The organism is Pedobacter psychroterrae (assembly GCF_004331695.1).
GTDB lineage: Bacteria > Bacteroidota > Bacteroidia > Sphingobacteriales > Sphingobacteriaceae > Pedobacter > Pedobacter psychroterrae.
In genome coordinates this window covers 230,687-272,758 of sequence record NZ_SJSL01000005.1, presented here as the reverse complement: position 1 = coordinate 272,758, position 42,072 = coordinate 230,687, and the positions used below count along the sequence as shown (strand labels likewise).

At 38.3% G+C, this 42,072-nt stretch carries 28 protein-coding genes (1 of these 28 running past the window's edge); 17 read left to right on the top strand and 11 right to left on the bottom strand.

The window, feature by feature from the left end; all coding sequences use genetic code 11:
- Positions 1–430, top strand: a 430-nt coding sequence (locus EZ437_RS17300; RefSeq protein ID WP_165500460.1) for an outer membrane beta-barrel protein, incomplete at its 5' end; no start/stop codon positions are given.
- A gap of 79 nt (positions 431–509) precedes the next feature.
- Here EZ437_RS17300 and EZ437_RS17295 read toward each other — a convergent pair.
- Positions 510–2,927 (bottom strand): outer membrane beta-barrel family protein, encoded by a 2,418-nt coding sequence (locus EZ437_RS17295; protein WP_165500459.1) that lies wholly within the window; start codon positions 2,925–2,927, stop codon positions 510–512.
- 168 nt (positions 2,928–3,095) lie between these two features.
- Here EZ437_RS17295 and EZ437_RS17290 point away from each other — a divergent pair, with 168 nt between their 5' ends.
- From EZ437_RS17290 to EZ437_RS17270, 5 genes are all read left to right on the top strand, one after another.
- Positions 3,096–4,115, top strand: a complete 1,020-nt coding sequence (locus EZ437_RS17290) for a sensor histidine kinase (protein ID WP_165500458.1) — start codon at positions 3,096–3,098, stop codon at positions 4,113–4,115.
- Position 4,116: 1 nt separating this feature from the next.
- Positions 4,117–4,809 carry a LytR/AlgR family response regulator transcription factor gene (locus EZ437_RS17285; protein WP_131597327.1) on the top strand — a complete coding sequence of 231 codons (693 nt, stop codon included), beginning with the start codon at positions 4,117–4,119 and terminating at the stop codon, positions 4,807–4,809.
- A 574-nt stretch (positions 4,810–5,383) separates the two neighbouring features.
- Positions 5,384–5,953: a Crp/Fnr family transcriptional regulator gene (locus EZ437_RS17280; protein WP_131597326.1), complete on the top strand. Its 570-nt coding sequence runs from the start codon at positions 5,384–5,386 to the stop codon at positions 5,951–5,953.
- A gap of 124 nt (positions 5,954–6,077) precedes the next feature.
- The gene (locus EZ437_RS17275; RefSeq protein WP_131597325.1) at positions 6,078–6,572 is read left to right on the top strand and encodes a MauE/DoxX family redox-associated membrane protein; all 495 of its coding nucleotides are present in this window, start codon (positions 6,078–6,080) and stop codon (positions 6,570–6,572) included.
- A gap of 130 nt (positions 6,573–6,702) precedes the next feature.
- Entirely contained in the window at positions 6,703–7,026 is a 324-nt protein-coding gene (locus tag EZ437_RS17270) for a hypothetical protein (RefSeq protein WP_131597324.1), read from the top strand.
- A gap of 55 nt (positions 7,027–7,081) precedes the next feature.
- Here the strand turns inward: EZ437_RS17270 and EZ437_RS17265 are convergent, their stop codons facing one another.
- The 3 genes from EZ437_RS17265 to EZ437_RS17255 are packed head-to-tail and all read right to left on the bottom strand — an operon-like array spanning position 7,082 to position 12,948.
- A complete protein-coding gene (locus EZ437_RS17265) occupies positions 7,082–8,431 on the bottom strand; it encodes a RagB/SusD family nutrient uptake outer membrane protein (protein WP_165500457.1) in 1,350 nt (449 codons plus the stop codon).
- 9 nt (positions 8,432–8,440) lie between these two features.
- Positions 8,441–11,641, bottom strand: coding sequence for a SusC/RagA family TonB-linked outer membrane protein (locus EZ437_RS17260; protein ID WP_131597322.1), 3,201 nt, complete (start codon positions 11,639–11,641; stop codon positions 8,441–8,443).
- Positions 11,638–12,948, bottom strand: a complete 1,311-nt coding sequence (locus EZ437_RS17255; protein WP_131597321.1) for a TlpA family protein disulfide reductase — start codon at positions 12,946–12,948, stop codon at positions 11,638–11,640. Before EZ437_RS17255 ends, EZ437_RS17260 begins: the two co-directional genes overlap by 4 nt.
- Before the next feature lie 610 nt (positions 12,949–13,558).
- On the opposite strand from EZ437_RS17255, the gene EZ437_RS17250 reads away from it, so the two are divergent.
- From EZ437_RS17250 to EZ437_RS17205, 10 genes are all read left to right on the top strand, one after another.
- On the top strand, positions 13,559–13,783 hold the full coding sequence (locus EZ437_RS17250; protein ID WP_131597320.1) for a helix-turn-helix domain-containing protein: 225 nt from the start codon (positions 13,559–13,561) through the stop codon (positions 13,781–13,783).
- A gap of 332 nt (positions 13,784–14,115) precedes the next feature.
- Positions 14,116–14,946: a hypothetical protein gene (locus EZ437_RS17245; protein WP_131597319.1), complete on the top strand. Its 831-nt coding sequence runs from the start codon at positions 14,116–14,118 to the stop codon at positions 14,944–14,946.
- Positions 14,943–15,392: a hypothetical protein gene (locus EZ437_RS17240; protein ID WP_131597318.1), complete on the top strand. Its 450-nt coding sequence runs from the start codon at positions 14,943–14,945 to the stop codon at positions 15,390–15,392. The genes EZ437_RS17245 and EZ437_RS17240 overlap by 4 nt, the downstream gene beginning before the upstream one ends.
- A gap of 600 nt (positions 15,393–15,992) precedes the next feature.
- Complete coding sequence (locus tag EZ437_RS17235) at positions 15,993–19,238, top strand: DEAD/DEAH box helicase (protein WP_131597317.1); 3,246 nt, start codon at positions 15,993–15,995, stop codon at positions 19,236–19,238.
- 427 nt (positions 19,239–19,665) lie between these two features.
- Positions 19,666–22,740 (top strand): type I restriction endonuclease subunit R, encoded by a 3,075-nt coding sequence (locus EZ437_RS21900; protein ID WP_131597316.1) that lies wholly within the window; start codon positions 19,666–19,668, stop codon positions 22,738–22,740.
- On the top strand, positions 22,740–24,362 hold the full coding sequence (locus EZ437_RS17225) for an HsdM family class I SAM-dependent methyltransferase (RefSeq protein WP_131597315.1): 1,623 nt from the start codon (positions 22,740–22,742) through the stop codon (positions 24,360–24,362). The genes EZ437_RS21900 and EZ437_RS17225 overlap by 1 nt, the downstream gene beginning before the upstream one ends.
- Positions 24,352–25,680, top strand: a complete 1,329-nt coding sequence (locus EZ437_RS17220) for a restriction endonuclease subunit S (RefSeq protein WP_131597314.1) — start codon at positions 24,352–24,354, stop codon at positions 25,678–25,680. Before EZ437_RS17225 ends, EZ437_RS17220 begins: the two co-directional genes overlap by 11 nt.
- 33 nt (positions 25,681–25,713) lie before the next feature.
- Positions 25,714–27,738, top strand: a complete 2,025-nt coding sequence (locus tag EZ437_RS17215) for an McrB family protein (protein ID WP_205942740.1) — start codon at positions 25,714–25,716, stop codon at positions 27,736–27,738.
- Between the two features lie 4 nt (positions 27,739–27,742).
- On the top strand, positions 27,743–29,137 hold the full coding sequence (locus EZ437_RS17210; RefSeq protein ID WP_131597313.1) for a 5-methylcytosine restriction system specificity protein McrC: 1,395 nt from the start codon (positions 27,743–27,745) through the stop codon (positions 29,135–29,137).
- Between the two features lie 243 nt (positions 29,138–29,380).
- Positions 29,381–31,195 carry a hypothetical protein gene (locus EZ437_RS17205; RefSeq protein WP_131597312.1) on the top strand — a complete coding sequence of 605 codons (1,815 nt, stop codon included), beginning with the start codon at positions 29,381–29,383 and terminating at the stop codon, positions 31,193–31,195.
- 212 nt (positions 31,196–31,407) lie between these two features.
- Here the strand turns inward: EZ437_RS17205 and EZ437_RS17200 are convergent, their stop codons facing one another.
- The 7 genes from EZ437_RS17200 to EZ437_RS17170 all read right to left on the bottom strand — a co-directional run bounded on the left by EZ437_RS17200 (position 31,408) and on the right by EZ437_RS17170 (position 40,802).
- A complete protein-coding gene (locus EZ437_RS17200) occupies positions 31,408–32,871 on the bottom strand; it encodes a hypothetical protein (protein WP_131597311.1) in 1,464 nt (487 codons plus the stop codon).
- Position 32,872: 1 nt separating this feature from the next.
- A complete protein-coding gene (locus tag EZ437_RS17195) occupies positions 32,873–37,720 on the bottom strand; it encodes a phosphoribosyltransferase (RefSeq protein WP_131597310.1) in 4,848 nt (1,615 codons plus the stop codon).
- A 457-nt stretch (positions 37,721–38,177) separates the two neighbouring features.
- On the bottom strand, positions 38,178–38,387 hold the full coding sequence (locus EZ437_RS17190; protein ID WP_131597309.1) for a hypothetical protein: 210 nt from the start codon (positions 38,385–38,387) through the stop codon (positions 38,178–38,180).
- A 191-nt stretch (positions 38,388–38,578) separates the two neighbouring features.
- Positions 38,579–38,878 (bottom strand): hypothetical protein, encoded by a 300-nt coding sequence (locus EZ437_RS17185; RefSeq protein WP_131597308.1) that lies wholly within the window; start codon positions 38,876–38,878, stop codon positions 38,579–38,581.
- A gap of 15 nt (positions 38,879–38,893) precedes the next feature.
- Positions 38,894–39,583 (bottom strand): uracil-DNA glycosylase family protein, encoded by a 690-nt coding sequence (locus EZ437_RS17180; protein WP_131597307.1) that lies wholly within the window; start codon positions 39,581–39,583, stop codon positions 38,894–38,896.
- A 166-nt stretch (positions 39,584–39,749) separates the two neighbouring features.
- On the bottom strand, positions 39,750–40,070 hold the full coding sequence (locus EZ437_RS17175; RefSeq protein ID WP_131597306.1) for a hypothetical protein: 321 nt from the start codon (positions 40,068–40,070) through the stop codon (positions 39,750–39,752).
- A 24-nt stretch (positions 40,071–40,094) separates the two neighbouring features.
- On the bottom strand, positions 40,095–40,802 hold the full coding sequence (locus EZ437_RS17170; protein ID WP_131597305.1) for a hypothetical protein: 708 nt from the start codon (positions 40,800–40,802) through the stop codon (positions 40,095–40,097).
- Positions 40,803–40,935: 133 nt separating this feature from the next.
- On the opposite strand from EZ437_RS17170, the gene EZ437_RS17165 reads away from it, so the two are divergent.
- Positions 40,936–42,072 carry the 5' portion of a matrixin family metalloprotease gene (locus tag EZ437_RS17165; protein ID WP_131597304.1) on the top strand. The gene runs 402 nt beyond the window's last position, so the window shows 1,137 of its 1,539 coding nt (coding positions 1–1,137); its start codon is at positions 40,936–40,938; the stop codon falls past the right edge of the window.

Here is a 42,072-nt window from a genome sequence, read left to right as displayed (position 1 = left end):
CTTAACACTGCAAACTGAAGCTAATTATAGTGTAAAAGGTGGGAGAAGAGAACCATATTCTCTTAACTTAAGATATATAGAAATTCCCGCTTCGGTTATAAAAAACTTCAAGATAGGCAAATCGTGGTTCTCTGCGGGAGTAGGAGCATATGCCGCGGCCTTAACATCGTTTGCAAAAAAGCAAAAGTATGTTCTTGATGATTTTACAAGCCAAACTCCTTACGAATTAACAGAGGATGGGATTTTTAGTAATAGTAAGTTTAAGGACTTTGACTATGGTACAAGACTTAATTTGGGATACAATGCCTCAAGATCTATAAATTTCAGACTGGGATATAATTATGGTTTAACTAATATTTTGAAGGATGATGGCCATAATTATCTAAATAATCAGACTATAACATTTGGTTTAAATGTGAAATTAAACTGACAGTTTGCCGAAGGAACAGGAATAGCGCAATGATAAAGAACGGCATTAGTAAACCTTCATTTGGATCGCCAAATAGCTATTAATATGGCGAGATACCGTTATCATCGTTGGAAATTCCCTTTTTACTTTTCTTCAGACTTGATTTCAATCCTCCAAAACGATAGTTCAGACTGGCAGAAAAACTTCTCAGATACCTTTGGTTAGTTCTTTCCTGATAGAAGGTTGGGGCACTTGTTGTACCTGTATTGTTTCGATATTTAGAAAATGGATTACTTGCCTCGGCGGTGAAATAACACTTATCTTTCATCAATTCTTTTGTCACACTAAATCCGCACCCACGATAAGGACTATTTTCTATCCCTTGCAAATTAATATCAGCTCCATTCAAATTCACACTACCTGTTGCGCGCCACCCTTTATCAAAACGATAAGAAGAAGATGCTGAAAAATAATACATCAGCCGTTGGTTCCTGACTACTGTATTGTTAACCATTCCATCAACCTGGCCATAGATCGTCAGTAAGTTGGCGTTTACGTTCCATCTTGAAGTAATTGGATAACTTACATTGACGTTAGACATCACCATCCGCATACGGCCGGAATTCTCTAAAGTGGACTTGGTAATATTGTTAACTGCATCATACACCTGCGCAGGCATGACCATTTTAGCATAAAAGTCATAATTTAACCGGATATATAAAGAGAGCTTTTTGAAACTACTATAGCTTAACTCTAAACTATTAGATGAAGCGGGGCGCAGATTAGGATTTCCGCTCGATTCAAAGTTTGGGTTAGACCGGTCTACAAATGGATTTAAATGCTGTATCTCGGGTCTCCTTATTTTTCTTGAATATCCAAACAATAGGCTGGTATTGTTTTTAAACTGCTTTTGAACGGATACTGAGGGAATATAATCAAAATATGATCTCTTTATTTGCGTATGATTGGCTATAAAGTCTGCATCTATCGTAGCATGCTCCAATCTAACTCCAGCCTTAAAGCCCCAGTCATTCATTTTATATTGATAAGAGTTGTATACGCCAATAATGTCTTGTGTATTGCGGAATTTATTGCTGAGCGCTTCGTTCATCACGTATTCCTGATTGGTGCCCAGCGTATCGTACAGAAAATTACTTTTATTATTCCTTATCGTCCCTTTTACACCAGCTTCAAGGGTCAATTTTTTGAAAGGATGAGCATAATCCACTTGAAAAGACTGTTCTAATGACCGCTCATCATTCTTCTGGTTGTAATCGGTTGATGCATAGGAAACTTCATCAGCAACGTCAAAGTTTCCGAATCGATCGTTATTGGTATTAAGAATCCTATAGGAGAAAGTTAACTGCCGGTTTTTATCGCTTTTAAATCCCATCTGATAATTTAACGATGCATCAAGATTTGCACCATTAAGTTTGTTATTGCTTACCAGCCCATAGTTTTGTACCAGATCGGCAGCACTGGTTAGCGAAGACTGCAAATCACTATGGTTACGGTTGTTGTTACCGCCAATATTGAACTGCCCCGATAGCAGATTCAGACTATCTATCTCATAACTTAAATCCGAACCAAGGTACCCATTTTTGCCCTCAGCGTCCACACCTGTACTCTGCAATAAGGTAGTGGTGCTGGTATATCTCTTCGTTAAATTTGTAGTTGGCGGCGAATCAAACAAACTCCCGCCCAGAAAACCGGAGACACCAAATTTGCCATCTTTAAAGGTAAAAGATCCTCCCATACCAGGGCCACCTACAGGAAAACGGTGACTTACATTTACATTTCCTAAGTAACCATCACTTATTTTTTTGGTGGTAATGATGTTAATAATGCCATCCAAAGCTTCAGCATCGTATTTGGCAGGGACCGTAGTGATGACTTCCAACTTATCAATGCCCGAAGCGGGCATATTTCGCAAGATGTCCTGCGGATTTCTATTGACGATGGTGGATGGTTTTCCATTGATGAATATCTTATAATTTGTATTCCCTTTTAACCGGATCGTGTTGTCACCATCAACGGAAAGTAAAGGTACCTTACGCATGATTTCTAAAATATTTGCGCTTTTGCTTTCCGGATCGGCCTGTATGTTGTATGTTATCCTGTCGATCTCTTGCTTTGCCAGAGGCTTATTTTCCTTTACCACTACTTCTTTTAGCTGATGCACATCGATGATCATATACAATGCCCCTAAATCTTGAACACTTTTCGCGGTGTTCGCCAGATCGACCCGCATATTTCTTGTTTTAAATCCCTGGGCCACTATGGTAAGTAAATATTCAACTGGCCTGAGTCCGGTAAAGGTAAATGCGCCATCGGCCTTAGCTATTGCGCTTTTTGCGACATCGCTTTTACTTTCTTTCAAGATAAGTGTGGCGTATTCAATAGGTTTGTTGTCGATGGAATCCAGTATTACTCCGGTTATTCCCGGCTGTAGGGTTTGTGATTTTGCCACATATATGCTGATCAGCAAGATAAGGGTGAATAAAAATTTCGCTTTCATTTTTTTTGATTTATAACCGAAAGTAGCATGGGTATAATCATCCATAAAATAATAGTGACCACCTGAACGAGACTGATGATAAACGGCTGTGTTTCACGTTCATCATTAAAAATGGGACGTTCATCACTAAAATTTGTTTTATGTCCGCACTTAGACTTTCTTTGGACAATGAAACCATTTGACTGGACGATTTTATTCATCAAACCTTACAAAATTTACACGCATGTTGTGTTTTGGCTGCTGGTTTCATTCGCGATCATCTTTTTCAAAGAATACCCGGAGCGAATGACCGGCTTGACGATGATTTGCTTAGTAGTACAAGTAACACTGGAATTTATGATTCCTTGTTATTCGCAGAACTTACTAGTGGTTCCTTTTTTCAAAAAGCGCGGATGGCTTTGGGGGACGGCAGCCTATTTATTGCAGGTTGGTTTACTTATCTTTTTGCTGCCTTATGTACTAAACGCAGTAGGTATGCTTTTTCCGATTACTGACCGTGTGGACTGGAGGAATGAGCATGTTACCTTTTCAGTAGTGACATTTACGCTAATTGCTACCATCTATAAAGTAGCGCTGGACGGGCTCATATTGGATAAAAAGCGAAAGGAAAATGAACTCATGCATTTAAAAGCGCAATTAAACCCTCATTTTTTATTTAATACGCTAAATAACCTATATGGATTATCAGTTGCTGAATCTAAAAAGCTGCCCGGATTGATGTTGAGGCTATCTGAATTGTTGCGCTATTCGCTGTACGATACGAACCAAAGCCATGTGCCCTTAAAAAAAGAGCTGGACTATATCACCAATTATGTAGAACTAGAAAAAATACGCCTGAGTGATAAAACTGATATCAAAATGGAAGTCGCAGGCAGCACTACAGACCTATATATCGCGCCTTTGCTACTTATCATTTTTATTGAGAATGGGTTTAAGCACGTTTCACACGCTAAGGATCGACAGTCCTATGTTCACATCATGTTCCGGTTAAATCATAAGTTTTTACAGCTGGAAGTTAAAAACTCAATCGATCCGGATTATTCCCCCGTAAAAAGTGAATCAAAAGAAGGATTGGGTCTCAATAATGTGAAACAAAGACTGGATTTAATATACCCTCAGCAATATTCAATGAGTACCACCCAGGAAAATGATTGTTTTGACCTAAAATTGGAAATAGAACTAAGCTGACATGAATTGCATTATAGTAGATGATGAACCGATTGCACGGGACATACTCAAAACGTACATTGCGCAGATACCTTATTTAACACTGGTTGCCAGTTGTGAGGATGCTTTTGAAGCGATGCGGATCTTAAACGAAAAAGAAATAGACCTGATTATCCTGGATATCAATATGCCTCGGCTAAGCGGTTTTGAGATGCTGCGTTCACTTAAGAAATACCCTGCCGTGATTATTACTTCGGCTTATGGGGAGTTTGCGCTGGAAGGTTTTGAGTTGTCGGTAATTGATTACCTGTTAAAGCCGTTTTCCTTTCCGCGTTTTGTACAGGCCACTGAAAAAGCAGTGAACAAAGGTCACGATGCTGCTGTTCCTGCTCAAACAACTGACCATGAGGATTTTGTCATGGTGAAATCGGATAAAAAACTTGCCAGGATATTATTGAAGGAAATTGAATACGCAGAGGCTTACGGGAACTATATTTTTATCTATCGAAATACCGGCGATCGTATTATGTCTAAACAAACCCTAACACAATTTGAAGAGCAATTGCCAGGGAATAGGTTTGTCCGAATACACAAATCATTTGTGCTATCATTGACGGCAGTTAAATATTTAGAAGGCAACGAAATAACGCTAAATAGCAGAAAGCTACCCATAGGAAAAGTCTATCGAGATGAATTGATGAGACGTCTCTATTAATTATTTAATTCATTGGAAGTTAAACTAATGGAGAAGAACGCAAAATTCTGCTAGAAGGGGAGGCCTATTTTGAAAGCGGTGAGCGGCCTCTGACTTTTTATGACCTGCAGCATGAAACTTGCGACTAAAGGTCTTCCCAAATCGGATGTAACCGCCACCAAGGATTCCGCCTTTTAAAATTGCCATGTGTTCTTTTTTTAGTTGTTTCTGAGTTCTTGTTAATTACTACTCTTAATTTCATTATTTATGCTTCAAAAATGTTTGGCAGATGCCTTCTACCGTTGCTGTACCGTTCCTGCACCGTTGCTGTACCGTTGCTGCACCGTTACCAATAAGGTAGCAGTCGGTAAGTTTATCTGCTTGTTTCCGTTTCTTGCCATCTGGATTTCAGTCGCGACCACTCACGACCAGTCACGACCAGTCACGACCAGTCACGACCAGTCACGACCAGTCGCAACCAGTCGCGACCAGTCGCGAAAAGAACTGGGCAAATGCTTTGATTTTTATTTATAGGTATTTACATTCGGTCAATCTGGATGAGGCATCTTAATGTTTCATCATGTAATAACCCCGAATGGAAAACCCCTCATTATACGAACAGCTGAGCAGGCTTCGTACTGCAACGCCAGAATTGGTCAGGAAACTGACTGGTCTGTTTGTGCCAGTAACATTCCGTCGGGGAACTTTGCTTTCAGTTCCTGATCATACTTTACCTGTACTTTACTTTATCGAAAAAGGTGTGGTCAGGGGTTACTATTTCTATCATCAAGAGGAGTATACCTGCTGGATCAGGAGAGGCGGATTTCTCTTGCCTGGTATTGGCTACTTTTCAGACAGCTATTCAATTGAATATATTCAATTTCTCAGCGACACAACCGTCTGGTCATTGAGCCTGCCAAAAGTTGAAGTAGCGATGCGAAGCGAACCGCTTTTTTATAGGATGCTCCTGGAGATGTATGAGATTAAAGTTCAGGAAGGAAAGGAGCGGGAGCTGATGCTGCGGTTAAAATTCGCGGAGGACAGGAATCTGTATGCACGAAAGAACTTTGCGGATTTGTTTGAGCATGTGGCAATCTATATCCTGGCGTCCTTTATCGGCATAGAACGAAAGTACATTTACAAATTTAAGAAGAAGTATAAGTAGGTAAAAGGTGGAATATTCCACCTTTTTGAGTGTAAACCGCCCCCGATGTAATACCTAATCCGGATACCCTTTCTTTTTTGGTAAGGCGCTAATTTGCCATAGTCATTTAAGAAGGCATGGTATCATGGAAAATCAAAGAAAAGTAGGGAAATATGAGGTAATCATCACGGTGATTGCAACGATGCTTGCGTTGCTATTCCTGTATGCAGCATTGTCAAAGTTGTTGGACTATGACACGAGCAAGAGAGAAATGCTAAACCAGGTATTTCCAAGAGGGATATCGCTGATACTGGTATGGCTGGTTCCGGTGGTGGAATTGTTGATAGTACAGACATTGCTTTTTCGATCAACCAGGTTAATGGGGATGTATTTCTCTTCAGGTTTACTCATCCTATTTTCCTTGTATATCTCCATCACGATGAGCGGAGCATTTGGAAGGATTCCCTGCAGTTGCGGGGGTATTCTGAAGCACATGAGCTACTGGACACATCTTGGATTTAACGTCATTTTCATTGTTATGGCGGTACTGGGTATCGCCCTTGAAAAGCAATGGAATACAGTCAACAGATGGTTTAAATTTTTTAATGGGAGGGGAGGTGCGTCAAAATTGAGTAATTGAACAGCAGGGACAGGGCTTTCCTTGCGCAGCAAAAATAAAACTATAATACTGAAGATCGGGAGCTCCGGGGATCGACAGAACAGAACAGGGTGGTACTAGAAATTTTTAGTACTGCTACAATTTTTTCGTTATGAAAAAGCTATTTAGTGGCCTTAACAAGGCAGGATTATTGGCAATTTTATTTGCCGCAGGAGTGATTACCACGCAAAGTGCATTTACACCGGCATTGTTGAATACTTATTATTTTGACGGAACAAACTGGAAGGTACTTACCAGGACTTTTGACAACACAGTTGATCCAGTGACCGGTCAATATGACCCTAACTCATACCAGTGTACGCTGAGTGAAAACATTTGTACAGCACAAATAGAGTCTGAGGAGTCAACCATTCCAGGTAGTCAAAACCCGGAACTGTTTAACGAGACAGACGGAACCTACGTTCAAAACCCTTAGTAATCAGTTTTGAAATAGAAAAAAAGCGGATGCCATAATAGCATCCGCTTTTTTGTTAACGCGGATTTTGCGGAATTCCGCTGCCATTTATCTCTCCGTCTGGTATTGGATAAGTATACCGTGGATCGTTTGGCAATAACACGTAATTTACACCGGCTACGGTTCTATTTATGGTTACTGCAAATTGAGGATCTTGGTTTAGCCGTCGGAGGTCAGTCCAGCGAGTGCCGCGTCCCACCAGTTCTTTCCTTCGGTGTTCCAGTATCAGTCTAATGGCCTCATTTTGATCATTAGTGGCGAATGGCTGGAATGTATCAGCCTTCCATCGCTTTTGCATCAACTCATTCAAGGCCTGTAACGCCGTAGACAAATCCCCTGTCCTGGCTGCAGCTTCTGCTTTAATCAGCAGTACTTCATCGGTCGCCAATCCATGAAACTGCGCCACGTTCTGGCTATAGCTACCTCGATAATAGTAATTCCCGTTTGGTCGCTTAAAATAGAACAAGGTTTTTCGCAAGTCGTCGGTTGCGTATGTATCGAAAAGCGATGGTGACAATCCTATTTCAGCGGAGCCTATATAACTGTAACTTGTCACATCTCCGGCATTGAAAATCAATTCCACATTGCCATTTGGAGAAAGATATGGAGCTGTGGTATTGAAATCAATCAAGCTTACCCCTTGTGCCAGGCAGTCCGAGGCATACTTCAGCGCCAGAGGATAATTCTGCATAGTAAGTGATGTTCTGGCAAGATAGCCGAGTACAGCAGCTTTTCCTGGACGGGTATTATAAGGCACTTTTTCGGGCACTAAAGTCAAAGCACTTTCCAGGTCAGTCATCACTTGGGCATAGCTTTCAGCCAGGGTACCACGGCCAGGCTTCAGGTTGATGTCCGATTGCGTTCTGATGGGCAGGCCCATTACTGAAGCAGCCGTTTGCGGATCGTAAGGAACAGCGAATTCTTGCAACAAGTTGTATAAAGCAAAGGCCCGGAAAAACAATGCAGCGCCTTTAATGCTGCGGTAGGTTTGAGTAGCCTGTTCCTGTTCAGGATATTCTGCAAGTGCTTCAAGTATTATATTGCTGCAAAATGTTTGCTCATACGGAACATTCCAATCACTGCTCGATATACCCTCATAAATATCTGCATTCCAACGGTAACTATTGCGCTCAGAAACGCTTAAAAAACTATTGACGCCGGCGTCGCTAGCCGTAAAGTCATCTCCGGCGATCCAAGTTAAGGATGTTTGTCTGTTCATCAGTGTTACGTTGTCCAGCAAAGCCTGCAGTTCCGGTAATTTCCTGGGAACCAGTAGTGACTTCTGCGGTTTTTTCTCCAGATATTCTTTTTGGCAGGCGCCGAGTACCATACACAACGCCACCAATACTATTGCTATTTTTTTCATATTCATCATTTAAAATGTCGCCCTTAGGCCAAAGGACAATTGTCTGAGCGGAACCATTCCGCTGAGGTAATCAGGATCTTTTACGTTTTTGCTGGCTTTCCAAATGATGCCGAGGTTGCTGATATAGCTATACAACTGCAGTTGACTGATTCCCTTGTGTTGCTTAAACCGAAGGGTATAGTCAAAGCTGATATCCTGGAGGCGGATATGGTCAGCTTTATCAACCAGCGCTTCAGAAAACTGGTAGACCCGGTCGCGGTTCAGGTTCCTTGCTGCCGGAACTGCGGGTACAATGGTCAGCATTTCATCGCCAGGATTTTGCCAGCGCAAGGCATAGTCACTGTGGGTAGTTATACCAGCCAGCAGATCATTGTAGTTCACCGTATTTCGGCGGATATAATAACCCATACGGTAAGCAATGTTAAATGAAAAGCTGAAGTCATGATAGGCAAAAGTATTCCGCAAAGCCCCGAAATACACAGGGCGTCTTGGGCCATGATATACTAGTTCTTCTAACGTGGCGCTGCTCATGATCTTCGCATAATCTTTACTCAGCTCACCGTTTAGATAGCCCTGCGGATCACCCACTGCATCCAGACCGCCCCATTTATAGCTGAACATCGGATATTGCGGCTTGCCAGCGAGGGGAAGAATCCCCAATACATAGTCGGCAGAAACCGCGTTGTTCGACTTGATGTTGTATTCTTCAATGATCTCCTTAGAGTAGCTTAGGAAAATATCGCTGGACCATTTGAATCTGCCTGTCAAATTCAAAGTTTTTAATGCAGCATCTACGCCAAGCGTGCTCATTTCAGCCGAGTTGCCTTTGAAAGTACTTCGGCCGGTAGAAGGAGCGAGGGGGGAATTGCCGATCAGGTCGAGGCCTTTCTTGTCAAAAACCTCTATCGAGCCACTGATCCGGTTGGCTCGACTGGCAAAGTCGACTGCCGCATTCAGTATGCTGACTTTTTCCCAGCGCAGTTCCGGATTTGGCGGATTGCTTATGGTCGCATAGGGCAGACCCGTAGACCTGTTGTTTTGGTTGCCCGAGCCATTGTTGTAGGTAGCAGTAGTAAGGGCCGATAAGCTGCGGTCTACATTACCATTGTAGCCAAAGGTTAATCTGGCTTTTAAGTAGGGTAGGATACCCGAATGATAAAACCCTTCCTTGCTAATCTCCCAGCCGAGGCCAGCAGACCATAACGGTACACCTTTTTGGTTAGTGTTTACGCCGAAGATATTGCTTCGATCTACCCTTGCGCTACCAGAAAGTAGGTATTTGCCTTTCCATAAGTAGCCCGCATTCCCGTACCAGCTAATGTAGCGATCGGTAGCATCAGTCATGCTCTGTGCATTTGGAATGAGGTTAGACGCTGAGTTTTGATTGTAGTAGAGCTTATAACTTCCTATAAAATCTACTACCCTTGAAGTAGCGTGTTCGCTGTCATAGCCATATTGCATATACTGTTCGCGGTAAGTATTGACTTCCCTGATTTCGTAACCGGCGATAGCAGATAAATCACCTGCTCCAACTTGCTTATCCAGGCTTAGCTGGGCCCTTAGATTATGAGAACCCATTTTTCCCAGGTCGGCATTACGAATGCCACCCAGTGGAATAGGCCTGGTGAGAGAACCGTCGGTGTTTACAATCGTTAGCCTGTTGATCTGGTCCCTTACATAATAAGACTGCTCTTGCCTGAGTTCTGAGTCGTCAAATCGCTGCCCGGCGTATTGGTACATTAGGTCGACATTTAGCCCATCCATCACACGAGCCCGCAAGCCGGTATTTAGCTGATAATCGGATAGCGAAGTCTCGTACCCACGATAGCACATGTCATCCAGCGGTTTGTATCGCCAGTCCAGCAAGCCTTGGCCAAGTGCTTCAACACTGCTTAGATAAGCCGGACGCATGAGTTTACCCATCTCCAATGCATTGCCGTCTGCATCAGCCAATGAAGTGTAGGGAATCAGCCCGTATGATAATGTAGTAAGGTCATTCAATGCCCGGTTGATTTGATTCCGGTTGTCCGCTACAAAAACCCCGGTACTCAATTCCAGCACTTCCTTAATTAGTTTGACGTTGTTATTGAACCGGAGGCTAAGCCGGGTCAATCCGTTGCCGACCTGGGTGTTTCTATTTTTATCGTAACCTGCCGACAATAAATAGCGATGGGTCGGAGTTCCGGCATTGATCTGCAAGCCATATTGCTGATTGAATGAAGGCTGATAATAATACTTTTCCAGATCAGTCCTGACATCGTGAGACTTCAAGGCGGTTATCTGTGCGTCCGCATCATCGGTGGTCAGTTTTCCATCTCTGGCAGCGATGAGTAATTCCACTACCGGGCTCAATGCGGGTTTATTAATAGAGCGTTCGGCGCTGGTATAAAATCCCCTGGAGAATAGCAGACGTTCGATGTCGATATAGTCGGCCGATGACATTCTTGGTTGCAGCATCAAGTCCGGTTTTTGTCCTGTGGTAGTAACTGCATTGAAGTTTACCGAAAGCGGCTGGTTGTATTTCCCTTTTTTGGACGTAATCACGATCACACCATTGCCGGCTTTCGCTCCCCATATGGAAGCAGCGGCGGCATCCCGGAGCACAGTGATGCTTTCAATGTCATTAGGATTGATGCTGCCGAGGTCTCCCTCATACGGAAAGTTATCCAGGACAATGAGCGGGTCAGATTTGGCGAAGATGGTATTTCTTCCCCGCACGCTGATGCCATTTTCTCCCCTTGTTTCACTGGTACCTATATTGCGGTTAAATATGAGTCCGGGCACCACGTCGGCCAACCTGTCCAGTATTTTCGTTGTGACCGAACGGTTGAGGAGTTGCTGATCGACCTGCACGAAGGAGCCGGTGGCCCGTTCCCGGGGCAACTGTTGGTAACCGGTGCTGACGATTACCTCCTGTAGATCCTGAGACTGTTCTGTAAGGTAGATAACTAAAAGCTCATTTACTGACTTAACTGTCAACTGCAGATCCGCGTATCCCATTGCCTTTACGCGAATGGTATTTTGTGTGCCTAGGGTGATACTAAATTCGCCTTTGGAATCGCTTGAGGCAGTTCTGTCGCCAGAACTAATTAATGCACCGCTCACCGTAGTGCTGTCTTTTTCAGATACAAGTTTACCTTTAAGTACTTGTTGCCCATATCCAGATAGCTGGAGCAGGCAGCATATAAAACCTATAATGAATATTTTCATTTACTTACCTCCCTGTCGCTGATTACCAATACGTTTATTTCCCTGTCCTTCTTTACAAACTGAAGGTCGTAGGGGAGTAGTCCTTTATTTATATCGTCTAAATGGCTCATTTTTGCTGAAAAGCTGATATCAACCAGGCCAGTGTAGCCGGTTCCGTCAATGACAGGGAGTGGCGACAGCTGGAAAAATGAAGTGTTCATCTTCCAGATTAGGCGGCTCAAGGAATTTCCTTTTATCAGGCATGACTTTCCGTCTATCAGTACCTGTGTTTTGTTTGCCGTACTTTTAATTTTGTCAATTGTGGAGGTTCTTTCCAACACGATGCAGGGTATGGTTCTCGGTGCTATACTGATGAAATATTGGGGAAACATCCGTTGTATATCCTGCTGCATAAATTCGGCGGCTTTTTCATGCATACTGCCTGGTACGATCAGTTCGTAACAGCGCCCATTTGTCTTAATCCATTCCGCATATTCGCTACCGCTGTAGCCGCTGATCAGCTTTTTCCGGTCGTTTACTTCCAGGACAACCCTGTTTGCACCATAATAATCCTTTGTCGAGCTCCATGCATGAAGAAATAGTTTTTGCAATGGTTGATTGATGCAGGTGATTTTATAGCTTCCATTGTCCATCAGGCTCCGGCTGGTACCTCCGCCTCTGCCTTCTTTGTATCCCGTAAGCAGTGACTGAAAGGAGAACTGCGTCGTGCCGCCCTGATTTGCAGGATCAGTAAGCGACAATTTTGGGTTGTAGTCTACATGATAATCTGCTTTGGGTTTTAAATTGATGGCATTATCCCCGGTAATCATTTTAGTGATGTTTGACTCGCTTACTTCATCAAGGCCGGTGATGGCGGTTACGGTTCCTTGCTGATTGATCCACACGTAATGGGGGAGATAGATATGTGGGAATAAGTTGCGAAGCGTGTTATCTCCGGTAATGTGTACCAGATTGGTCGGCTTGCCCTTACTTAGGTCTTGAAGCAAAGGGCTTACGTCCTTGTCTGACTGATAGGTGACTGAGACAATTTGAATTTTGTCTTTAAACTGAGCTTGAAGCGCTTCCAGTTTCGGGATCATGGCTACGCATGGGCTGCACCAGGTAGCCCAGAAATCGAGGATGATGAGTTTGCCTTTGTATTTGGCAAGGCTCGATAAGTCGGGTACTTGCTGGCCAATTTGCAAGCCTTTGCTGGTGACGTCAATTGCCTGGTTTGTAGCAGGCTTTGTGGGTGTCTGGGCTTGTGCTTTGCCTGCAAAATTTAGGCAAAGCGCGGCCATTGCTATGTTTAGTAGCGTTTTTTTCATTTAGTTTAGATTTTTATGAATGGATAAGAATGCTGCAGAATGCAGGTGAAAGAAAGGCCGGGCGGGAAGAAAAATGAAGAAACATTTGTTAACTAACAGAGTCAACGCCCACCCGGCCAGTATTTTAATCAGGAGGACAGATAATCAGGGAGAAGTGGTTGTGGTGGTTGGGTTTGTGGTTCAGTTTCATATTTTAATTGTTAGTTGCAATTTAATATGAGCCACTTCGAAAGTTTCACTAGACCTATTAGGTCCAGGGCAGTTGTTCTCATCGAATGCCCGAACTCCCGTGTAGGACGGGGAATGGCTCGAAAACCATTCAAGACGCAATCAATAAGCTGCCCCGGCCTAATAGCATATACTATTATTCCGGGTGCTCACCTATTCCTCGCATCCTTTAAACTCCTACATTGTTCGGACAAGGCTCTTTAGTGAACACCTCACATCATTTGATATTTAGTGTTGCAAATTTATTTTTTTTAATCCATGTTTTATTATAATTAATGTATAAGACTAAGATAATTATAATATTTCAAATTGCGGTAATTTATAACCGCAATATTTGATTTTTATATTAAGAATTTAACGGCTTCATACCCAGAAGCAATAAATGCCCAAACAAAAGCACGAAGCGTTACAAATTCAATTTGGTGAACATATTCAAAAGATCAGATTGAAAAAGGGCTTAAGCCTTCGTAGTGTTGCGGCAAATTGCGAACTTGATGATAGTAATATATCCAAGATTGAGAATGGGAAATTCAATGTGCAACTGTCCACGATTGTTGAATTGGCAAAAGGGCTGGGGGTGGAGAAGAGGGAGTTGTTGGAGTTTTAATAAGAATTTACTGTAAAAAGAGTTGGCTTGGATAATGAAAAGCTAAGAAAGTCTATAAGGAACTTACATAGACAAAGAAATAATATCGCAGCACGCGTTTTTCAATTAAACAATTGTGTTAATCATAATTCAGATCATTAAATTCGATAGGTACATCTGAATTAGAACTCCGATTTCGATCTTCATATTCCATTTTTATTTTTGTGCGGTTTTGAATCATTGATTACAGATAATACTGCCCAATTTTTTGTTTCCAACGCTACTTAGCGCACATTAATTGGTTAAGGATATAGCTGTTATGATTTAATTGAAAAATAATTATCTTAGTGGAAATGAACGCGAATCAAATTAAGCTTATTCCTAGGGATTTTTTGCGGGTTGACCAGCCCGAACACCCGTTTACTATTAATGGACCGGATATTTTACTTTCAGATAAAAGAAACCTGATTGCGCTGTTTTACCCCTCCGCAGAAGAACTCAAGTCTAAGACCAAATTAATGACTCGGCTAATCGGTTCCAAGATCGCGTATCATGCAACTACTGTTATGGTTTTGTTTTTAGATCCTAGCCTTCGGATCAGCTTTGAGCAGCAGAAAGCAGCCCAGTTTTTCGACCAGATCATCCAAGAGAGAGATCTTCCACAGTTGGGACAGTTTTTTAAGGAGAAGAAAACCTTAACAGGCATTCAGGATCATAAACAGCAGCAAGCGGTGATTTTTGATCTTCAAGCCAAGGCGCAGCTGAAAAATCTCGACTATATTGAGAAGATTGGCTTCCAGCATAAAGCCGTTGCTCCTTTGAACGTTGCCGTAAAAAAGAACGTGTATTACAATAAGATCACGGCTAAGTTCGAAAAATCCAGAGCCAATATTTTTGAAAGCCAAAATCAAGCTATCATTGGCTTTAAAAATCTGCAGAAAAGTAAATCTGATTTAGCTGAGCTAGAACCTTTTTATGAATTTTCCCTGCGTACTCAATTTGAAATTGATAAGGGCGTTCCATACTTTGATAAAATCCAGGCTAAAATACTCAGTGTCAATGATAAGCCGGTTAGTCGCTATGACCCGCTCAAACCCATCCGAATGGCCAGCCTGTTCGGTTGGCAAATCAGCAACATCAATAATACAGCTGAGTTAAACGACCATATAGCCCAATCCTTATGAGCCATCAGAAACATAAAATCAACACGATCCTGACAATCTTAAGCAACAACCCGACCTTAACCACCGGACGGTATCCGGATATCGTAGAGGAATTAAAGGAGGCTTTACGAGTGGACAGGCTTAACCCAACTAGGAGGAAAAACCTCATGAAGGTTTTGCATTCAATGCGGGCGCTGGATTCTACGCTAAGGGCTTTTTTGGACTATCATGGGCTGCGTAGCGATCAACATTCGATCGGAGATTACATTAAACGGCTGTATTCCCATCAGGGCGGGGCTTTGGTTGGGAGGTTATCGGCCGCTGAAAAAGAGACCTATTTACGCAATATCGCTGATAAACGGAATAAATATTTGCACTCGGCTAACAGATATCCGACGGGAGAGATGGAAGTCAATGACCTGATTGCCGAAGCGCACGCCCTGATTGCACGTATGGCGACATTTTAAGGCCCGGCTTAGTGGATTTGAAAATTATGAGATGGGAAATTTTACCTGCTCGTTCATGAATGTAATGAGTTCCTGTTCTTCTTCACATGTTATTTTGATTAACATAACAATTGTGCGCATTGTGAAATTTTTCGTATTTTATTAGGATATACATCAACATAATTAGATAGTCAATGAAGTTCAATGATTTGGTTAAACTGAGTAAAATACTGGAAATTTCTCCAGCAGTGCTGTTTGATTTACCAGATGAAAGTTCATAACGCTATGCTTCACCTACTTTGGCATATTCTAAAGAGCTCAAGACTTGTGAAGAGCTGCTTCATGTGTGTAAGTCTCAACTTAAAGATAAAGAACTAATCATTGAGCTATTAATGAAGAGGTTAAGTGAGAAGTAGCCTTATAAGGAGTATTTGAGTTCTAGTAGTATTAGTATTTAATTTGCAATTTGCGGCATCAAATGATCTAGCTTTAGCAACTATGGAGCCAATTATTGTGTGATATTAGTTGCCATTTTCTCTACATTCTTATTAACCTATCACAATTGGGTGCATTGGTAATTAAATTAATTCGTTAGTTTTATGTCTGAGTAATGCTCATCAGATGGAAATCAATATACCTCCTGTTAAGTCAATAACAGTTTTTAAAACAAATAAGATCGTTAATGTCCTCACAAGGCCTGAACTAATCGAAGCGGAGATATTACCTGTCAAAGGTGCTGGCGATGGAACACGATCCTTCAGGTTCAAGGGTCACAGTATTTTGATATTGGTAACCAGAAATATTTCTCTGATAAAAAAATATGAATATGTCCTGCTGAAGGGTAATGACGCTGAGGATACGACTGAGGGGCTAGCAGGGTATGTATGGATTAAGCATCCGCTGCTGAAGGAAAGCTACCTGCAGAAACATACTCCCGAATATGTTGTCAAGTCCTGGGAAAATGGCTTTTTCTATAAAAGGGATGTTGAGGGTGATCCAGGTTTGAGGTCACCACAAATTGGTGCACTACACGCACTTGACGCACACTGGTGTGTATCTGAAAGAGAAGCAATTGTGGTTCTACCGACAGGAACGGGTAAAACAGAAACAATGTTATCTGCCACAATTTCTAACAAAATAAAAAAACTGCTCGTTGTTGTGCCTGGTGATGCCCTTCGCGGGCAGCTGTCAGGGAAATTTTCGACACTGGGTATTCTTCCGAAATTTGGGATTGTATCTGAAGAATGCGAAAATCCGATAGTGGGAATAATGAAACATGGATTTGCTTCCGAATCCGATATTGACGAATTTTTCGCCAAGGTTAATGTCGTGGTGGCAACCATGCATGTAATAGCAGCCTGCAAACCAGAAATCAGATACCATATTGGACAGCAGGTTACCCATCTGTTTATCGACGAGGCTCATCACACCCCTGCCGAAACATGGAAAAAGTTCAAGGACCAGCTTGGGCATTGTCGCATAGTCCAGTTTACGGCAACACCATTTAGAAATGACGGCAAGAGGCTGGATGGCAAAATTGTATTCAATTTTCCTTTGCGTCTGGCACAGGACCAAGGATATTTTAAACCGATCAAATTTCTGCCGGTATCAGAATATGACCGAAATTTAGCTGACGAAAAAATAGCTGAACTTGCAGTATCAACTTTGTTGGAAGATTTAAACGATGGCTTCGACCATATCCTAATGGTACGGGTAAATTCAATAGAGAGAGCTGAGGATATTATTAAACACTACATGAAGTATCCAAAATTAGATCCGGTAGTGGTTCATTCACAAATCAAACCCGAAAGCAGGTTGAAAGAGCTGATCAGGGAGGTAGTAGCAAAAAAACATCGTGTTATAATATGCGTGGATATGTTAGGGGAAGGATTTGATTTGCCTGAACTAAAAATTGCTGCATTCCATGATACGAAAAAAAGCCTTGCGATTACATTGCAGTTAGCTGGCCGATTTACGAGGGTAAGGAGTGATCTAGGGGATGCAAAGTTTATAGCGAATGTCGCAGAGCCTGAAGTAACTGAAGATCTCGAGAATTTGTATTTCAGGGACTCCGATTGGAATCAGCTTTTGCCTGATATGTCTTTCAATTTGAACTTGGAACAGGAAGATTTCAGGGCATTTCTGGAGGGCTTCAATGGATTTCCTGACAAATTCCCAATTCAGGCTATAAAGCATCCGTTAAGTACAGTCATCTATAAGGGGAAAAATAAAACATGGAAGCCCGCTTTATACAAAAGGGGGCTTAACAAGGAAGCAACGTATGAACATCTATATAGTGACTACAATCAGCCCGAGGAAATATTAGTAATAATAGTAGGTATAAAATCATACGTTAAGTGGGCAAAGGTCGAAGATTTCACGAGCGTCAATTTTGACGTGATTGTCTGTCATTTCGACAAGAAATCCCAGTTGCTTTTTATTCATGCATCCAACACAAATTCCTATTATGAAAAGCTAGCCGAGGCAATCTTTCCAGAATCTTCTCTTTTAAAAGGCGAGGATATGTTTCGGGTGTTCTCCGGTGTCAATAGACTTAGGCTCCATAATCTCGGACTTCGCGAACCTATGGGAAGGGCAAGAAGTTATATCATGCGGGTAGGAAGTGACATAGGGACCACTCTTAAGCAGGCAGATATAAAAAGCGCCACAAAGTCTAATATATTCGGGGCCGGGTTCGTTAGCGGGCAGCGATATAATATCGGATGTAGCGCAAATGGTAGGATTTGGTCGATGAGAAGTAATAATATTCCTGTTTGGATAAAATGGTGTAAAATCGTTGCTGCTAAGGTGGTCGATGAAAGTATCGATCCAAGTGAAGTCTTAAGGGGAACATTGATACCTGTAGAAAGACTGACTTTTCCAGAGAGCAAAGTGTTTAGCATTGAATGGCCAGACTTCATCTACAGGGAACTGATTGGGTCGGCAGAGCTTCGATTTGCAAACAATGAGGTTTACCCGCTTTGGGACTGTGACCTGGTTATAGTGTCGTATTCAAAACAGGAACTCCACTTCAATTTGGAAACGCCAGGGGGCAACCATCTGATCAAACTTATTCTCTTTGCTGATGGTGATGTTTTCAAATATCGTTTTGAATGCCCTACGAGCATTAAAATGGAGGGTGCTGACGAGAGTATTTTGTCAGAATTTTTCTTTAAGCATCCTCCTTTAGTCTATTTTACCGATGGCTCCTTTATGGAAGGAAACCTATTTACCGAAATCGTCCAGGTCAATCCAAGATTCTCTGTTGCGAACATTATTTCCCTTGATTGGTCAAAAACTAACATAAGAAAGGAGTCCCAAACATATTCGAAAGAACCTTTGAGCATACAGTTCGCGATGATTGAAATGCTTAAAGCAGAAAAAAAGTACGAGGTGATTATAGATGATGATGACAAAGGGGAAGTGGCCGATATTGTCGCATTTTCTGTAGATAAAGTAAACAAAACTTTAAACGTCGATCTATTCCATTGTAAGTTCTCAATCGATGGTAAGGTTGGAAGCAGGATAGATAATTTTTACGCCGTCTGCAGCCAGGCTCAAAAAAGCATTAAGTGGATGGAGAATACAGATCTCATGTTTAGGCAGCTCCTTAGAAGGAACGATAAACGGTTGAAGGTGAAAAAGGTAGATAGATTTGAGCATGGGGATGTTGATGTTCTCGATATTTTAAGACGCAGGGCAAAAAAAGAATTGAAATTAAAAATGAATATTTTCATTGTACAACCAGGATTTTCTGTTAGAAAGTATGATGAAAAGGGAGACATCTCCAGCCTATTAGCCGCTTTGGAAAGTTATCTAAAAGAAACCTGGGATGCACCATTGAAGGTATATGGCAATGTATTGTAAATTATTTGAACGATAAACTACTGTTCCTTAATAGCTATTTGTCATACTTAAAGAGTGTTCTCCCATCGTTCCTTTATGGCTAACCTAATATGGATGTTTTTTTGCTTCGGTTTTTATATGGCGCTGAACCTACCAAAAGTGAGGAAAGAACTACTTTAATGCGTTCTAGTACAGTACTAATTAGCTGATATCCAACAGAAATCCCGATTTTCAGTAGCAAGTTATATAATTGTGCTTTTTGATATTCCAGACCATATTACTTTTTGTCCCGACCTAAAAAGACCTCAGAGATTTTAAAATTATTCTTGGTTCGGACTTCAGATATTTTTGTCAAAAAATTACCGGAGATACCTTGTCGATGGAAGGTCCATTACTTTGGTGCTAGCGGAAATTAATAATTATATTAGCGGCAAATAACCAATTGTTAATGGCGTTCAACGAAGATTCAAGAGTCAAGATTCCTGCGATATTACATTTAATCCGTTTAGGATATACCTACATTCCAAGGCGGGAACAAGACAGAGTCGAAGAAACCAATATATTTTCTCATATATTTCTGGATAGCGTACAACGGATTAACCCAGGTGCTGATCGCGAACATATTGAAAGACTGGTACAAGAACTGGCCTTAAAGTTAGACTTTGATGATTTAGGTAAAGATTTTTACAAAAGCCTTACAGCAACTTCTGGCATTAAGCTAATTGATTTCGAGAATTTTTCGAATAATAGTTTTCACGTTACCACAGAACTAACTTGTAAGAATGGAGAGGACGAATTTAGGCCAGACATCACGTTATTAGTCAACGGAATGCCGTTGGTATTTATTGAGGTTAAAAAGCCGAACAATAAGGACGGGGTATTGGCGGAACGAAAACGTATCAACGACCGTTACAAAAATAAAAAGTTTAAGCGCTTCGCCAACATCACGCAAATGATGTTGTTTTCTAACAATATGCCTTATGAAGATGGTGTGATTGAGCCTTTACAAGGTGCCTATTATGCTACCTCTGCTTATGCAGATTTGAATTTTAATTATTTTAGAGAAGAAGAAAATTTAAACCTAACTGCATTACTGGCACCAGAAAATGATGAAATTGAGAACCTGATTTTAAAAGATAATAATATCATTGCCATCAAACACTCGCCAGAGTTTATCACCAATAAGCATTATAATAGCGCTACTAACACATTATTGACTTCGCTACTAAGTCAAAATAGGCTAGCCTTTATTTTGAAGTATGCTATAGCATATATCGATGAAGAGGTTAAAGGCAAAGTAGTCACGCAGAAACACATTATGCGTTATCCGCAAATGTTTGCTACTAAAGCTATAGAGCAGAAGCTGAACGAAGGTGTAAAAAAAGGCATCATCTGGCACACTCAAGGGAGTGGTAAGACGGCTTTGGCCTACTATAACGTCAAGTTCCTTACAGATTATTATCAAAAAAGGAATATCATTCCTAAATTCTATTTTATTGTGGATAGGATCGATTTGGCCAACCAAGCCAGTACAGAATTTGGCAATCGTGGATTGGTAGTAAACCGCGTTAATTCTAGGGCAGAATTTCTGTCCGACATAAAAAAAGTAAGTGTAGTGCACAATAGTGCTGGCGATAGAGAGATAGCGGTAGTCAACATCCAAAAGTTTACGGAAGAAACGGTTGTGGTGAAAGATTTAGCTTATGATATTAATATTCAACGCGTTTATTTTATCGACGAGGCGCATAGAGGCTACAACCCCAAAGGTTCGACTTTGGTAAATTTGTTGCGTTCTGATGAAAGTGCGATAAAAATTGCGCTTACTGGAACGCCGTTACTGAGAGAAGTTGCCAAGGACTTCGATAGTAAGGCTTTGTTTGGTGATTATATTCATAAGTACTACTACAATATGAGTATTGCAGATGGCTACACACTGCGCTTGATTAGGGAAGGTATTGATACTACCTACAAAATGCAGATGAAAGAAGTATTGGAGCAAATACAACTTTTGCAGGGCGATGTTGACAAGAGCGAAGTATTTGCACACCCAAAATTTGTAGAGCCAATGTTGGATTATATCGTTAAAGATTTAATACAATTTCGGAAAACTGAAGGCGACAATAGCTTGGGCGCTATGGTGGTTTGTGATACTAGTAAACAAGCCAAAAGCTTATTCGCTTATTTTGAGGAGCTGAATGGCATACAGGAGATACAACCGTTAGGAATGGTTGCAGAACCCATTGTCCCATATGGAAAAAGTAAAAAAGAGTTAAGAAGTGCATTAATTCTGCACGATGTTAATTCAAAAGATGATAGAAAAGAGCAGGTAAAACAGTTTAAAGTAGGTGAAGTAGATATTTTGTTCGTTTACAATATGTTGCTCACAGGTTTTGATGCCAAGAGATTAAAGAAATTGTATTTAGCCAGGGTTGTCAAGGACCACAACTTGTTACAGACTTTAACCCGAGTAAATAGGCCTTATAAGAAATACAAATACGGTTATGTGGTTGATTTTGCTGATATCAGCGCCGCATTTAGAGAAACCAACGACAATTATTTCAAAGAACTTCAAGCTGAATTGGGCAACGAAATGACCAACTACTCTAATCTTTTCAAATCGCAAGAAGAGATCGATGCAGAAATTCTGGCGATAAAAGAGAAGCTTTTCCGTTTTGATGCCGTAAATGCGGAGATATTTAGTCAACAGGTTAGCGACATTAAAGACAAAAAAGATTTGTTGGAGTTGATTAAGGTTTTAGCGAATGCCAAAGAGCTGAAAAACATCATCAGATTAAAAGGCTTGGATGAACAATTGGATAAGCTGGATTTCTTCAAGCTTAATCAGTTACTCAATGTCGCGCAAGCACAACTGGATAAACTCAACCTGATTGATAATATTAACAACGAAGCCGACACCACTAATTTACTCAATTCGGCTTTAGAAGATGTTATCTTCTTGTTTACCAAAGTAAGCGAACAAGAACTCATTTTGGCTGACCAATTGCGCGGACAATTGAAACGCACCAGAGAGGCGTTGTTATTTAATTTTGATCAGAAAGACCCGGCGTTTATCTCGCTACGCGAAGAACTGGAACGCATATTTAAGAAAAAGAACTTGGGGGAGGTAGACCAAGATGATATGCGGGAAAATATCTTGCTTCTCAAATCTATTTATGATAGGGTGACAGAGCTGAACCGCAAAAACAATTTGTTGAAAGCCAAGTACGAGCATGACGAAAAATATGCCCGGTTGCATAAGCGGTTGGTTGAAAACTCCGGCATCAATGCTAGAGAAATTCAGCTACACCAAGCATTGATGAATGTCAAGCAAAAAACCGACGACCAATTGCTAAATAACCGTAACATTATGGATAGTGAAGGTTTTTTTAATCGTTACCTACTCAACCTGGTAGCCAACGAATTTGTGAAAAAACAAAACATCAAGTTAGATTTTAATACTACCAAAACAATTAACACAATGATTGCTGGCGAGTACCTACAACAATATAATAACTACATTTAATGACCGATATAACATTCATCACCAAAACCAAACAGCTAATTGATAGCCTAAAAAGTGTTTGTGCCAATTATGGTTTGGGCAACGATGGCAACGAGTTCAAAATTATTACCCAGGTTTTCCTGTATAAATTTATGAACGATAAGTTTGCCTACGAAGCTAAAAAGTTGGAAGACTATAAACTCGGCGATGCGCCAAACTTTCAGGAAGCATTAGAAGCGTTGGATGAAGAGCAATATAACTTTCTTTTGGCTTTTATCGATGCCAATACTCCACAACTTTATCCGCATCAAACCATTACCTATTTGCATAATAAGCAAAACAGTAACGATTTTGCCAAGCTGTTTGATGATACGCTACGTGAAATCAGTATCAACAATGCAGAAATTTACTCCGTAAAATCGGCAAGTGGTGCTAAAGATAAAATGTTTGATGAACTGAGCAATTTCATCAGCGATGCTTCTCAACGTGATGCTTTTTGTAAAGCTTTGATCAGCAAATTATTTGAATTTAGCTTTGAAGGAATGTTCAATGAGAAATATGATTTCTTTGCGACCATTTTTGAATACTTGATAAAAGACTACAATACCGATAGCGGCGGTAAATATGCCGAGTATTATACCCCGCATGCTGTGGCACGTATTATGGCAAGCATCATGGTGAACGATAAACCTAAAGGTGTTAAGGTGTATGACCCAAGTGCGGGTTCGGGGACTTTATTGATGAATATTGCCCACGCCATTGGAGAAGATAATTGCAGCATTTACAGTGAAGATATTTCACAAAAATCGAGCAATATGTTGCGCTTAAACTTGGTGCTCAACAATTTAAGCCATAGCATACCTCATATTATTAAAGGCAATACCATATTAGAGCCTTACTACAGGGAAGAGAAATTCGATTACATCGTTTCAAACCCACCTTTTAAATTAGATTTCTCGGATTTTAGCGTTGCCTTAGATAAAGACATCAACAAAACCCGCTTTTTTGCTGGCATTCCCAATATTCCCAAGGCCAAAAAAGAAAGTATGGCCATTTACCTGCTATTTATACAGCACATCATGTACAGTTTAAGTGCAAGAGGTAAAGGTGCTATTGTAGTACCTACTGGTTTTATCACAGCACAAAGTGGCATAGAACGTAAAATACGTGAAGCCATGATTGAGCGTAAACTCTTACGTGGTGTAGTTAGCATGCCTAGTAATATTTTTGCAAGTACTGGCACCAATGTAAGCGTTTTGTTTCTAGATAACAGAGCTGATGCCGAGCATATCGTTTTGGTAGATGCTAGTAAACTGGGCGCTACTGTCAAGGAAGGTAAGAATCAGCGTACAATATTGAGCCCGCTAGAAGAGCAACGAATCGTTGATGCGATGAACAAAAAAGTAGCAGAAGTTGATTTTAGCGTACTAGTTTCTGCCGAAGACATTAAAGCTAAAAACTATTCTTTCTCTGCCGGACAGTATTTTGAGGTAAGGATTGATTATGTAGATATTACTGCTCAGGAATTTACCTTTAAGATGCAGGGCTTTGAAGAACAACTAAATGCTTTGTTTGAAGAGGGAAATTGTTTGGACATAGAAATTCAGAAACAACTAAAGACATTTACTTATAATGACAAATAGGGAATATTTAGAGATTGAAAAATTGGTCGATGTAATAATTGACAATAGAGGTAAAACAGTACCTACTTCTGAATTTGGTATTCCACTAATTGCAACCAATTGTATAAAGCATTCTAGTATTTACCCAACATTTGAAAATATCAGATTTATCGATAAAAATGTGTATGATACTTGGTTCAGAGCACATCTTGAATCTAATGATATAATTTTTGTAAATAAAGGAACACCAGGTAGATGTTGCTTAGTACCAGATCCTGTTAGCTTTGTAGCAGCACAAGACATGGTTGGTTTAAGGTTTAAAAAGCATTTAAATCCATACTATATGCTTGCTGTCCTGCGCAGTAAAGAAATTCAAACCACAATAGAGAATAACCATGTAGGACTTGTTATAGCACACTTACGAAAACAAGAGTTAGTTAAACTAAAGTTGCCGATTCTAGATGAACATACTAGGAATAAAATAGGTGATATTTATGAAGTCATTTCAAATAAAATAGAGCTGAACAATAAAATAAATGCAAAGTTAGAGGCGACGGCCAAGATGCTTTATGATTATTGGTTTGTTCAGTTTGATTTCCCCGGTGCAGATGGCAAGCCTTATAAATCTTCTGGTGGCGAAATGGTTTATAATGAGGTTTTAAAGAGGGAAATACCGAAAGGGTGGGATGTGAAAAAATTAAATGCATTAACGTCTTTCTTATCAAGGGGGATTTCTCCCAAGTATACATACGAAAATAAAGGAATACCAGTGCTTAATCAAAAGTGTATACGAGAATATGGTTTAAAATACCAATTTCAAAGGAGGCACGATAATGTCGCAAAAAATGCTGTGAATAGATTAATTAAAAAATATGATGTTTTAGTAAACTCTACAGGTGTTGGCACTTTAGGAAGGGTTGCCTTAGTTCGTTGGTTAATTGAAAATGAAGTAACAGTTGACTCTCACGTTACAATTGTACGAGCTATACCTGAAAATATAAATATAGTGTTTTTTGGTTACTCTCTTTTAACGAAACAGAGAGAAATAGAAGGTTTTGCAAATGGCTCAACGGGACAAGTTGAGTTAAATCGTAGCCAATTATCAGATATAAATTTGTTAATACCTCAAGCAAATTTTCAGACAAACTTTGAAGAGTTTTACAATCCAATAATTGAAAAAGTATCGATTAATGAAAAACAAAACTATGAGCTAGCTTCCTTAAGAGATTGGTTATTGCCCATGTTAATGAATGGGCAGGTTACGGTAAAAGATACTTATGAAATGGTGGAAGAGAAGTTAGGAATGGCTGCGGAGCAGGAGGTTAAATATGTTAGGTAGCAAAACTATAATAGTTCCTAATAAAATTATAGAATGAAAATAATTAAAGTTTCTCATGGCACAGCATTTTTTAATCGGAATGAATATGATAAACTATTAGAAGAAAGTTTGGTATGTGTTCATGAAGATACAAATTCGAAAGGTAAAAGCAATACAACACAATTTCAGCTTTTTATAAATTCTAAACCTGGTGATCTAGTTTTTATATGTCATTCAAATTCTACAGTTGATGTGATAGGAATTTTTATTGATGAAAGACCTATATATAGGTTGAGGCCAGATGGTAAACTAGATAAGAAATGGATTGAAAGAGAGTATTTGCCATTATATAACGCTTTAAAACCTAAAGACCATAAAAAAGATAATGGAAAGTGGTGGTCACCTGGCGATAACTCCACATGTACTAAGGTAAAGCCATCTGATTTTGAGAGATTGGAGGATGCTATCTTAAATCCTGTTTTTAAAATTACAATTAAAGAATTAATGGATACGCAAAAAGTTGTTTTATCAGAATCTACATACTCCATTGAAAAGTTTGTGAATTTTCAAAAACTATTTGAAGTATGTTTTAATGATGAAAGCGAAATGCTTAATGCTGTCAATAATTTGTCCCTAACTGAAAAGAGAAAACTATTATATGAATATTCAATCCGGGGTGATGTAGAAGGGCAACCGGTAGTTTTTTTACGGCAAATCCTCGTTGAGTTTTTAAATTCTGAACAGGAATCTCCTTTAACAAAAGATTTAATAATTCACCAAAAAGAAAAAATCGCGAGACAATTTGAAAAAAATGTATTTCATGCATGGGCATCCATTTCGAGGATACTTTATCCATTTATATATGCTTCACAAAAGAAGTTGGTCAAGGAATTTTTTACAAATGAAATAAAGAGATATCAAAAAGACCTCGATTTAGAATCAATTACCAGTATTAACTTTGTGGATTTGGATGGCGCACAAAATCAAGGTAGAATTGATGTTTGGTTTGCTATTTATAATAACAGCCACAAAAGTCAAAAATACGCAAAGCAACTATTTTTGAAATTAGGCAGTGATGCAGAATATGGATTACTTTCTCATAGAAACCCAAAACTGAATCAAACACAAATAGCTAATGATTATGATTACAATGCTATTTTAAATGCTTTCTCTTCATTTAAAAAGCAAATAATCGACGATAATGCAGACTCTCAACAGCAGATGATGAAAATGATGGAACTACTAGAATATAAAAAGCAAATCATTTTACAAGGCCCTCCGGGAACAGGTAAAACAAAACAAGCAAAAGAAATAGCAGTTGAGCTATTAAATTTAGGCTCTGTTAAAGATTTAGAAGATAATTCTCAATTTAAAATTATTCAGTTCCATCCGTCGTACACTTACGAAGATTTTGTAAGAGGAATAGTTGCTGATTCTAAAGATGATAAAATTGAGTATAAAAATGTAAATAAACTGTTGGGAAAACTTGCAAAGGAATCATTTGAGAATCCAACTCTCAAGTACATATTAGTTATTGACGAAATTAACCGAGCGAACCTATCTTCCGTATTGGGCGAGCTTATTTATGCTTTAGAATATCGTAACGAAAATGTAGAGAGTATGTATGAAGTCGATAACAAAAGTGAACTTATTCTTCCCTCTAATCTTTATATTATCGGTACAATGAACACGGCTGATAGAAGTGTTGGGCACATAGATTATGCGATACGGAGACGGTTTGCTTTCGTTGACGTTTTACCAGAGGACTTAACAGCTCAGTTAGGTGATGATTTCCAAACTGATTTATTCAATAAAGTAGCCGAACTGTTTAATGAAAAACATCTTGCAGGAGAATTCAAGGCGAAAGACGTTCAATTAGGCCATAGCTACTTTATACAGCAATATGAAAAAGATGAATTTGGCAACAATATTTTAGATAAACCTTACGATTTTAAAATGAGGTTAGATTACGAAATTGTACCTATTCTCAAAGAATATCTTCATGATGGTTTACTTAATAATGATTCAGAAACATTAAAAAAAATCAAAGAAATAGAAGATTATAAGTTTTCAGATTAATTCAATGGAGATAGAAATATCAGAACACAAAGAGGTCGATTTGCTAGAAAAAATAGGTAGCGGGCATATTAATCTTGACCAATTAATTCTGGTGCCTGCGAAGAAATTTCCAACAATAAAAGAAACTAAGCCCACGTATTTTATTTCTGAAAAACAAAATTCGTATTTCCTTAAAGCGGACTATTACATTGGTGTAGACTGGATTATTCAAGGAAAGCATTTTGTTTTAGTAAAGCCAAAATTAAATAAAGAGGTGCTTGAAAGATTTGATGCGGAGTTGAAAAAATGGGAAGAACAACCCTTATGTTCTGAAAATGAATCAGAATTAGATTCTTCCGTTGAAAAGGACAATTCAAAACAATTAAATTATCTTAAACTCTTAATGGATGCTTTTCAGCATCCTGTTATAGTTAGTAACACGAATAATTTAGTTTTAATAGATTGGGACGCTGAACAAATAGTTATAAAACAGGAAGACGATGCTTTAACCCCGTTTTTGGTCGTTCAGTTTTTGAACTTACTGAAACACATCGTTAGAAAAGGTTTAAAGAAATCCTATTACAAAGTCAAAGAAAATTTAGACAATAGGATAAAAGGAAAAATATTAGTCGGCGCTAACATAAAACAAAACATATTAAAAAATAGGCTAACTAAGACCTATTGTGAGTATCAAGAATTCGGCGTAAACCATCAAGAAAATCGTTTCTTAAAAAATGTGCTTTATTACTGTAGCAATTATGTGCATCAAAATGCTGGTTTATTTGCAGGTAATCAGAAAGATTTAGAGCAACTAATTAACTATTGCAAACCTGCTTTTGAATTGGTGAATGATAAAATGGATATAGCTACTTTAAAAAATAGCAAAAACAATCCTTTTTTTAAAGAATATAAAGATGCCATTAAGATAGGGCAATACATTTTAAAACGCTTTGCCTATAACATCAGCAATACCGCGAAAAGCCAAAAGATTAAAACTCCACCTTTTTGGATAGATATGCCCAAATTATTTGAATTATATGTTTATCATCATCTGTTAAGTGCATTTAGCGAAAGTGAGATTAAATTCCAGTTTTCTACTTATGGTAATGCCTTAGATTTTTTAATCACTAAGGAAGGAAGCGAGATGGTGGTGGATGCTAAATATAAAATGCATTACCGCTCAAGTCAAATTCATGGAGATATTAGGCAAGTTGCTGGTTATGCTAGGTTGAATAAGGTATATGAAACTTTAGAAAAAACTAAAACACCAAAAGATATAATAGATTGTTTAATCATTTACCCAACCGACGAAGTCTTGACTGATGATTATAAGTTTGAATGTGTTTTAAATGATTCAACGAAAATTAATGCTTACCACAAGGTTTTTAAAATTGGAATACCGATGCCTTATATTAAATAGATGTCTAGATTATAGCGTTTGCTGCATAGCGAAAATGTATTCACGTTGTTCTCAACATGCCCTTAGCGGTAAATTATATCGATAAATCATTTGTAAGAGGGGGTGTTCAATATAAATTTTTATTTATCTTAACCAATATTTTTAGCTTGAGATAGTAATATAAATCTTCATCAGTGAGATTTGCTTTTATATCTCACTAAATCCAGATTTACTTTCTAGCCAAAATTTGTATTTAATTCTCGAATGACCTTCATAAAATCATTATTTAGCTTTTTACTTTTATGGTTTCAATCTTTGCTTGTTAAACCTTACAAAAAACTGATTGCCCATGATTTATCCCTTTCTGAAATAGGGAAGGTAATCAAAGATAAGATCGGAACAGATTTTTTACTGGAGGTTGATCAATTACACATTGCTGGAAAAGCTTTGGGCGCGATTGGGTTTGAGTATTCTGAGGACAAAGTTGTTATAGCAAATAATTGCCGTAAGGTAATTGCTCATAAGATCTCAGTAGCAAGAGTTGGCGATGATAATGTAATTGACATATTTCATGAACATGTTTTGGGGATTGTCGAACTTCCTGTTGTTGTGTTTTCAAGGCTTATTCTTCAGGCTCAAGAAGACTTGCAGATTGTAAATACGCTCATTGATAAATATGAACAACTTCCTTTTGTTCAGGATATGAATAGTGGAAAAATAAATCAGGGAAGGGCCCATAGTGAATACACTATCGATATTTTTTATAAGCGTGCCAAGACAAAAGCGGCCAACATTAGCGAATATATCAAGAACGGCGCAAAAGATATCGCAATTACACATTCGGGAAGGTTCTATGTGGACCAACGAACCCGTGGTATAAGCTATCCGCAGCTAGAAAAGCATATGGAGTCTCCCTACTTGGATAATGTAATTAGGAATGGTAAACTTGATTTTGAAGTTGACATCGAAGCAATTGATTATGAAAAGATCAGTCGGTATAAGAACAAGATGTTTGTTTTTAGTTTCATGAATGATATTCGTACGACCCCTCCGGCTGTTCTCGATCAGGAAATACTTAATGGTATCGATCCTGAAAAAGTAATGTCTGAGATTTCAACCGAATTACTACAAATTCCTTTATTGAATAAGCGCAAAGAAATTTTTGAACAGTTACTACGTATGGTTAGAGAGAAGCTATGGTATGGTTTTTATGCTCTGGCCATTCCACAGGTAGAGGGAATCGTGGCTGAGCTTTTGGATATTGCAGGGCAAAATAAAGGTACCCTGAAAGCGCTTCCAAAAAAGGTGAAAGCACTTAGGGCGGTCGCACCTAACGGTGAATTCGATATGGACTATTATGAATTTTATCTTCCCGATAGTCGTAATATTTTTACTCACACTGGAATGGATACAGATATCATTATTAAAAGTTTCCATCTTTTGCTTGATTTGAAGCATCTACTCCATACCGCTGCTGGTTTGGAAAATAGCCTGATCATGCTTAATAATATCGCTAATGATTCAGTGATGGGCATTAATCATATCGGCGATCTTGTGAAAATGATTAGATTGGTGAAACAAGAGCGCCATCATGGACAGTTCAAAGAAGTAAAGGAGAAACTGGATGTCTTTGTTTATGTTGATATCATAAATACATTTGACCTTCCGTATCTTCTCGTCGAGCTTTCAAAATTCTTTACTAAGAACTTAAAACAATTCGAATCTATGTTGGAAATTGGTGCATTTTTGGGGAAGGAGGAGCCGATCAACTTCATTAACCTTTCAAATGCAGAAACTAAAAACAGAATGGGGGTAATCCAAAAGGCAATCAAGCAAAATTTTTTTGATGAATCTTACAAGGTCATTTTGGACATTCATATTTTTGTCAGTCAATTTCCGAAATTCTTCGATGAACTTCCTCAAGAAATCATGCGATCATTTTCTTCTTTCGCTTTCGAGCATGCTGCTATATGGCCTAAGATGAAAATGCTTGCAAATGCTGACAGCTCTGATCTTTCTGATGATTATTTAGTCGACAAGAAGATGATGATGAAAATGATGGATAGTGCGAGAAAATAGTTTTTTGTTCTGCCTTCGGAAAATTTGTTTTTTTTTGCGGAAGCAATTTGATTTTCATTGCTTTAAGTTAATAACCTAAATCGAATTGTGATTAAGCATAAAACCTATCCCTGATTTTCTATTAATGCTAACCCGGTTCTTCACACTGCCTTTACGTGTATAGTTATTGGAAGTTGTTATTATTGTCAATGCTCGTTCGCGTTGGATATTCGTCATTTCAAAGCCGCACGGTTGTTAGTAAAAATCACGTTTAAAAAGTCACGCATTTTCTCGAAATTTGACTCTTTTATACCTGTATAGAATTGACTAAAATCAACACTTTGAATCTTGCCCATTCTAATAATTTCATTGTTCATTTTAAGAATTGCAATTTCCTCTTGATGCTTAATCCTATTTAAATCATAAAAGGTTCTATCCATATCCTTGTTAGATTTTATCGCAGGGCCAGATACTTCAATTAACGGTTTATGTGAAAAATACGTCAGTATTTCTTTTATGGTCGAAGTGGCATCTAAATTTTCTGCTTTCAAATTTTTAATCTTGAAATAATGGTAAAACCAAATTAGATATCTGTTAACTCTTCTCACTTGAATTAGTTTCAAGGCGTCTTGAATCGGGTTGAACGAAAACGTAGTTTGAATCGCTATTTCGATTGTGCTGCAAAGTTTGTCGATTAGTTGGTTCGCACTCATTTTTTCGATTCCTCCCATCTGATGAATGTAAAATGAGAATTCTGTCAAAATTGCTATGGAGTCAGCTTGATAATCAGCTTCTTCAATAATCTTAGGGAAATTGCCAATACCCGCTACTGTATTGCAATCTAAGTTGTGAATTTTATGTATCGCTTCATGGATAACGTATAGCGTTGTTGCTACAGCCAATTTTTCACTGGAATTATCAGGGTCTTGTTGTTCAAATCTTTTTGATACTTCGTCAAAGAAAGACATGTCAATTAACCACCGTCTATTATCGACATCAAATTTAATAATCTCTGCGACATTCATATGGTCAGGATCTATCATACATTCTTCAAGATTATTCAGGTTTAAATAAAGTTTATAGTTGCCAATGTTAAATTGCCAGTAAGAATTATTGAAACAACGCTCAGTATATATATCTTCGATTTTGAATATTTTTTGAAACCAATAGCCCGCATCTTCTGAATATGATACATGAAGGAAGTTCCGTAGTTCCCTAATTCGGCTATTTATTAATTTAATTTCCTCCTTAAGCGATTGTTCTATACGGAGCCTTGGCTTATTTTCTAAAGTTGCAGTTTTAGGCTTCGAATTTAAAACTTCCTTGAGTTCTTCTGTCGTATACCCTTTTTTTGTTTTTTTTACGTCAAGCATTTTGCCAACATCGAAAAAATCTTTTTCCGATGTTTTACCAGTTGAGCGAGTAATTTGTGTGACCTCAATATTTAATTCTTTTAGTTCAGGAAGGACTTCAGTAGTTACCCTACTTTCAAATCCAGCATCTACCTGGTCACCGCTAAAGGAGGGATGTAGCCAAATATAACTTACGACTTCGTCATTTAGGCAATTGACGATTCGCCTAAACTGGTCCATATTTTTCACCTCAATATATTCAATATACTTGGGAATATTCAAGTAAAGCGGCTCTACTTTCAATTTGCTTGGATAGTCAATATTGAAAACTATATCTAATTCCATATCAATTTTTTCTAAAGGTTATGCGTAGTCTATATGGGTGGTCACTGATTTTCTTATAAATTACTCCGTAATTTCTCAGTATGGATTTTATTGTATGCTGGCCTGTGCCGTCGCCATTTACGTCGTTTTGAAATGGCGATTCCTGCTGAATATATAACTCATAGTATTTAGGATGTTCTTCGGTAAACATTTGCCAGGGAACGGATTCAGCATATTTCACTTTATTTGAAAGTAAGTTTCTAAATGCAAGATTCATAGCGTAAGAGTTGACGTTTAATAAAAAATCCTCACTCTTCTGACAATCAATCCTTACATAAGCAGGGTATTTGCTAATTATCTCCGCTTCAGCGTTTATCCACTCTGTTTTTAAAAAGCATTCGGATTTCATAATATATGATGCAAGTGGGCTATTATTTTTTAGCATCAATTCTTGATACTGATCAACAATAGCGTCTAAATCTGAGAGCTGTTCAATAGTTATGGTATTATAAGGGACCTTAAAAATGCTCTCGAATTTATTAATTGCATCCTCTATAGCATTTATATTAATTGGTAAATACGACGTTGAAAACCTCTTAAGGTCCTGTACAATATCATTTATAAACTTAAATTCCTGGTGATCTGTATAGTCACTGTTAAGTTTGGTCAGTGCTTGCTGGAGCGCCGATAAGTTTAATTGGATATCATTAGTTATGTCAAATTCAATAGCGTGTCGAAGTACTGAAATGCTCGTATTTGTATCATTAAATAAATTGGTAAGCAATCTCTCATCATGATAGGTTTGATAATTTGCTACACGGAGGTAGTATTGACGCAAATTGTAGTATTTATTAATGGAAAAATGGTAATTTAAACCTTTATTTCTGTTGATTTCATCATATACAGTAAAGGCAAATCTAAGTTCATAGTGAATGGAGGGAAAATCTTTGATATTGAAAATAAAATCCTCAACATTTGTTTCAAAAGATAACGCCGATAGTCTATCGTCAAAGGTTTTGATGTTTAATTTAGCAAGTATTAGAAGGTACTCTAAGTATAAAAACGAATGATTGTTATTTCCAGCTTTTATTTCGCCAAGCCTTTTTGATAAAGAAATTAAATTTTCGGTTTTAAAAAACTCATTTGGATCAATGTAAAAAAGTGCTTTTATAAGAAACTCTTGCGCCCCGGGTTCTGCTGTTAACTGACTATCACATAGAAAATCTGTTTTTATATTTTTTAAAATCAAGGCAATTTGATCATCATTAAATATCCTTTTAAATGTTTGATATAATTGAGGCTCTAGATTTAATATAGTAAGGAGAGTTAAAATAGCCTTTTTATCTTTGATGAGATCATTCAAGTTTGCTATGGACAAGTCTTCAGCATACAGTTTATAACTTTCAAACCTTCCAAAAAAATCTCTTACAAAAAACAAATCCTGTTTTGAGATTGAGGAAATAATTTGAAATTTAGCGCCATTTAAACTCGGATATTCTGAACCATTTAGATATTTCTTTCTTTTATTCAAAAATGAATTGAATTGTTCAGAAAGTTCAATATTCATCGTTTTTAACTGACCCTCTAATTTATCAATGTCACTTAGCTCAACGTGAAATGGACTTTCATTTATATTATGAATTGGTATATTAAAGTGTACGCCAAAGTAAACATTGATAGGTGCTACAGCACCCTTGACCTGAATGCTTTTAATCCTGGAAAACAATTCTTTTTGAAAATCTTCCAGTCTTCCAAAGATTGAAAACACATCAATTGATTTTATGGACAAAAAACTGATTGAATCAATCATCTGCATCAAGGTTTCCCCGGTTAATGAGCCATCATCTAATATTAAGGCAGATAATTTATTTTGTGTAAACAAGATTTGCATGAATTTAGGTGGAAAGGAAAATCTCCAACCCCTGGAAGTCATAATTCTTGGTATTGGGAAAATTATGGGTGAATTTTTATTCAACGATGCTTCTAAAAAAGGCGTGGAGTCACTTTCAACTACACTAATGTGAGACAGGAACGGGTAGAAAACGGCATCAATTTTATAGTCATCAAATAGCTCTGGAGTTAACTGTTCTTCGAGCTTGTTAATTAGCTTTTTGATCCTTTCAAAATCATTACTGAAACGTTGATTTGATGTATTTTTTCCGATAATTTGAAGTCCGTTATTCAGAAACCGCAGTTCTTTACGGATAGTGCCTTGTTTTTTTTCTTTCAACTTTTCAAGCAGATAGCTTAAAAAGGTAAATTTGTTTTGAGAATCATCTTTTAATAACTCTTCGGTCTGCAAATAGTAGTTGAAAAATACTGAGCTGTTTTTCAAATTGCCAATAAGGAAATATTTTTCATCCACAATTTTAGCAAATTCCTCTTTAGTCAACAGAACGTTTTCAAGAGATTTGCTTTTGGGAATTGAAGCAGGTACATTCAAGACAGGATTAATCACTTCGATATTATATCCTATAGGGGGAGTGTCCATTAAATCGGCATCTGCGGTCGTCAATGATAAGAGTGGAGGGTTTGATTGGAACGGTGAAATTTTTCGGAAGTCAACAATTGCAAGACAGGCTACGGCGAAAGCCTCTTTTATTTCAACAGATTTTATTATTGAATTTGTTAAACTGCCGGTAGAAATAACGTCATTGACAATTAGTACTCTACTCTTTTCTTTAATATCATTAAATTTTTCTTCATTCTGGAAATTATAATAGTTTGACAACGCCACCAAATCTATGCGTCGATGATAGAAAAGATTTAAAACTTCCTTTACTTCATTGCCAATAAGTTGACTACTAAGTGTTACAGATAATATTTTGTCTATTTTTTCAATTTTTTCGCTGGCGGAAAAATGTAAATGAAGCTTAAAGACAAAATAAGTTGATATCATTCGTCTATAGCTATAGATATACAACTTTTCATTAAAAGATATATACTCAATCAAGTATTTCCCACTGGAAGTTAAGAAGCAGGTGTTCTCTTTTGCATAAATTATATTGTTATAGTTTTTTTTCTCGCTGTCGGTAAGTATCCGGAATTGTATCCCCTGATTAGTAATTTCCTTGTCGATGACCTGTTTAATATAACCTTCAATTCTCTTTAATATTTCCAAATAATCCGGGAGATTTACAGAGATTTTAAACCTCTGATCAATTTGTTCAACTTTAATGATGCTACTGTTATAACTTCTGGCATCAGCAATTCCATATTCGTGTTTTGTGTTTCCTATCCATAATTGAGTAAAGTTATCTGCTTTGTCCATTTCCTCGACTCCCAACCATTCAACGGACAAGTCACAGCAAATACAAGGTATTGGATACGGAAAAAAGCCTTGTGATTTTAAACCTTTATCTGGATGAAAAATAACAGTGCTATTTAGACCTTTGGTGATGGTATTATATAGTATTAACCTGGTATTCCCTGAAAGGGGGAAGTGTGTAATGAAATATATGAATTTATTAAAGTAATCAGCAGTTTTAGGCTCAACACCGGCGAAGTCTACTAAGACAATTGTGTTTGGAGAAAGGTTTTTAAAATGACCTATGAACTTAGTGAAAAGGATCGAGGTGTTCTTGTTTTTTCTAAGTTCTTCATTAGCAAGTTCAGGTTCTGAGTACAAAGTCGATTCAACTTCACTTACCTGCGTCAAGAAATTAATGTTGTAAAAAATATCTGATCTTTCAGGAGTTTTATCTTTAATAACTTTATCTAAGGATTCTGACTGTTTTAATGGATCGAGAGCAGGTAAAATAATTTTGATTCGGGTTCCGGGAAATATATTTGTCGTTCCGCTAATAGAATAAAAGATGTTAGTTTTCCCATCTTTAAAAGACAGCCCAATTGCTCCGTCATTACTCGATACTTCAAAATAACCATGATATTTTTTAACAATATCCTTTAATATAAATAGCCCTCTAGGTATAAAATCGTGAACCTCAAATTTTCTTTCAATTTCGTAACAGGAGGAAAATAACAACAAAGAATATTCAATTATTCTTGTATCAAGATGCTGTAGCTTGTGTCTTTCGTGGTATGACCCAAAAAAACTTTTAAGATCGTTTTCAGTTTCGCTTAAATATTTAGGCTTTAAAGACTGCGAAATCCCGATTCCGAAATCATGAAAGTTGATCTCTATAAAATCAATATTTCTATATTTTTTATCCGTCGTGAAAAATGATCTCTCTAATTCTGAAAGTTCTTCCAGCCTGCTTCTAGATACGTAATCCGATGCTCCAGCAAATTTTTTATTTACGCCAATAGAGAAATAGCATTCTTGAGATTTACTACTGTTTGCATGTAAACACACATTGGAGTATAGCTCTTTAACAATCGAGTAATCTAAGAACTTTGTATCATAATAGTTTATATCCGTTTTTGCCAGGTTTTTTTTCAGATTATTTGAAAAATCAGTGAGATAGTGGTTATAAAGCTGATCGAAATCTATATCAAATGTTACTGTTTTATACGAGCTTATTGGTATTGAAGTGAAATTAGAGGTATTGTTGGGTAAACTATTATTTATGGAAATTCCGCCATCAATTAACGTTGTCTTGTCTGAAATATGTTGTTTTAATTTCCAATGAATCAAAATTCTTTCTAAGCAGTACTTTCTTTTAGAATACTCGTCAGAATCAGTTGTCACTCCACGTTGGCTTTGCAGTTTGACAAATACCGGAATTTTTTTATCCTCTAATGATCTTATCCAACTGATTAAAAAAGAAATTTCAGCGTTTGATATCCATTCAAGAAGTTCCAAATTGAATTGAACGGCCGGCGATTTAAATGATCTTTCCCAATTAAGTTCAACTATTTTTGAAAGATTGGATTGGACTAACTTTTTGCCGACTTCAATTATTAACATTGCTTAATTGATTAGTTTACTTAATTGCAATTAAACTTAAAGATATAATTAATTCTATAATATTTTTGATGTATAAATTTAATAAGTTGCGATTGTGATTATACCCGCTTATTTTGTCTATCCATCTAAATCTGTGTCCAATTAATGAAAGCTTGGCCGGAAGTGAAAACTTCAAAGAAACTGAGTTTTCATCAGAACAACTTCTATCTGATGACTTTCGTAAGTCGATCAGGTATTAAAATATGGACTTACAGGTAACAGGCTTACCATTTAAACCGTCATCGCTGGCACTATCAGGCCCGAAATAGCTGGCACAATTTGAACCATAATTTCCAATAAAATAATACACAGCGAAATGGCCTGATCCTTCAAATGAACCAGGCCGTTTGTTGCTTAAACCCGAACTCGGAACCTGCAATGTGCTGAACCAGCGCTGAACATGTTGCTTGGCGTTGGCTCAGAAAGGTAGGTCGCCATTCTCCATACAGTTATGCTTTGACGGCGTACTACTCCAAAAGCCGCTTTCTTGGGTTGGAGGACTGCTTGCCCAAAAGCCTTCATCTTCCTTAAAGCAATGCCCACATGGCTTAAAACCCAGAGTTTCCAGAAAACGGCCTTCCATCTTAATGTCCGGATTGAACTTTAGCCGATAATAGGTGATGAGCATCCGTCTGAGCGGCTTTTTAAATTGTTCCTCATACGCCTTGAGCAACAAGCGCACCTCCTGATCACTAAAGCCTGTATTGTTTTCCTCTATCGGTCCGATTCGATGGACATAATAGCTTTTCTTGGAAAAAGCCTTTAGAATTTCCTTGTGCTTATCATCCTTGTAATAATTTTAAGCTCCTCTTTCGAGATTTACGGAAGGTTACGGAGCCGTATCAAATCCTTGTTAATTACCTCAATAACCATAGAATCGCCTTGCTTATATTCTCCTTGCACCCAATTCGTATAATTTATGCCGCACATAATTCTAGGGGCAAAGTTTCTATTAGCGGTTTTGTTTATATATCCGGTAATGATATTTTCAGAGGGTGATCCTAACTGAATAGAAATAGGTGTCTTGTCATTATTAAATAGATAATCGTACTGCTTTGGAATATTGAAAAACCCTTGGTTGTAATAGGCTTTACCTAATGTGATAATTATTGTTTGCATGGAGATGTCATTTGATTAATTTGAAAATGGAAAGTCTAATTTGCTGAAATTAGCACTTAGAAAAGGAAACTGCTTTGCGCCATTGTCATCGTACCATCTATGAATAAGTTTGTGATCTCTTGGCGACCCAGGGCCAAGTCCTTGACCGGAAGGAGTGTGCAGACGATATGTTGGTATTTTTTTATTGATGCAGCAATTTTCAATCTTCCGAATCTGTGCTTCAAATGTATTCTCTTTTGGGTTGACGGTCCCAACTTTACCAAGTTTGGTAAAATAGACCGCTTCAACACCTTGCTTTGCGATGAAATCTAATATGGGATCAGTATTCCAGGTAAATTGATTAAATAATTCTATTTTATCATCAAGAACTGTTTTGATTCTGGCCACATGTTCCTGATTGTTTAAATCTGCATCGTTTATACTGACCAATAAATCTGATACTGCTATCTGGTTGCGCTCTAAAAATGTCAGCTGAGTCGGTACGTCGGCATGAGGAATTGCGTCGAGCCCTGCGAACCTAGGTAATACTTTCCAAAAGTAATTACGCACTCTGCCGTAATAATACTCTGCGGAGTTAGTCAGGTGCCACGATTGTTCGGGATTGAAGGTTCCAATGATTAGTGTCTTTGCTTTCCATTTAGGGAGTAAGCCGTTTTTTCCAGCAAGATGGGCATGGTGGCCATAAAATTTGTGAGTACAAGCCATTGGTAATTGATTAGATTTATTTAAGTATAATAAAATAATAATAAACTATCAAGAGAAAAATGAATTTTATTAGATTCGTTTATCCCGTTCTAACTCGTAAACAATCCGCAATTGAAACCCGAACTCAGTCGCGATAATAAAGGGTGATCAGACTCCTGCTTAAATTCTATTTAGACGGAATCAAGTCATCGGTGTTGCCGGGTATACCCCGAATATAGCTAAGCAGAATAGAAGGGTCCTTTGCTGTAACATCTGATTCCAGAAACTTTTCCAGGGTACTAAGATCGAGCAGACTTTCGCAACCCGCGTCCTTAAAAAGTTGTTTTAAGGTCGGGTCATCAGCAACCCGGAATTTGATAAAACCAGAAAGTGTGTCGATTCCCAGGTATTGTTTGTCAAGAACCTGCACCTTAGTTAATTCAGCTAATTTTTTCCCTTCTGGTGTACCATCATTTGTAAGAAACAAAAAGGTACGGATCACAATCATCTCCTCATGAACCAGGCAAACCAGTTACCCGAGTTTTTGGTCATAAATATTAAACTCGACAAGGCTGTTGCTGCCCTGTGGTAAATTGCTGATCTGTTTATCCTCCTTAAAGCAATCCACTAGTGCCTGATGGAGCAAGCCTGATACGATACCGATTCTTTCTGACAATCGCCTCAGTGCGTGCCGTTGGATGTAGACAGGTAAAGTTTCTTTTGGATGTTTCAGACCGATTGATATCGGACTAACGGTTACTGGTGTAACGTTGCCCCGATAGTTGGGCCATTGTAATGGTATAACTTCACGTTTTTTACCATCCATTTTAATGGATATTGCCCGTGATTTAATAAGACGGATGATAATGTGGTTGTGTTCAGAATCCCCGCCAAACGCAAAAACAGGGTTGAAGTCGTATTCAAGGACTGATACAGATAAATCACTCATTAAGGTGCTGAAACGATAGATCAACTGCATCAAATCCAGTAACGGTTGGGTGAATGTTAGCCGCTGATAGCCTTCGAACGCTGCCCTTACTTTAGCCGCATTAGGTGAACCTAGTTCATGAACGATTTCGCTATAGCATACCAGGGTCATTGCTTCCCTCAGGTATTGTCCGAGCGTCATAGTTTCTCCGGTCAGTGTAGTTATCGTTAGCTTGTTGAGCTGGGAGACAAAAAGGTCACTATACCGTTTAAATTCCGAAGGGTCGATATTATTATCGCTGCTTAACTTCAATTTGAGTGCGGGTAAGCGGTTGCTCGTTAATCTCTCTTCTGTAAGTTTATCTTTTATAGACCGTCTTGCGAGTATACTATATAGCAGGCTACTTCTTGTTTGAAAAATTGTATTTTAGAATAAAATTAATAGTATGAAGAATTTTTATGTTACAATCTTAATTGTCTTGGTAACACATTACTCTTATGCGCAAATCAGTTCTTGTATTGATAAAATGGCAGTTACTAGCTTGGGTGTTGGTGAAAGCGGTGTCCTTGATGCAAGTTCGAAATGGACAAATGGTATTACCCTTCGTGTTCGCTTCTTTGGTGGTAGCTCATATGTGCAACAAAAGATTAGACAATATGCAAGGATGTGGGAAAATTATGCGAATATCAAATTTTCCTTTGTTGATTATGGTGAAGCGGATATTCGGATTGGTTTTAATAGAGGAGGATATTGGTCTTATGCGGGCTCACAAGCTAGGCGGATTAACATGAACGAGCAGACAATGAATTACGAGGGTTTTAATGAACACACGCCAGAAATAGAATTAAAAAGAACCGTCTTGCACGAATTTGGACATGCGTTAGGATTGCTTCACGAACACAAATCTCCACTGAGTCGAATACAATGGAACAAGCAACGTGTTTATGCTTACTATCTTCAAACACAAGGTTGGTCTTCGGACCAGGTAGATAATCAAGTTTTGAATCGATATAGCGTGACTATGTCAAATAATGAATATGATCCGTATTCTATAATGCATTATCCAATAGATGGTTCTTTGACGATGGATGGCTATTCTGTAGGCTGGAATTCCGATCTGTCAGAGGGTGACAAAAGGCTAATTAGCGAGATGTACCCTTTTGGGAGTGGCGTTGCTATCTCAACTAACGGTGGAAATAGCAACTCAACGGTATTCGGTACCTTAACAAATGTATCAGTTGCCCACAATGCAGTTCAGAATTGGAAGAATGGTATGCGTATTATTGGATCATTCCGTATTATTAACTCTGTCGGGAGAAAATGTAAGTTTGTCGCTTTTTTTTATGCCGGCAACGGAACTCCTTTGCGAGATTATAACCAACAGTATTCTACACTCAACGGCGCCGTGGCAGTTGGTTTAGAAATCATTCCAAATAATAATTCAAGTGTTTATAATAATCAGGAGTTATTTATTCCTTATGAGGAGTTGCACATGCCCAGAGGTTTTCATAACTTGAAAATGATTGTCTCTGTTTTTGATGATCAAGAAAGGGAAATCGCACAAGCAGGTGCATATTATTTC

Coding starts and splice junctions, on each gene's coding strand:
- EZ437_RS17295 (WP_165500459.1), bottom strand. CDS start 2,927: ATGAAAGCGAAATTTTTATTCACCCTTATCTTGCTGATCAGCATATAT.
- EZ437_RS17180 (WP_131597307.1), bottom strand. CDS start 39,583: ATGGCTTGTACTCACAAATTTTATGGCCACCATGCCCATCTTGCTGGA.
- EZ437_RS17225 (WP_131597315.1), top strand. CDS start 22,740: ATGACCGATATAACATTCATCACCAAAACCAAACAGCTAATTGATAGC.
- EZ437_RS17185 (WP_131597308.1), bottom strand. CDS start 38,878: ATGCAAACAATAATTATCACATTAGGTAAAGCCTATTACAACCAAGGG.
- EZ437_RS17280 (WP_131597326.1), top strand. CDS start 5,384: ATGGAAAACCCCTCATTATACGAACAGCTGAGCAGGCTTCGTACTGCA.
- EZ437_RS17245 (WP_131597319.1), top strand. CDS start 14,116: ATGAACGCGAATCAAATTAAGCTTATTCCTAGGGATTTTTTGCGGGTT.
- EZ437_RS17205 (WP_131597312.1), top strand. CDS start 29,381: ATGACCTTCATAAAATCATTATTTAGCTTTTTACTTTTATGGTTTCAA.
- EZ437_RS17265 (WP_165500457.1), bottom strand. CDS start 8,431: ATGAAAAAAATAGCAATAGTATTGGTGGCGTTGTGTATGGTACTCGGC.
- EZ437_RS17175 (WP_131597306.1), bottom strand. CDS start 40,070: ATGATTGTGATCCGTACCTTTTTGTTTCTTACAAATGATGGTACACCA.
- EZ437_RS21900 (WP_131597316.1), top strand. CDS start 19,666: ATGGCGTTCAACGAAGATTCAAGAGTCAAGATTCCTGCGATATTACAT.
- EZ437_RS17290 (WP_165500458.1), top strand. CDS start 3,096: ATGAAACCATTTGACTGGACGATTTTATTCATCAAACCTTACAAAATT.
- EZ437_RS17200 (WP_131597311.1), bottom strand. CDS start 32,871: ATGGAATTAGATATAGTTTTCAATATTGACTATCCAAGCAAATTGAAA.
- EZ437_RS17210 (WP_131597313.1), top strand. CDS start 27,743: ATGGAGATAGAAATATCAGAACACAAAGAGGTCGATTTGCTAGAAAAA.
- EZ437_RS17255 (WP_131597321.1), bottom strand. CDS start 12,948: ATGAAAAAAACGCTACTAAACATAGCAATGGCCGCGCTTTGCCTAAAT.
- EZ437_RS17190 (WP_131597309.1), bottom strand. CDS start 38,387: ATGCTCATCACCTATTATCGGCTAAAGTTCAATCCGGACATTAAGATG.
- EZ437_RS17275 (WP_131597325.1), top strand. CDS start 6,078: ATGGAAAATCAAAGAAAAGTAGGGAAATATGAGGTAATCATCACGGTG.
- EZ437_RS17235 (WP_131597317.1), top strand. CDS start 15,993: ATGGAAATCAATATACCTCCTGTTAAGTCAATAACAGTTTTTAAAACA.
- EZ437_RS17260 (WP_131597322.1), bottom strand. CDS start 11,641: ATGAAAATATTCATTATAGGTTTTATATGCTGCCTGCTCCAGCTATCT.
- EZ437_RS17215 (WP_205942740.1), top strand. CDS start 25,714: ATGAAAATAATTAAAGTTTCTCATGGCACAGCATTTTTTAATCGGAAT.
- EZ437_RS17250 (WP_131597320.1), top strand. CDS start 13,559: ATGCCCAAACAAAAGCACGAAGCGTTACAAATTCAATTTGGTGAACAT.
- EZ437_RS17220 (WP_131597314.1), top strand. CDS start 24,352: ATGACAAATAGGGAATATTTAGAGATTGAAAAATTGGTCGATGTAATA.
- EZ437_RS17270 (WP_131597324.1), top strand. CDS start 6,703: ATGAAAAAGCTATTTAGTGGCCTTAACAAGGCAGGATTATTGGCAATT.
- EZ437_RS17240 (WP_131597318.1), top strand. CDS start 14,943: ATGAGCCATCAGAAACATAAAATCAACACGATCCTGACAATCTTAAGC.
- EZ437_RS17195 (WP_131597310.1), bottom strand. CDS start 37,720: ATGTTAATAATTGAAGTCGGCAAAAAGTTAGTCCAATCCAATCTTTCA.
- EZ437_RS17285 (WP_131597327.1), top strand. CDS start 4,117: ATGAATTGCATTATAGTAGATGATGAACCGATTGCACGGGACATACTC.